The organism is Nocardiopsis synnemataformans (assembly GCF_965343085.1).
Taxonomy (GTDB): Bacteria; Actinomycetota; Actinomycetes; order Streptosporangiales; family Streptosporangiaceae; genus Nocardiopsis; species Nocardiopsis alborubida.
This window is the reverse complement of record NZ_CBDRFA010000046.1, coordinates 1-57,671: the sequence shown is the minus strand read 5'-3', so window position 1 is coordinate 57,671 and position 57,671 is coordinate 1. Positions and strand designations below refer to the sequence as shown.

Below are 57,671 nucleotides of genomic sequence, written 5' to 3'. Positions count from 1 at the left end.
CGGCTTCGTCTTCGGATCCGGGCGGGGCCCAGGGTTCGTTGGGGGGTTCTCCGCCCACGGGTTCGGTGTTGGCCTCGCCCGGCTCCCAGATTTCGGGGACCGGGACGGTGCGATCGGCGGGTGAGTGCGGATCAGTGTCGGCCAGGGCCGGGGGCGCGGACAACAGCCCCAGCACGAGGGTGGAGACGGCCGTACAGGCCGCCAGGGACCAGGGGATGTGCCTTCTCACGAGGGGGATCGCTCCCAGGGTAGGGATGTGCACGGGGAACACCCGGTCATGACGGCCCCGAGGGTCCGTTTCCGGGTGGCTCAGGCACCCGGTACGTTACGGAATGTCGCCGCGCGATCACCATGAGCCCAGGGTGAAGGGCGTGACCCTGGGTGAAAAGGTCCTTCGGGAAGTTTGACAGTGGGGGAAACGGAGAGTGACCGCGTTCGTGCACGTGAGCGCGAACGCCTAGGAAAACAGGGTGTTACGTGCGTCGGCTGATAACTTCGTGCTCTGGTGTACGGGGTGGCCGGAACCGGCCCCGACGACAACAGTTGCCCACAGGCAACGATCACGCCCCGTCGACACTCCCGGTGATGCGCGGCGTCTGGTGACCGCACGACCGGCCACACGCGCAAGGGGCGCGGGCACCGTCGTGCCCGCGCCCCTCTTCGCGGGCCCCGTGCGCGGAAGGGGGCCCTGGTCAGGGGGCTGTCACGCCCCCGTCGCGGTCGTTACCGGCTTTCCAGGCGGTCCAGCAGGGCGTGGTACTCGTCCCACAGCTCGCCGGGCAGGTGGTCGCCGAAGGTCTTGAAGAACTCCGGTACCAGCGCGGCCTCCCGCTTCCACACCTCGCGGTCGACGTCGAGCACGAAGTCCATGTCCTCGTCGGAGACGTCCAGCCCCTCGGTGTCGATGCCACCGGCCACGGGCAGGTAGCCGATCGGGGTCTCGACGGCCTCGGCCTCGCCCTCCAGGCGCTCGACGATCCACTTGATGACGCGGCTGTTCTCGCCGAACCCGGGCCAGACGATGCGGCCCTCAGCGTCCTTCTTGAACCAGTTGACGTAGAAGATCCGAGGCAGCTTGGCCTCGTCGGCACCCTGGCCCAGCCTCACCCAGTGGGCGAAGTAGTCGCCCATGTTGTAGCCGCAGAACGGCAGCATGGCGAAGGGGTCGCGGCGCAGCTCGCCCACGGAGCCCTCGGCGGCGGCGGTCTTCTCCGAGGAGACGTTGGCGCCCAGGTAGACGCCGTGCTGCCAGCCGAAGGACTCGGTGACCAGCGGCACGGCGGTGGCGCGGCGCCCGCCGAACAGGATGGCCGAGATCGGCACGCCCGCCGGGTCCTCCCACTCGTCGGCGATGGTCGGCGCCTGCCCGGCCGGGGTGGTGAAGCGGGAGTTCGGGTGGGCGGCGGGCTCACCCGAGCCGGGCGTCCAGGGACGGCCCTTCCAGTCGGTGAGGCCCGCGGGCGGCTCCTCGGTGAGGCCCTCCCACCACACGTCGCCGTCCTCGGTCAGGGCGACGTTGGTGAAGATGCTGTTGCCCCAGAGGGTCTCCACGGCGTTGGCGTTGGTCTTCTCGCCGGTGCCGGGCGCGACACCGAAGAACCCGGCCTCGGGGTTGATGGCGCGCAGCTGCCCCTGCTCGTCGAAGCGCATCCAGGCGATGTCGTCGCCCACCGTCTCGACCTTCCAGCCGGGGATGGTCGGCTGGAGCATGGCCAGGTTGGTCTTGCCGCAGGCGCTCGGGAAGGCGGCGGCGACGTAGTGCGACCGGCCCTTGGGCGGGGTGACCTTGAGGATGAGCATGTGCTCGGCGAGCCAGCCCTCGTCGCGGGCCATCACCGAGGCGATGCGCAGCGCGTAGCACTTCTTGCCGAGCAGGGCGTTGCCGCCGTAGCCCGAGCCGTAGGACCAGATCTCACGGGTTTCGGGGAAGTGCGAGATGTACTTGGTGGAGTTGCAGGGCCATGCGACGTCCTGCTGGCCGGGCTCCAGCGGGGCGCCCACGGAGTGGACGGCCCGGACGAACTCGCCGCGCTCCTCGATCAGGCGCAGGGCGGCGCTGCCCATGCGGGCCATGACGCGCATGGACACCACGACGTACGGGGAGTCGGTGATCTCGACCCCGAGCTGGGAGATGGCGCCGCCCAGCGGTCCCATGCAGAAGGGCACGACGTACATGGTGCGGCCGCGCATGGCGCCCCGGAATACCTCGCCGAAGGTGGCGCGCATCTCGTCGGGGGCGATCCAGTTGTTGGTGGGGCCCGCGTCGCTCTCGCGCTCGGAACAGATGAAGGTGCGGTCCTCCACGCGCGCGACGTCGCTCGGGTCGGACTTGCAGTAGAAGCTGTTGGGGCGTTTGTCCGGGTTGAGGCGGACGAAGGTGCCCTGCTCGACCAGCTGGTCGGTCAGACGGGTCCACTCCTCCTCGGACCCATCACACCACACGATCTCGTCCGGCTGCGTGAGCTCGGCGACCTCCCGCACCCAGGAGGCGAGCTCCTCGTGTTTGGTCGGCGCGTCCACGTCGGTATCCACGGCAGTCACAGCGGCTCCTTCTCAAGGTCGAGATCTCTCGCATCATGAACGACGATCCCCCGCAGTGACCAATTGGTTTAGGCCAATGGTCTACAGAACTCGCAACGGGAGGACGGCTTTCCCTGTGCGGTAAGGGTTCCGCGTGGTCTACCACCGAGTACGTACGCGCACGAACGAGGACTGTTCCGGTGCTGCTCGGAACCGGTTCCCCTGTCAGAAGGGGGAACCGCATACCGCGATCGACACACCGTGCTGTTCGTCACACTCCGCGTCCGGGGCCCGGACGCGGGCACTGGACCTGTGCCGCCAGGACCTGGGAGTGAAGGCGTGTCAACGCAGGTGGGAGCGGCAGGGGCGGCGCCGGACCGGATCAGCGCAGGATGGCGACGGGTCCCCTGGCACCGTGCAGGACGGAGTGGCTCACCGATCCGAGCAGCAGCCCGCGAAAGCCCCCGCGCCCGCGCGAGCCGACCACGATGAGGTCGGCGGGGGTGGCCTCCTCCAGCAGGGCGATCACCGGGTGGGCGCGCACGACGCGGGTGCGCACCGGCACACCGGCGTGGCGCGTGCGGGGCCCGGCCAGCTCCTCCTCCAGCGCCTGCCGTGCGGCCTCGGCGGCGGTCGCGTCGTCGAACAGCTCGGGCGGGATGGGCCCGGTCGCGGCGGCGAAGGCCACCAGCGGCTGCCAGGCGCTCACCGCGACCAGTTCGGTGTCGGCGAAGTCGGCCTGCGCGAAGGCGAAGTCCACCGCGCGCCTGCTGGGCTCGGACCCGTCGATGCCCACGATCACCCGGCCCCGCACGCCGTGCGCGGACGCGTGCTCCCGGGGCAGCACGATCACCGGGACGGGGGCTCGGGCGGCCAGCTCGATGCCGACGGAGCCGACGAACGCGGCCACGATCCCGCTCAGCCCGCGTGAGCCGACCACCACGGCGACGGCGCCCTCCGCGGAGGCCTCGGCGAGCAGGGCCTCCACCGGGCGGGCGTACGAGAGCCGTTTCTGCACCCGCAGCTCGGGGAAGAGCCGCGCCACCCAGTCCCCGGCGTACTCCAGCAGGGACTCGGCCCCCTGGGCGTCGACCTCGTCGGGGAGCACGTCCGGGGCGACGTCGGGGTCGGCGTGCGCGTGCCCCGCGAACACGCCGACGGAGGCCAGCGGCCCCGCGGCCGCGACGATCCGGACCCCGAGCCCGCGCAGCATCGCCTGGTGCGCCGACCACTCCAACGCGTGGCGGCTGGATTCCGTGCCGTCGACCCCCACGATCACCCATCGCGTCGTGGATGCGCCGTCCATGCGTGCGCCCTTCTCGTCGGCCGTCCCTGCCCCGCGTATTCCGCCGGTGTCCCCCGATGATGCCGTGTGAACACGCACCCGTGGATAACAGTGCCGACGCGAGTTGGGTGAGACAGGGCACCACGGGTAGGGGATGGCGGCACAGCGGTGGTTCGGCCACGTGCCCTCCGGGGGATGTCTCCACGGGGGGCGTGGGAACGTTCGTGGAAAGCAGGAAGCACGATGTCGCACTCCACGCAGTTGCACTGGGACTACAGGGACGGGAGGGTCGCGGCCGTGGTGGCCGCGCTCGTGTACAGCCTGTGGGCCGTGGAGGTCATGCTGCCCGGCGGCAGCGCGGCCCAGGGGGCCCTGGCCGTCCAGAACTCGGACTTCGCCAGGTTCCTGGAGAGCGCGCACCGCATCGGGGCGATCCTGGTGGTGATCGCCGCCGGGATCGGGCTCGGGCTGGGCGCGAGGGAGAAGACGGGCCACCTCCTGGCGGTGTCGTGGTGGTGCATGGTCGTGTTCGGCGCGGCGTCGCTGGCCACCACGTTCTTCCCCGGGCCGTGCGTGGTGTCCACGGACGTCCCGTGCGCGACGGAGTCGCTGGCGGAGGGGCTGGAGGGGGCGACGGCGACCCAGGCCGTCGTCGCGGCGGTCGCGCTCCTGGCCGCGTTGGCGAGCGCGGTCGTGCTGGCGGTGGACCGGCGCCGGATGGGCGACGGCAAGTGGCCGCTGGTGGCCGTCGTGGCCGCGCTCCAACTGGTCAGTGCCATCGCCGTCCTGGTCGCGGCGGTACGGGTCTACGCGGGCGGGGGCGACGGCGACCCGGGGGTCGTGTTCAGCGCCCTGCAACGGGTCCACCTGGTGACGGTGGCCCTGTGGCTGCTCACCGCGGGCCTGCTGCCCAGCCTGTGGAAGCGGTCCTGGACGCCCCAGGGGGCCCGCGCCGAGCGCTGAGGGACGAAGCGGGAGCCGCGCACGCGCCGGGCACCGCGGATCCGGCGGCCCGGGGCGAACACGCGCCCCGGACGCGCTCCCGCCCGCCGTCACGCCTCGGTGTCGCGGAGTGCCTCGGGCAGGGGGCGCGCGTGCACCACGTGCAGGGTGCTCACCGCGCGGGTGAGCACCACGTAGAGCCGGTTGACGCCGCGTTCCTCGGCCTCGACGACGGCGGCGGGCTCGGCGACCACCACGGCGTCGAACTCCAGGCCCTTGGCCAGGCTCGCGGGGACCGCGACCAGGCGTCCCACATCCGGTCCGGCGTCCGCTTCCCCCAGCAGCGGCGCGGTCAGCCCCTCGGCCCCGAGCGCCTCGCGCAGGGCGGGCAGGTCGGCGTCGGCGGCGATGAGGCCGACCGAGCCCTCCCCCCTGAGCGCGGTGCGGCAGGCGTCGGCGACCGACGCGGCCAGGTTCCCCTCCGCGGGGGTGATCCGCAGTGCCCCGGGCGCGCGGCGCACGGCGACGGGTGCGCCCAGCCCGGGGGCGATCGCGGGCAGCAGGCGGGCGGCGAAGTCGATGATCTGGGCGGGGACGCGGTAGCCGCGGTCCAGGACGCTCAGGTGGCCGGTGGGCTTGCCCAGGTGCTCCAGGAGCGTGGACCAGTTGACGGCCGCCGAGGGGCTGGTGCCCTGGGCGATGTCGCCGAGCACGGTGAGCGAGCCGGACACGCAGCGGCGGCCGATCGCCCGGCACTGCATGGGGCTCAGGTCCTGGGCCTCGTCCACCACGATGTGGCCGATCCCGGCGGGGCGCTCGACGAGCGAGGCGGCCTCGTCGAGCAGGGCCAGGTCCTCCTCCGACCAGAGCGCCGTCTTGGGGCCGCGGGGTTTTCCCGGCAGCAGGACGGCGGCCTGCTCCTCGGCGGTGAGCAGCCCCTCGGCCGCGCGGGCCAGGCGCTCGGGGTCGGTGAGCAGGCCGAGCACCAGCTTGAGCGGGTCGGCCTTGGGCCACATGGCGGTGACGGCCGACCTCACGGCCGGGTCGCGGCGCACCTGCGCGTGGGTGCGGTCGTCGCAGACCTCGCCCTGGGCCTCCATGAGGGAGAGCACGGCGTGGGCGATGCGGTGGGAGAGGAGTTCGCGCCCGGAGCCGTAGGCGACGCCGCGTTCGGCCAGCTCGTCGAGGAGGGGCCGCAGGTCCTCGGGGTACAGGCGCCAGCGGCGCGACCCTCGGCGGACCATGACCGCCTCCTCGGGTGTGCGCAGGTGCGACCACAGGTCGCGGCGGACCACCTCGGCCATGCGGGCCTGGCCCTTGATCCGGGCGGCGCGGGGCTCCTCGGTCCGGCGCACCCACCCGGCGGCGGGGCGGGACCGCTCGGGCAGCCCGGCGGTGAGCATCTCGGTGACGGTGGTCTGGTGGACGTCGACCTCGCCGAGGGCGGGCAGGACGTCGCGGATGTAGGAGAGGAAGGAGCGGTTGGGGCCGACGATCGCCACGCCGGCGCGGGAGAGCCGTTCGCGCTCGGTGTAGAGGAGGAAGGCGATGCGGTGCAGGCCGACGGCGGTCTTGCCGGTGCCGGGCGCGCCCTGCACGCACAGGGTGGTGCCGAGCGGGGCGCGGACGAGGCCGTCCTGCTCGGGCTGGATCGTGGCGACGATGTCGCGCATGGGCCCGGTGCGGGGGCGTTCGATCTCCGCGTCCAGCAGGGCGCTGGCGCGCTGTTCGGCCCCGCTCCGGGCGACGGTGAGCGGCTCGTCCTCGAAGGCGGTGAGCACCACCTCCGGGTCCGCGTCGCGGCCGTGGTCGATCGTGGTGAAGCCGTAGCGGCGGCGCAGGCGCACGTCCATCCGGTCGCCGGGCGAGGCCCGGTAGTAGGCGACGCAGATGGGGGCGCGCCAGTCCAGGACCATCGGGCGCCCCTCGGCGTCGTGGACGTGGCGGCGGCCGATGTGGATCCGGTCGGGCTCGGCGTCGGGGTCCGGAGCCGCGGTTCCGGCGCCGTCGGACACGGCGTCGTCCAGGAAGACGGTGCCCGGTTCGAAGTCGAGGCGGCCGAAGAACAGCGGGGCCCCGGGGACGTCGGCCAGGGCCGCGAGGCGGCGCTCGCGGCCGCGGCGCAGGGCGGCGTTGGTGACCTTGTCGGTGACGACGTCGCCCAGGACGAGCGCGCTGCCCTCGGTCTCCTCCCGCATCCGGTCCAGGGCGGCGCGGGCGGCGGCGAGGCGGTCGCGTTCGGCCCGGAGTTCGGGGCTCACGGGCACGGCGGAGGAATCGGTCGTGGACATGCGGCGACCTCGGAGGGATCGGCGGGACAGGAACGCGGCAGCGCGCGTGCGCGGGTCCCGCCCCGGTCGCCGCGAGGGCCCGGTTCGTTCCGATCCATGAGAGCGCACAGCACCCGTTCAGGGGGCGCTGCCGAAAAGAGCCACCAGCCTAACCCGTCCCGGGGTCCTCACCAAACCGGCCCGGAACCCCGGTCCCCGGCCGTGCCGCCGCCGGTGCGCGACCGCCCGTGGAGGAGGGAACCAACGTGGGCACGGGACCGTCCGAAGGGCCGGGAAAGGACGGTACTCACATGCACCACGTTCAGGGCGACCTCGTACTACGGCCCGGCCTTCGGGCGGGATGGGCCAGGTTGGGCGTCGGGGTGGTGACCGGTGTGGTCGTGACCGCCGGCGTCGCGTTCCGCGTCGGCCCGGGGGCGGCCCTGGCCGCGGGCGCCGCGTGGACCGTGCTGGTCGCGGTGGTGGCCGTGCACCTCCACCGCGCCAGGATCGTGCTGACCGCGCACGAGATCGTCCTCAAGGGGGCGTTCCTCCAGCGACGCCGGCCACGGTCGCACGCCGTGTGGACGATCCGCGCGACCGTCGTCCAGCCGCGCGGGGGCCCCTGCGACACCCTGTTCGTCCTCGACGCGCACGGCGGCGTGCTCGTCCGGGTGTACGGCGCCAACTACACGACCGAGGACATGGACCGGCTGGTGAGCGCGCTCGGGCTGCCGTGCAGCGGCCCGGAGGGGCCTGTCACCCCCAAGGATCTCAACCGGTTCCGCCCCGGTCTCGTGACGTGGTTCGAGCAGCACGCCTACCTGCTCGGAATGGCGTTCGCGATCTCCCTGACCCTGGCCGTCGTGGCGGGTGTACTGATCGGCGTGGCCCTGACGGCGGGGTAGCCGCGGTGGGGCGTTCGGCCCGGCGGCGCCGCCGGGCCGGACGCCCCGCCGGGCCGGTCAGGTCTTGCGCAGCCGCACCCGGCTCACGCGGTGGTCGTCGCCCTTGTACAGGATCAGGGTGGCCCGTCCCCGGGTGGGACGGATGTTCTCCACGAGGTTGACCTCGTTGATGGTGCGCCAGGTGTTGGCGGCGAACTCCAGCGCCTCCTCCTCGCCGATGGCGGTGGCCATGTGGTGGAAGTAGGAGCGCGGGTCGGAGAACGCGGTGCGGCGCAGCTCGCGGAAGCGGTCAAGGTACCAGCCACGGATGTTCTCGACCCTGGCGTCCACGTAGATGGAGAAGTCGAAGAAGTCGGCCACGGCCAGGCGCCCCACGGAGGGGGTCTGGAGGACGTTGATGCCCTCGACGATGAGGATGTCGGGTCGGTGCACGGTCTGGCGCTCGTCCGGCACGATGTCGTAGTTCAGGTGGGAGTAGACGGGGATGTCGATCCGGTCGGCCCCCGCCTTCATCTCCGACACGAAGCGCACCAGGGCGCGGCGGTCGTAGCTCTCGGGGAAGCCCTTGCGGCGCATCAGGCCGCGCGACTCCAGCACCGCGTTGGCGTGCAGGAAGTTGTCGGTGCTGACCAGTTCCACGTCGGGGTGGTTGGGCCACTGGGCGAGCAGGGAGCGCAGGAGGCGCGCCGTGGTGGACTTGCCCACCGCGACGCTGCCCGCGACGCCGATGATGAACGGCGACGGGCGGTCGGACTCGCCGAGGAAGGCGCGCACCGCGGCGTGCCGCTGCTGGGTCGCGCCCACGTAGAGGTTGAGCAGTCGCGACAGCGGCAGGTAGACGTCCCGCACGTCCTCAAGGGAGGTGGGGTCGGTGGTGCCGCGGAGCTCGGCGAGGTCCGCCTCGGTCAGGGAAAGGGGTGTGGAGGCCCGGAGCGCGGCCCAGGCCTCCCGGTCCATCTCCACGTACGGCGTGGAGAAGCCGTTCTTCGTCGTGTGAGACACGAATGACCACCCTAGGGCAGGGGGTCGACCGCGCCGGGCGGCCGGTCCCCACAAGTACCGCCATGACGCCGGAAACGTGCCCGAAGCCACATGTTCACGACACGTACCCCCAAAATTTTGCCTCTCCTTCCCGCAGGGTGGAATCGGTTCCACTCGTTGCCTCCCCATGCCCCCGACCTGCGCGGTCTACTCCCCATGCACCAAATGGTCTATACCGTTACCTGGGAAAACGACCAGTGGTATGGATGCCTGGTTGGTCGATTCGACCGGCTTCTTCGCTTACGCTGGCGGCCATGTGCGGAATCGTTGGCTACGTCGGGCCGCAACCGGCGCTTGAGGTTGTCGTGGACGGCCTCGCAAGGTTGGAGTACCGCGGATATGACTCTGCGGGTGTGGCTGTGCTGGGCGAGGGCGCCCTGCGCACCGAGAAGCGCGCGGGCAAGCTCGCGAACCTGCGCCGGTCGCTGGAGGAGCGGCCCGTCAGCGGCGACGGCGCCGGGATCGGGCACACGCGCTGGGCCACGCACGGCGCCCCGAACGACGTCAACGCCCACCCCCACGTGGACAACGACAACCGTGTCGCCGTCGTCCACAACGGCATCATCGAGAACTTCGCCGCGCTGCGCCTGGAGCTGGAGGAGCAGGGCTGCAAGTTCCTCTCCGAGACCGACACCGAGGTCGCCGCGCACCTGCTCAACACCGAGCTGGCCCGGACCGACGGGCTCCCCTCCGCCATGCGCGCGGTGTGCAAACGCCTGGAGGGCGCGTTCACCCTCGTGGCCGTCTCCGTGGACGACCCCGACCTGGTCGTGGCCGCCCGCCGCAACTCGCCGCTGGTCGTCGGCCGCGGTGAGGGTGAGAACTTCCTGGCCAGCGACGTGGCGGCGTTCATCGCCCACACCCGCGAGGCGGTCGAGCTGGGCCAGGACCAGGTCGTGGAGCTGCGCGCGGACTCGGTCACGGTGACCGACTACGACGGCAACCCCGTCGACGTGCGCGAGTACCACGTGGACTGGGACGCCTCCGCCGCCGAGAAGGGCGGCTACGACTACTTCATGCTCAAGGAGATCGTCGAGCAGCCGCGCGCGGTGGCCGACACCCTCCTGGGCCGTGTGACGGTCGACGGCCAGCTCACCCTGGACGAGATGCGCCTGTCCCCCGAGGACCTGCGCTCGGTCGAGAAGATCGTCATCATCGCCTGCGGCACCTCCTACCACGCGGGTCTGATCGCCAAGTACGCCATCGAGCACTGGTGCCGCATCCCGTGCGAGGTCGAGGTGGCCAGCGAGTTCCGCTACCGGGACCCGATCCTGGACCAGCAGACCCTGGTCATCGCCATCTCCCAGTCCGGCGAGAGCATGGACACCCTGATGGCGGTCCGCTACGCCCGCGAGCAGCGCGCCCGGGTGCTGGCCATCTGCAACGTCAACGGGTCGACCATCCCGCGCGAGTCCGACGGCGTGCTGTACACGCACGCGGGCCCGGAGGTCGGCGTCGCCGCCACCAAGACCTTCCTCACCCAGCTGGCCGCCTGCTACCTGATCGGCCTGTACCTGGCCCAGGTGCGTGGGCTGAAGTTCGGCGACGAGATCAACACCGTGATCGCCCAGCTGGCCACCATGCCCGAGCAGGTCGAGCGGGTCCTGGAGACGGCCGAGCCGGTCCGCGAGCTGGCCCGGTCGCTGTCGGACGCCGACACGGTGCTGTTCCTGGGCCGTCACGTGGGCTACCCCGTGGCGATGGAGGGCGCGCTCAAGCTCAAGGAGCTGGCGTACATGCACGCCGAGGCGTTCGCCGCCGGTGAGCTCAAGCACGGGTCGATCGCGCTGATCGAGGACGGTGTGCCGGTCGTGGTCGTGGTGCCCTCCCCCAAGGGCCGCAGCGTGCTGCACGACAAGATCGTGTCCAACATCCAGGAGGTGCGCGCCCGCGGCGCCCGCACCATCGTCATCGCCGAGGAGGGCGACGAGGTGGTCCGCCCGTACGCGGACGTGCTCATCCCCATCCCGGCCGTGCCGACCCTGCTCCAGCCGCTCGTGTCCACGATCCCCATGCAGGTGTTCGCCTGTGAGCTGGCCCTGGCCAAGGGCAACGACGTGGACCAGCCGCGCAACCTGGCCAAGAGTGTGACGGTCGAGTAGGAGGACCGGGGAGGGGCGTGTCCGGCGCGCGGCGCCGGGTGCGCCCTCTCCTGTGTCCGGGGCTGGCCCACGTCCGGGGTCGGCTCCCGTGTCTGGGGGCGGCCCGTGTGCGGCGCGGGGCCGCGCCGGGTGCGCGACCGGGTCCGCTCCTCCTCGTGGGAACGCTCCCGTCAGCGCGGGGCGCCGCGTCCGGACCCGTCGTGGGCGGAACGGGCGGCGGAGACGTCGGGGTGGATCGGCAGGACCGCGCTCAGCGCCAGGACGTCGAGGATGCGGGTCAGCTGGCGGGGCGGGCAGGCCAGGAGAAGGTGGTGCCGGACCCCCGCGGCGAAGCGCAGGGCGCGGACGAGGGCGTTGACGCCCGAGGCGTCGATGAACTCCACCGCGGACAGGTCCACCACCACGCAGCCGTCCGTGGCGGCGGCCGTGATCCGGGTGAACGCCTCCTCCGCGGTGGCGATGTCGATCTCGCCGCCCAGGTCGACGACGGTGGTCCCGTCACAGACGAACTGGTCCTGTTCCGTGTCCAGCACGGTCACGCCTCGCTCCGGGGATCGGGTGTAGGGAACTCTGCTCAGGACGCGGTCGGCCAAATGCCGACATGCGTTGACAGCCTACTCTTCCCGGGCGGTCCGTCCGGTGCCGTCCACAGCCCCCGGCGCCCTTTCCCGGAATCCCTCAGGGGCGTGCGTCAGCCCTCACCACCGCATATCGCCCACACGATTTTTCCGCGGCCACTGACCGGTTCCCAGCCCCATTCGCGGCTGAAGGCGGAGACGAGACCGAGCCCCCGGCCCGACTCCGCGAAATGGTGGGCGTCCACCCTGACCGGGGCTTTCTCGCTGGAATCGGCGACCATGCACACCACGCCGCCCCGCCCGCCGTCGAGGCGGCGCAGCTGGACCACGACGCGGCCGCGCGGGCGTCCGCCCTCGGGGATGGCGTGCCGACAGGCGTTGCCCACGAGTTCGGAGACGATCAGCCGAACGTCCTCGACCTCCTCGGAGAACCCCCACTCCCCCAAGGCCCCGGAGGCGAACTCGCGCGCCCGGCGCACCGACTCCGGCGAGGCCGCGAACGCGCCCGCCGCCGCGTCCCTCGTCCGCGCCCGCTCACCGACCGAGAGACGGCCCAGTGGGTCGTCCCACCAGCCGCCCAGGAGTGCCTGGGAGGCCTCCGCGAGGGAGGGGCGGCTCCAGGAGGGCTCGGAGTCGGTCTCCGAGGACACCAGCTCTGCGTTCATCAAGGTCCTCACGAGTGCGCTGTCGGTTGGCCCGGTCCGAGGGGCCATCGTGGCTTACATCTGTAAGACACAGATGCACGTGCAGCTCAACGTCCGGCCTAGAGTATAGGACGAAGCACCCTTATTGGTAGATCCCCTGCGCAGAATTCACAGACGGGCATCCGTATTTACACCAGACCCGTAAGGGGCTCATAGGCCCCAGCCCAATCCCCGCTCACCTCTGTCCGTAACAGGGCCCCGTGGGTATACTGAGCGGTCGCCCGCACCAAAGCCGCTACAGCCGTTGCACAGGAGGCGATGTGGTCGCCGAAGAGGCACAGAATATGCAGGTCACCCAGGATTTCCTGGCCAATTCCAGCGGTGGCCCCACCGTGCTGCGCATTCTCCTGGGAACGCAGCTGCGGCGGCTGCGCCAGGAGAAGGGGATTTCGCGACACGACGCCGGGTACGCCATCCGCGCCTCCCACGCCAAGATCAGCCGCATGGAGCTCGGCCAGGTCAGCTTCAAACGCCGCGACGTGGACGACCTGCTCAAGCTCTACGGCGTGGACCAGGCGGACCAGCGCGAGGCCCTCCTCGGGCTGGTCTCCAGCGCCAACGCCCAGGGCTGGTGGCACAAGTACGGCGACGTGCTGCCGAACTGGTTCGGCGTCTACGTCGGCCTGGAGGAGGCCGCGTCGGTCATCCGTACCTTCGAGGTCCAGTTCGTCCCGGGCCTGCTCCAGAGCGAGGACTACGCGCGCTCGGTCATCCGCCTGTCCCGGACCGCCACGTCGGAGGAGGACGTCGACAGCAGGGTGCGGATGCGCATGCGCCGCCAGCGCAGATTCGTCGAACCGGAGGCGCCCAGACTGTGGGCGGTCATCGACGAGGCCGTGCTGCACCGCCCCTACGGCGACACCGAGGTGATGCGCGGGCAGATCGAGCACCTGGTCGAGATGGCCCGCCGCCCCAACATCACCCTCCAGATCGCCACCTTCGCCATGGGCGGCCACCCCGCCGCGGGCGGCCCGTTCAGCATCCTGCGCTTCCCCACCCCCCAACTGCCCGACGTGGTCTACCTGGAGCAGCTGAGCAGCGCCCTGTACTTCGACAAGTACGACGACACCCACCGCTACGCGCAGACGATGGACCACCTCGCCACCCAGGCGCCGCCGCCCTCCGCCACGGAGGAGATCCTCCGCGGTTTCCTGGAGCGCTACTCCTGACCGCCGTCCCCACCCGCCGGTTCCCGAGCCCCTGACCGGGGTACCCGCCTCGGGACGCCCCCTCCCTCGACCCCGCCGCCAGCTCCCACCACCGGATCCCACTCCTGGGAGCCTCCTCCGCCCCACCGGTCGTCTCCCCCACCGCCTTCCCACGCCTGGTCGCTCTCCGCGCCCAGGCGTTCGCTTTGCGCACACGAAACCGGCCCCCGGCTGGCCGCCTTCGGCCACGACCGGACAACGATCCTCGGGGGCCGAACCCCCGGCTTTCCCGCCGTGTTGGGCGTGACGTGCGGTTCCGTCCCCGAACCACCCGGCGCGCTTGCATAAGTACTTACCGCCGTAAGTACGAATGCACGTGCATAAGCTACGCTTTAGCTCGCACCGGGGATGAAACAACCCAACGGGGTACAGGGCCACCCATGCCCGGGGGTCGACTTCCCGGCGGGGCCCCGGTGGTTCGACACGACGGGCGCGGCGGACTGGACCGCCGCGTGTGGACACACCCCGCTCACGCGTCCCCCACGTTCCAGGAGGTTGAGATGCATCCGATCTACAACGGCGTTCCCGCCGGCAGTCTGCCGAAGGTCGTCTGGACCAAGAGCAGCTGGAGCAATCCGGACGGGAACTGTGTCGAGGTCGCCACGCTTCCGGACGGGGACATCGCCGTGCGCAACTCGCGCGACCCCCAGGGACCGGCGCTCGTCTACACCCCCGCCGAGATCGAGGCCTTCGTGCGCGGTGCCAAGACCGGCGACTTCGACGCCCTCCTGCGCTGACCAAGACCCCCAACCCTCAGACCACCCAGGAAAGGGTCCGCGTCGAGGGTCGCCGTGACCACCCGAACCCGTCCGGCGGCCCGCACTCCGTCCACGGCGCGGACGCGAGCGGAGCCCGGCACCACCGCGGTGCCGGGCTCCGCCTGTGTCCGGGACGCGCGCGGCGGACGGGGCCCGCCCCAGGGACGCTCCACATCCCCTGGGACGGGACCCACCGCCCGCCCCGTCCCGCGCACCCTCAGGGCCGGGGACGCGCGCGGCGCCGGTCCGTTCTACAGGCGGGTGGGGTCGACCAGACCGCCGGGCGCGCCGACCGGCGGCTGCTCCCACGGCAGGTGGGTGGCGCCCAGGGCGGGCTTGAGGTCGAACAGCCACGCGGCCTTCTCGTCGTACTCGGCGAAGAAGGGCCTGCCGACCAGCTCGGGGTCACGCGCCTGGATGAAGTGCAGGACGAAGACCTTCTGGCCCGCCACCTCGGCGACGCCGTCCACGCACACCTTGCCCGGGGTCGCCGACATCGACGGGCCGCGCACCGTGCGGGCCAGGCCCGAGACCTTCTTGTAGGCGTCGCGGAAGATCTCGTAGGCCTCCGCGAGCGGCACCGCGAAGTAGTCCTGCGGGCCCGTGTCACGCTCGACGAACATGTAGTACGGGACCATGCCGTGCCGCAGGTGGGTGCGCCACATGCTCTCCCACACGGCGGAGTCGTCGTTGATCGTGCGGATCAGCGGCGCCTGCGTGCGGATGACGGCGCCGGTCGCGCGGATGCGGCGCACCGCCTCCTGCACGAGCTCGGGCCTCATCTCGTTGGGGTGGGAGAAGTGGGCCATGAACGCGAGGTTCTTGCCCGAGGCCACGACCTTCTCGAACAGGCGCATGGTGTCGTCGGCGTCCGGGTCGGTGACGAAGCGCTGCGGCCAGTAGGCCAGCGCCTTCGTGCCGATGCGGATGGCCTCCAGGTGCTCGATCTCCAGCAGCGGCTCGATGTACTTGGAGATGACCCCCTCGCCCATGATCATCGGGTCGCCGCCGGTGAACAGGACGCTGGTGACCTCGGGGTGCGAGCGGACGTAGTCGACCAGCTGGTCGATCTCGCTGGAGGCGAACTTCAGGTCGGCGTCACCGACGAACTGGGCCCAGCGGAAGCAGTACGTGCAGTACGCGTGACAGGTCTGCCCCTGCTTGGGGAAGAAGAGCACGGTCTCCTTGTACTTGTGCTGGACGCCGGGGATGGGCTCCTCGTTGGCCAGCTTGGGCACGTTGAGGTCCATCTGACCCGCGGGGTGCGGGTTCAGGCGTGCGCGGATCTGGTTGGCGGCCTCGTTCAGCTCCTTGCGCTGGGCGCCAGAGCGCAGCAGGTCGGCGATCCGGGACACGTCGTCCTGGGGCAGCATGTCCGCCTGCGGGAAGACCAGGCGGTAGATCGGATCGTCGGGAGCCGCGTCCCAGTCGATCAGCTCGTCGACGACGTAGCTGTTGACCCGGAACGGCAGCACGGTGGCCACCGCCTGCACCGCGAGCCGCTCGTCGGCGGCGAGTCCGGCTCGCGTGGTGAGCTCGTCGAGGTGTTTCGTCGTGTAGGCACGAAACCGACGTCCGGCGGACGGGGACGTCGCCGCGTCTGGCGTAACGCTCACGCCTCTCCTCTCTGCGGGTGAGCAGGGCGCCCGGCGGGTTGGTGCGGGCAGCCCTGACCCGGCGGTTCCGGTGTGCGGGCACACCGGCGGACCGCCGGAAGGTGTTCGATGTGGTTGTCGCGTGCCGCCGGAGGGTGATCACACCCCGGGGCAGCGAGCGGACATACCCCGTTTAGGGGCTTTTATCCATCATGCGGGAAGTTCAGGCCTGACCTGGACATACGGGAAGTATCCTCGCATGAGTACACGAAAGTGCCTGACGGCGCCGCCCCGGCGCGACCCGATACCGTGTCACCGCGTCCGCCCACCACACCCGTGAGGGAACAGTTGACTGGTACACCCGACGCGGAGGCGTCCGTCGTGCGGCGCCCGTCCCCGCCGATCATCGCCGTGGACGCGATGGGCGGGGACAACGCGCCCGCCGAGATCGTGCGGGGCGCCGTGATGGCCGTCCGCGAACTCGGCCTGCGCGTCCTGCTCGTGGGGCGGCGGAGCGAGATCGCCGCGCTGCTCGCCGAGGAGGGCGCGCTGCGCGACATCCCCATCGTCCACGCCGAGGACAACCTGGCCATGCACGAGGGCGCCCTGGCCAGCTGGCGGCGGCCCCGCTCCAGCGCCGCCGTCTCCTGCCGCCTGATCCGCCGGGGCGACGCCGACGCCCTGGTCTCGGCTGGGTCCACCGGCGGGATCGTGGCGACCTCCACCGTGCGGCTGCGCACCCAGCCCGGGGTGCTGCGCCCGGCGCTGGCTGTGACCCTTCCCACCGGCGAGACGCCCACGATCATGGTGGACGCCGGGGCCAACGCCGACGCCAAGCCCGAGATGCTGGTGCAGTTCGCGCACCTGGGCTGCGCGTACGCCCAGACCGCCTTCGGGGTGCGCAGGCCCAGGGTGGGGGTGCTCACCATCGGCTCGGAGCCGGGCAAGGGCAACAAGCTCGTGCGCAGGGCGACGGAGCTGCTGGCGGCCACCGCGGAGGGGCCCCCGGCGATGGACTTCCGGGGCAACATCGAGGGCCACGACCTGCTGGCGCGCAAGGTGGACGTGGTGGTGACCGACGGCCACACCGGCAACGTGGCGCTGAAGTCGGTGGAGGGCACGGCCGCGTTCGCGATGGAGGCCGTGCACGCGGCGCTGACCTCCTCGACCGCGGCCAAGGCGGGCGCGCTGTTGCAGCGCAGGGCTCTGCGGAGCCTGCGCGAGCGGCTGGACAGCGAGACCTACGGCGGCGCCGCGCTGCTGGGCCTGAACGGGACCGTGGTGATCGCGCACGGCGACAGCCGGGCCAAGGGCGTGGCCCGCGCCTGCCAGCTGGCCAACGACCTGGCGGGCGGCCGCATCGGGGACCAGATCCGCCGCCGGGTGCACAGCCGTCCGCCGAACTGGCTGCACCGCCTGGCCCAGTCCGAGGCGCCGGGGCAGCGGGGCGGCGAGCAGACCGAGGAACGCTGACGGACGGGTCCCCCGGGTGAGGGGATGGTCCGACGGACCCGCCTGGTACGTGGTCGCGGGTGTGCTCCCTGGCCGGATGCGGCAACGTTCAGCCGGCCCCAGGCCGGGCGGTCTACCGTGGCAGCCATGCGCACACCCGCCCCCCGGCAGTTGCTCTGGTTCGCCGTCCTCGTGGTGTCCTTGGCCGCGTTCACCGCCGCTGCTTGGCCCGTGGGGCCCTTCCTCCTTGGTCTGGCCCCGGACGATCTGCCGTTGGGACGAATCGCGCTGGGAACGTTGTTCGCCGCGGTAACGCTGGCCGCACTCGTCCGTATCCGCCGATCTCCGGTCTGGTTGGGATGGCTCATCGCCGGCGCCTGGGCGGTGGCGCTCGCCGCGGTGGCCGCCATGGGAACACTCGTCTGGCTCCTCCTGGGCTCCCCCGGTGTCGAGGGAATCGACCAGCTCTCCCCCAGAGCGTTGGACGCGATCGCCACCCGCTCCTTCGCCGTCGTGGCTGGCATGGGAGGTGTGGCCCTCCTGGTCATCGCCTACCGGCGCCAACGCACCGTGGAGAACGGTGAACAACGCGAGGGCACCAGGCTGTTCACCGAACGGTTCACCACCGCCAGCGAACAGCTCGGCCATGAGCGCGCCTCGGTCCGGCTGGCGGGCGTGCACGCACTGGCTCACCTGGCCGACGACGCCCCCGAGCACCGCGACGACCTGGTGCAGATGGTCATTGACGTGCTGTGCGCCTACTTGCGGATGCCCTACGACCCCGCGCCCGGTCCTCTGCCCAGGAACGCTGGCAGGACCCGACGTGAGGAGCACTACAGGAGGGAACTGGAATTCGCCGCCATGCGGGAAGTGCGCCACACCATCATCCGCGTCATCGGGAACCGCCTGCGCGCGGACACCCGGTGGCGCGGCAAAAACTACGATTTCACCGGTGTCGTCTTCGACGGCGGTGACTTCACAGGCGCCTGTTTTTCGGGAGGCCAGATAAACTTCACCGAAGCCAGGTTCTCCGGCGACAAAATTTTCTTCACCGAAGCCAAGTTCTCCGGAGGACAGGTTTTCTTCACCAAGGCCGAGATTGTCAGTGGTCTGATGGATTTCAGCTCAGCTGAGTTCACCGACGGCTGGGTCTCCTTCGCGGAGGCCGGCTTCACCGGCGGCCGAGCCGACTTCACCGAGGCCAGGTTCGCCGGCAGCCGGGTGGATTTCAGCATGGCCAGCTTCGACAGGGGGCAGGTGTCCTTCGTCAAGGCCGGGTTCGACGGGGGTCATATATCCTTCACCACGGCCAAATTCTCTGGCAGCCAGGTGTCCTTCGCCGGATCCAGCTTCACCGGCGGCTGGATGTCCTTCGCCAAAGCCGAGTTCACCGACGGACAGGTGTCCTTCGCCGGATCCGGCTTCTTCGGCGGGCGTGTTTCCTTTGCCGGGGTGAGTTTTTCCGGCAGCAAGGTGACCTTTGCGAGGTCCAGCTTCACCGGCGGCTGGATGTCCTTCGCCAAAGCCAAGTTCGCTGACGGACAGGTGCTCTTCACCGAAGCCGAATTCTCCGGCGGCTGGGCGTCCTTCGCCGGGGTGGGGTTCACCGGCAGCCAGGTGTCCTTCACCGGTTCCAGCTTCGCCAGCAGACGGGCGTCCTTCATCAGGGCCAGGACCTCCGGTGGTCGGGTGGACTTCAACATGGCCAGGTTCACCGGCGGCCGGGTGACCTTCACAGACGCCAAGGGCGTATCTCCCTACGGTCTACAAGAGGCTCAGGTGCAGGCCATGCCCGGAACCCTGTCCGTACCTGCGGTGTGGGAGCGCTCACCTCGGCAGGAAGCTCCGAGCGCCTCGACCGAGGAACCGTCCGCGCCCAGTGATCCCTGACCGGGGAGGAACGCCGTACGGGCCGGGAGGGGCGGCTCCGGTCGGTACGCTTGGTGCATGGCCGACCCGCAGGAAGTACTCTCGCGACGGGTCCAGTCCGCCCTCGGCGCCGCCTTCGGCCCCGAGTTCGCCGACACCGACCCCGTCATCCGCCCGTCCCAGTTCGCCGACTACCAGGCGAACGCCGCGCTCGCGCTCGCCAAGCGACTGGGCCGAAAGCCGCGTGAGGTGTCCGCGGCGATCATGGAGCACCTGGACGTGGCCGACGTCTGCCGCGACGCCGAGGTCAGCGGGCCGGGCTTCATCAACCTGACGCTGCGCGAGGACTGGATCGCCGGGCAGACCCGCCAGCTCCTGGACGACCCGCGGCTGGGGGTCCCCGAACAGGAGCGCCAGAACATCCCGCTGGACTACTCCGCGCCCAACGTGGCCAAGGAGATGCACGTCGGGCACCTGCGCACCACCGTGGTCGGCGACGCGCTCGCGCGCTCCCTGGAGTTCCTGGGCCACAACGTCATCCGCCAGAACCACATCGGCGACTGGGGCACCCCCTTCGGCATGCTCATCGAGCACCTGCTGGAGGTGGGCGAGGACTCCCCCGAGGCGGACCTGGTCACCACCGACCCCAACGCCTTCTACCAGGCGGCCCGGACCAAGTTCGACGCGTCGGGTCCCGGCTCCGACGGCTTCGCCGCGCGCGCCCGCCGCCGCGTGGTCTCCCTCCAGAGCGGCGACGAGGAGACGCTGCGCCTGTGGCGCAAGCTCGTCGGCCTCTCCAAGGTCTACTTCAACAAGGTGTACGCCAGGCTCGGCGTGACCCTCACCGACGAGGACCTCGCCGGGGAGAGCAGCTACAACGCCGCGCTCGCCGACGTGTGCGAGGAGCTGGAGGCCAAGGGCATCGCCGAGGTCAGCGACGGCGCCCTGTGCGTGTTCCTGGAGGGCTTCACCGGCCGCGAGGACAAGCCCGTCCCGCTGATCGTGCGCAAGAGCGACGGCGGCTACGGCTACGCCACCACCGACCTGGCCACCGTCCGCCACCGCGTGGACGACCTCAAGGCCGACCGCATCCTGTACGTGGTCGGCGCCCCGCAGGCCATGCACTTCAAGATGGTGTGGGCCGCCGCCCGCGAGGCCGGGTGGCTGCCCGAGGGCGTCGAGACCGTCCACGTGCAGATCGGCAACGTGCTGGGCAGCGACGGCAAGATCCTGCGCACCCGCAGCGGCGCGCCGGTGCGTCTCATGGCGCTGCTGGACGAGGCCGTCGAACGCGCCGCCGCGGTGGTCGCGCAGAACCGCCCCGACCTGGACGCCCGGGGCCAGGCCGAGATCGCCCGCCAGGTCGGCATCGGCGCGGTCAAGTACGCCGACCTGTCGGTCGCGCACGACACCGAGTACACCTTCGACTTCGACCGGATGCTGGCCCTGACCGGCAACACCGGCCCCTACCTCCAGTACGCCCAGGCCCGGATCCGGTCCATCTTCCGCAAGGGCGGCCTGGAGCTGTCGCAGGCCAGGGGGGACATCAGCGTCTCCGAGGGCGCCGAGCGCGACCTGGCGCTCAAGCTGCTGGAGTTCGGCGCGGTGGTGGCGCAGGTCGGTGACCTGCTCCAGCCGCACCGGCTCTCCACGTACCTGTTCGAGCTGGCGCAGTCCCTGACGGCCTTCTACGAGCACTGCCCGGTGCTGACCGCCCAGAGCGAGGCCGAGCGCGAGTCGCGCCTGGCGCTGGTCGCGGTGGCGTTCCGGGTCCTGGTCCAGGGCCTGGACCTGCTGGGCGTGGAGGCTCCCGAGCACATGTAGCGGCGCGGACGCGGGTCCACCGGACGCGCGCACGTGGAGGAGGCCGGGGCGGCGGTTGCCCCGGCCTCCTTCGCGTGCGTGCCGGTACCCGTGCGCGTGCGGGTCTTCACGCACCGTGTCCACCCGGCGCCGCGCGGCTGACCGGTTCCGGCCGCCGAAAGCCGCCCGGGAGATCTCACACGGGCGAACCGCCTCGCCAGGGGCGGTTTCCGCGCGTGCGCGGCCACCGAGTCGAAGATCTCGCCTCCGGCCGGGCCGGAACCTCGTTCTCCGGCGGGGCGTCAGACCTAAGGTATGTGGACAAAAGCCATAGATAAGACAAAAGGGAGAAATCGGTTATGACAACCGCCCCCGCGGAGATCGGCCCCAGACCCGGCACCTGGTACCTCGACCCCCTGCACTCCAGCCTGATCTTCGTCGCCCACTACCTGCGCTTCGGCCGGGTCCAGGGCACGTTCGGCCAGGCCTGGGGCCGCGTCGCCGTCGCGGAGGAGCCCGAACGGTCCGCGGTGGAGGTCGTCCTCGACGCCGCCAGCGTCAACACCGGCGTGGGCGCGCGCGACGCCCACCTGCGCTCCCCCGACTTCCTGGACGTGGACCACCACCCCGAGCTGCGCTTCGTCTCCACCGGGCTGGAGCCGAGCGGACGCAACCGCAACGCCTTCCGCCTGCACGGCGACCTGACCATCCACGGCACGACCGTGCCCACCGTGCTGGACGCCCAGTGGGTGGGCGAGGCCCCGGACTACGCGTCCCCCGAGGACACCCACGGCCACTTCTTCTCCGCCACCACCCGGATCCGCCTCTCGGACTTCGGCGTGGGCGACGGCGGGCCGTTGCCCTGGGGAGGCCGCATGGTGGGCGACACGGTCGACATCGTGCTGGAGGTGCGCCTCCAGAACCAGGACCCCGCCCCCTTCCTCAGGCAGATCGGGCACACGCCCTGAGGAGCGCCTGCCCGAACGCGCGGGGTCCCGCGGAAACCAGGGAGGGGGCGCGGCGGCCTCAGCCTCCGAGCAGCGCCTCGACCTCGTCCCGGGAGGCCATCGACGAACTGGCGCCGTGCCGCTGGACCGAGAGCGCGGCCGCCGCGGCGGCGAAGCGCATGGCCTCCTCGGGCGTGCGGCCCTCCGCGCGGGCGACCGCGAACGACCCGCAGAAGACGTCCCCGGCCGCCGTGGTGTCCACCGCCTCCACCCGGAGCGCGGGAACGTGCACCGGCTCGGTCCCCCTGCGACCGTGGAGCGAGCCGTCCTCGCCCAGGGTCAGCAGCACCTCCGGAACCAGTTCCAGCAGCGCCGCCAGCGCCTCACGCGGCTCGGCGCGGCCGGTGATCGCGGCCGCCTCGTGCTGGTTGGGAACCAGGACGTCCACCGACTCCAGGAGTTCGGCGGGCAGCTCGCGCGCGGGAGCCGGGGTCAGGTAGACCGGGACGCCCAGCTCGCGGCCGGTGCGCGCGGCCGAGACCACCGCCTCCATGGGCAGTTCGAGCTGGAGCAGCAGGGCGGCGCTGCCCCCGATGATCCCGGGGTCGCCCGAGGCCACACCGGTGACCTCGCCGTTGGCCCCGGGCACGACGATGATCGAGTTGCCGCCCCCGCCGTCCACGACGATGTGCGCCACCCCCGAAGCCCCGGGCACCGCGCGCAGCCCGGACACGTCGACGCCGCTGTCGACGAGGTTGGCGCGCAGGCCCTCCCCGAAGGAGTCCTCGCCCACCGCGCCGAGGAAGGCCACGTCGGCCCCGGCCCTGGCCGCGGCGACGGCCTGGTTGGCGCCCTTGCCGCCGGGCACCTGGCGAAAGGCCGTGCCGGTGACCGTCTCACCGCTGGCGGGTACCTGCTCGACGTAGGCGACCAGGTCCATGTTGACGCTGCCGAAGACCGCCACACGCGGCGCCGCGGCGCTCACTTGGCCGCCTCCCTGGCCACGGCCTCACCGCTGTCGCCGTCCAGGCCCACGATGACCGGGGCGTGGTCGGAGGCGCCCTTGCCCTTGCGCTCCTCGCGGTCGATGCTCGCGCCGCTGACGCGGTCGCGCAGCGCCGGGGAGGCGAGCACGAAGTCGATGCGCATGCCCCTGCGCTTGGGGAAGGCCAGGCCCTTGTAGTCCCAGTAGGTGTACACGCCGGGGCCGGGGGTGTGGGCGCGCACGACCTCGTCGAACCCGGTGCCGACCAGCTTGTCGAAGGCCATGCGCTCGGGCTCGGTGACGTGGGTGCTGCCTTCGAAGGCGGCCATGTCCCACACGTCCTCGTCGCGGGGGGCGATGTTGAAGTCGCCGACGTAGGCGATCTGGGCGTCGGGGTCGGCGGCCAGGCTGGCGGCGCCCGCCTCGCGCAGCGCCTCCAGCCAGCGGAGCTTGTAGGCGTAGTGGGGGTGGTCGACCTCGCGCCCGTTGGGCACGTACAGGCTCCACACCTGCACGCCCGCGCAGGTGGCGCCGACGGCGCGGGCCTCGGCCTCCTCGGGGTCGCCGTAGCCGGGCTGGCCGGGGAAGCCGATCCGCACGTCCTCCAGGCCGACGCGGGAGGCGATCGCGACCCCGTTCCACTGGGACAGGCCGTGGTGGGCCACCTCGTAGCCGCGGTCGGTGAGGACCGAGGCGGGGAACTGGTCGTCCCGGGCCTTGGTCTCCTGGATGGCGAGGACGTCGACGTCGCTCCGGTCCAGCCAGGCGCCGATCCGCTCGGCCCTGGCCCGGGCACTGTTCACATTCCATGTCGCGATACGCACAGCAGAAGGCTAGGCCATGGCGGTGACGGGACCGGCCCCGCCGGGAGGCCGGTCCGGCGTGTCCGTCAGGGGTGGGAGGTCAGCACCCCGCCCATCGCCTTCGCGAAGTCCATGGCCTCCAGGTCGTGGCGGTACATGACCCACACCGCGTACCCGGTCCAGCCGGGGGCGCCGCACAGCTCGTAGTTCGCCTGGGCCAGCAGCACGTACTCCCCTCCGTCGCGCTCGTGGTCCGCCGGGGTCTGGACGAAGGGCGGATCCTGCGGCGGGTAGGCGTACCCGCCCAGGAGCAGGTCGGCCCGGCGCACGTGGTCCGCACGGTCGTGCTGCTCCAACCGGTGCTCCCGGTAGACCCGCTTCGTCTCTCCATCCGCGACGACGGCGCCGTCGGCACTCGTTGGCATGCTCCAGGCCGACCGGGCGTAGAGGGGGTACGGATCCGTGTGGGGTGTGCCCTCGTCGGGGGTGCGTTCGGCCGCGGCCGCCCCCGCGGGGACGTGGACCACGGCGCCGTCGCCCGCGGACCCGTCGGGGTCGCGCCGGTTGGCGAAGAACAGCAGTTGACCGTCCTCGGGTAGCGGGAGGTCGAGCGCCTCCCGCGGCAGGGCCGCGCAGTCCACGGAGGCGATGAGGTCCGGGAAGCCGTTCCAGTCGACGTCCGGGGGGAGGACGGGACGGCCGCCGTACCGCCCGGCGAGGATCCCGCCGCCCTCGTCCGTGGGGCCCAGCCCGATCTGGGGGCGGGCCAGGCGCAGGGCCGTGTCGATGGCGTGGTCCGGCACGCCGCTCCGGCGGGCCGAGTCGCGGTACTCCTCGAAACTGTCCATGACGGACATTCTGGCGCACCGGGGGACATCCCGCCGCGCGGGTGGGCACGCGAGGGGGGAACGGGAAAACGAGCCTGTGGACAACGGGAACGCGGGGCCCCCGCCGGGGAGAATGCGAGGAAGGGGCCGTCCGTGCCCCGCTCCTCGGGGGCGCGGGGCACGGAGGCGGTCGTGGCCCCGGTGCGGCCGTCCTCCGCACCGGGGCGTGCGCGACTCCCGGCACATGCCCGGTCGTTGTTGTCGCGTTCTGTTGGACGGCTTTCCACCGCCGGAGGTTCGCATTGGGTCAAAGGTTTTTGGACGCTCCCCACCGGTCCGGCGCGCGGTGCCCGCGCGTGGGAGCGACACCGGCGGGTAGTCCTGTGATGCAGACCACACACCACTGTCCCTCGGTGAGGAGCGCGCATGCCAGCGGACGGATCCGGATCCAGCACCACCCCGCCCCCCGAGGTCGACGAGCGCCGGGCCCGAGCCGTGGCGGAGCAGGCCCGCGAGAGCGGCTGGCAGCGGCCCAGCTTCGCCAAGGAGCTGTACCTGGGACGGCTGCGCCTGGACCTGATCCACCCCCTGACCAGACCGGACGAGCAGGCGCGGCTCCGGGGCGAGGCCTTCCTGGCGGACCTGCGCGGTTTCTGCGAGGGCATCGACTCCCAGCGCGTCGAGCGCGAGGAGCGCATCCCCGACGAGGTGGTCGCGGGCCTGCGCGAGCTGGGCGCGCTCGGCATGAAGATCCCCGTCGAGTACGGCGGCCTGGGGCTGGGCCAGGTCCACTACAACCGCGCCCTGGCACTGGTCGGTTCGGCCTCCCCCGCGATCGGCGCCCTGCTCTCGGCCCACCAGTCCATCGGCGTCCCCCAGCCCGTCTCCATGTTCGGCACCGAGGAGCAGAAGCGGCGGTTCCTGCCCCGCTGCGCGCGCGAGGACATCAGCGCGTTCCTGCTCACCGAGCCCGACGTGGGCAGCGACCCGGCGCGGCTGCACACCACCGCCACGCCGGACGGGGACGGGTACCTGCTGGACGGGGTGAAGCTGTGGACCACCAACGGCGTGGTCGCCGACCTGCTCGTGGTCATGGCCAGGGTGCCCGGGGGCCCCGGGCGCCGGGGCGGCATCACCGCCTTCGTCGTGGAGGGCGACTCCCCCGGCGTCACCGTGGAGCGGCGCAACCGGTTCATGGGGCTGCGGGGCCTGGAGAACGGCGTCACCCGGCTGCACCGGGTGCGGGTCCCCGCGGCCGACCGGATCGGCGAGGAGGGGCAGGGGCTGCGCATCGCGCTGTCCACCCTCAACACCGGGCGGCTCTCCCTGCCCGCCATGTGCGTGGGGGCGGGCAAGTGGGCCACCCGGATCTCCCGCGAGTGGTCGCGCGAGCGCGTCCAGTGGGGCCGCCCCGTCGGCAGGCACGAGGAGGTGGCCAAGAAGATCTCCTACATCGCCGCCACCACCTACGCCATGGAGGCCATGCTCGACCTGGCGGGCCAGATGGCCGACGACGAACGCAACGACATCCGCATCGAGGCGGCCATCGCCAAGCTGTGGGCGTCCGAGCACGCCTACACCATCGCCGACGAGCTGGTGCAGATCCGCGGCGGGCGCGGCTTCGAGACCGCTGACTCCCTGGCGGCGCGCGGCGAGCGCGGCGTTCCCGCCGAGCAGCTGCTGCGCGACCTGCGCATCAACCGGATCTTCGAGGGTTCGACCGAGATCATGCACCTGCTCATCGCCCGCGAGGCGGTGGACGCGCACCTGTCGGTGGCCGGGGACCTCATCGACCCCGAGGCCGCACGAGCCGACAGGGCCAAAGCGCTGGCCCGGGCGGGCGGGTTCTACGCGAGGTGGCTGCCCACGCTGGCGGTCGGCCAGGGGCAGGTGCCCTCGGCGTTCGCCGACTTCGGGCCGCTCGCCCCGCACCTGCGGTACGTGGAGCGCACCTGTCGCAGGCTCGCCCGGTCCACGTTCTACGGGATGTCGCGCTGGCAGGGAGGGCTGGAGGTCAAACAGGGCTTCCTCGCGCGGATCGTGGACATCGGCGCGGAGCTGTTCGCGATGAGCGCGGTGATCGTGCGCGCCCGCGACGACGCCGAGACCCATCCCGAGCGCGGCAGCGGCCCCCACGAACTGGCCGACGTGTTCTGCCGCCAGTCACGGCTGCGGATCGACACCCTCTTCACGGGCCTGTGGTCCAACACCGACACCGTGGACGGCAAGCTGTCCCGGCGCCTGATGGACGACGCGTACACCTGGTTGGAGGAGGGCGTGGTCGACCCCTCCCTGCCCGGGCCGCTGATCGCGCCGACCGTCCCGGGACCGTCGAAGGAGGACAACCAGCACCGGCGCATGGGCTGAACCCCGGGACTACGGGAAGCGGGCGCACGGGCCTCGTGCCCCGGGAGAGCGGACTGTCGGCGGTCGGGGTTACGGTGGCGCAATGGCAGAACCGCACCCCCGCCGCGACGCGGAACTCTCCCTCTCCCAGGCGCGCAGGATCGCGCTCGCCGCCCAGGGGTTCAGCGACCCCAGGCCCGCCGGGAAGCCGACCCTCGCCCACCTGGCGCGGGTGGTGCGCAGGGTGGGCATCCTCCAGATCGACAGCGTGAACGTGCTGGCCCGCAGCCAGTACCTGCCGGTCTTCGCGCGCATGGGCGCCTACGACACCGCCCTGCTGGACCGGGCGACCACCTCCGCGGCCGGGTCGGGGCCCGCCCGGCTGGTGGAGTGCTGGGCGCACGAGGCCAGTCTGGTGCCGCCCTCCACCCGCCAGCTCATGCGTTACCGGATGGAGCGCAACCGCGCCCAGAAGCGGGTGGGGTGGATGGACCGTATCCGGGAGGAGAAGCCCGAACTGGTCAAGGCGGTGCTGGAGGAGGTGGTGCGGCTAGGCCCGGCCAGCGCCCGGCGGGTGGAGGCGGCGCTGGCGCACGACGTGCCGCGCGCCAAGGACCACTGGGGCTGGAACTGGTCCGAGGTCAAGAGGTGCCTGGAGTACCTGTTCTGGATCGGCGACCTGTCCTCCAACGGGCGCAACGCGCAGTTCGAGCGGCTCTACGACCTGCCCGAGCGGGTGCTGCCGCCGGAGGTGTACGCGGCGCCGGAGACCACTCCGGAGGAGGCGCACCGGGAACTGGTGTCGATCGCCGCCCGCACCCACGGGGTGGCCACCGAGGCGTGCCTGCGCGACTACTTCCGCCTGAAGCACACCGAATCACGGGCGGCCGTCTCCGACCTGGTGGAGGCGGGTGAGCTGGTGCCGGTGCGGGTGCGGGGCTGGGACCGCACGGCCTACCTGCACCGGGACGCCCGGGTGCCGCGGAGCGTGCGGGCGCGGGCTCTGCTGAGCCCGTTCGACTCGCTGGTGTGGACGCGCGACCGGGCGGAGGAGCTGTTCGGGTTCCGGTACCGGTTGGAGATCTACGTGCCCGCCGCCAAGCGGGTGCACGGCTACTACGTGCTGCCGTTCCTGCTGGGCGAGGACCTGGTGGCGCGGGTGGACCTCAAGGCGGACCGCGCCTCGGGGACCCTGCTGGCGCAGCGGATCACCCTGGAGGACGGCGCCCCCGCCGAGACGGTGCCCGAACTGGTCGAGCAGCTGACCGAGATGGCCGCCTGGCTGGACCTGTCCAACGGCGTCGGCGGCCCGGCCCTCGCCTCCGCCGGACGCTAGACGTCGCCATCAGAGACCTGTGTGCTCGCGCACCCGCGAGCACACAGGCGGCGCGGTCCGGTGGAGCTAGACCCGCTCGATGATGGTGACGTTGGCCTGGCCGCCGCCCTCGCACATGGTCTGGAGGCCGTAGCGGCCGCCGGTGCGGTGCAGCTCGCCGACCAGCTTGGCCATGAGCACGGTGCCGGTGGCGCCCAGCGGGTGGCCGAGGGCGATGGCGCCGCCGTTGGGGTTGACCTTGGCCGGGTCGGCGCCCAGCTCCTGGATCCAGGACATCGGCACCGGGGCGAAGGCCTCGTTGATCTCGGTGACGTCGATGTCGTCGATGCCCAGGCCCGCCTTCTCCAGGGCGATCCGGGTCGCCGGGATGGGCGCGGTGAGCATGTACACGGGGTCGTCGCCCACGAGCGAGAGCTGCACGATCCGGGCCAGCGGGGTCAGGCCGTGCTGCTCGACCGCGCGCCCGGAGGCGATCAGGACCGCGCCCGCGCCGACGGAGATCTGGCTGGCCACGGCGGCGGTGAGCTCCCAGCCCTCGCGCAGCGGCTTCAGGCCCGCCATCTTCTCCAGGGTGGTGTCGGGGCGCACGCCCTCGTCGCGCTCCACCCCGGCCAGGGGGGCGATCTGCTCGTCGAAGTGGCCCGCCTCCAACGCCAGGGCCGCGCGCCGGTGGCTCTCCAGGGCGAACTCCTCCAGTTGCCCGCGCTTGAAGCCCCACTTCTCACACATGAGCTGGGCGCCGCGGAACTGGGAGATCTCCTGGAGGCCGTAGCGCTCGACCCAGCCGTCGCCGTACAGGCCGAGCCCGTTGTCGAGGGCGTACTGGACGTTGGCTCCCATGGGGACCATGCCCATGTTCTCCACGCCCGAGGCCACGACGAGGTCCTGGGTGCCGGACATGACGCCCTGGGCGGCGAAGTGGACGGCCTGCTGGGAGGAGCCGCACTGGCGGTCGATGGTGACGCCGGGGACGGACTCCGGGAGGCCCGCGGAGAGCCAGGCGGTGCGGGCGAGGTCGAGCGCCTGCGGTCCGACCTGGCTGACACAGCCCATGATGACGTCCTCGACCGCCGCCGGGTCCACCCCGGTCCGGGAGACGAGTTCCCTGAGCACGTGCGCTCCCAGGTCCGCCGGGTGCACGGCGGCCAGGGCGCCCTTCCTGGTGCCGACGGGGGTACGTACTGCGTCGACGATGTATGCCTCGGCCACGGGGTCCTCCAAGGGCCTGGATGACGGTTACGAACCGAACTGTATTCGGTTTCTCGGATCCGGCAAGCCCCCGCCCCCACGAACACCGCGCGCCCCTCCCCTGCCCTGACGGAATCGGAAGTGGTCTCCGTCACCGGGCGCACGCACGAGTCCGTGCTCGCGCAGGATGCGGTGCCCTCAGGCCCAGTGCCCTCAGGCCCGGTGGGCCCCGCTGTCCAGGTGCGCGGCGTCCCCCTCGTCTCCCAGGGTGTCGGTGGTGATCCGCTCCAGGGCGGCCACCACCTCCGGGTGTTCCTCGGGCCCGTAGTCGGCCAGCAGCGAGCGCAGCGCGGTGCGCTGGGCCTCGAACATCCTGCGGGCGGCGGACGCTCCGCGCCGGCTGAGCTCCCAGGGTTCGCCCCCACCGGCCAGGTAGCCCGCCTCGACCAGTTCCTGGTGGACCGGCGCCCAGTACTCGGCGGGTAGCCCCGACATCTCCACCAGTTCCCCGGGCGACAGCGGCCCGGTCACGCCCAGGTGGCTGAGCACCCAGCACGCGCGCGGCGAGACCTCCAGGCCCGCCGCCTCGCGCAGGCGCCCGTACATCTCGTCGGCGCCCTCCCGGCCGCAGGCCCGGAACACCTCCTTCTCCACGTGCGCGATGGCGCTGCGGCTCGCGGCGGCCACGGGTGGGATGGACTCGTCCAGGTCCGGGGAGTCGATGGTGGTGCGCAGCGGGACCTGCCGCAGGAACAGCGCCAGCACGAACCCGGCCAGGGCGACCGGGACCGCGCACAGGAAGACGGTGTCCACGGCGTCCGCGTAGGCCTGGAGGAAGGACGCCTGCGCCTGCGGGGTCAGCTGGTCCAGGCTGCGCGGGTCGCTCTCCAGCGCCGCGGGGTCCACCCCGGGCGGCAGCTGGATCTGCGCGGCCCGCTCGGCCAGGTTGGCCGCCAGCTGCCCGGAGAAGACGGCGCCGAACACCGCCGTGCCGAACGACCCCCCGATGGACCGGAAGAACGTCGCCGCCGAGGTGGCCACCCCCAGGTTCGCGTAGCTGGCGGCGTTCTGCACCACCACGACCACCACCTGCATCACCAGGCCCAGGCCCACGCCGAGGACGAAGAAGTAGAGCCCCATCTGCGGCATCGAGCTCTCCGGACCCAGCCGCGAGAGCAGGAGCAGGCCGAGGGAGGTCACCGCCATCCCCAGCACCGGGTAGATCTTGTAGTGACCGGTGCGGGTGACCAGGCGCCCGCTGGTGATCGAGGTCAGGAACAGGCCCAGCACCATCGGCAGCAGGTGCAGCCCCGAGGCCGTGGGCGACAGGCCGTGCACGATCTGTAGGAACAGCGGCAGGAAGGCCATCGACCCCATCATCGCGAAGCCCACGCAGAAGCCGATCGCCATGGCCACCACGATGGTCGGGTCGCGGAACAGGCTGAGCGGCATGACCGGGTCCGGCGCCCGCCGCGCGGACAGCCACCAGCCCACACCGAGCACCACGGCCGCGAAGCCGAGCCCGAGGACCTGCGGCGACGTCCACGAGTAGAGGCTGCCGCCCCAGGAGGCGACCAGCGTCAGGCAGATCGCGGTGGCGGCCAGCAGCACGATCCCGAAGTAGTCGATGCTCTGGCGGCCGGTCGGCTGGCGGCGAGGCAGCACCGCGAGCACCGTGGCGAAGGCCAGGACCCCCAGCGGCAGGTTGACGTAGAACACCCACCGCCAGGACAGGTGGTCGACGAACAGTCCGCCGAGCAGCGGACCCGCCACGCTGGAGATTCCGAACACCGCGCCGAACAGCCCCTGGTACTTGCCGCGCTCGCGGGGCGAGACGACGTCACCGATGATGGCGGAGGCCAGCACCATGAGCCCTCCGCCGCCGACGCCCTGGAGCGCGCGGAAGAGGATGAGCTGGAGCATGTCCTGGGCGGTCCCGCACAGGGCCGAGCCGACCAGGAAGACGGTGATGCAGATGAGGAAGAGCTGCTTGCGGCCGAACTGGTCGCCGAGTTTGCCCCACAGCGGGGTGACGGCCGTGACCGCGAGCAGGTAGGCGGTGATCACCCACGACAGGTGGTTGAGTCCGCCGAGTTCGGACACGATCGTGGGCAGCGCGGTGGACACGATCGTCTGGTCCAGGGCCGACAGCAGCACGGTGAGCATCAGCGCGCTCATGATCAGCGCGATCCTGCCGCCCCGGTGCTCCCGTCGCTCCCGTCGCCCGGCCTCGTGCTGGGCCATGGCCCTCATCCCCTCCTCCGGCCGGGCCGCGGGCGGCCCCGCCCCTCGGCTACCGGCTCCGCTGCCGCCACCCTAGGAAGCCGTCGCACCCGAGCCCCGTGGGAACCGCCGACTCGGGTACCACGGGCACGGGAACTTTGCCCGGGCTTGGACTGTCCCCTTCAAAACAGAATCTTGTTCGGTTACTGTGGCGTCACGCAGGAAAGCCCGACACCCCGGCACCTCGACACCCCGGAGCAGAGCATGAAGCGGGAACTCTTCGACGCCGACCAGGACCTCTTCCGCGCATCGGTGGCCGAGTTCCTCAAGCGCGAGGTCGCGCCCCACCATCCAGAGTGGGAGAAGGACGGGATCGTGCCCCGCGAGGTGTGGACCAGGGCGGGCGAGGTCGGCCTGCTCGGCCACGGCGTGCCCGAGGAGTACGGCGGCACCGGGCTGAGGGACTTCCGCTACAACACCATCGTCAACGAGGAGATCTGCCGGGCCCACGCCAGCGGCCTGGGCGTCACGCTCCAGAACGACGTCATGGCCCCGTACATGGTCGACCTGACCGACGAGGAGCAGAAGAGGCGCTGGCTGCCGGGATTCGCCAGCGGCGAGCTGATCACCGCCATCGCCATGACCGAACCCGGGGCGGGCAGCGACCTCCAGGGCATCACCACCTCGGCGGTGCGCGACGGCGACGAGTACGTCCTCAACGGCTCCAAGACCTTCATCACCAACGGCGTCAACGCCGACCTGGTCATCGTGGTCGCCCGGACCGACCCCGAGGCGGGCGCGCAGGGCTTCTCGCTGATCGCGGTGGAGCGCGGCGCCCCCGGGTTCGCCCGGGGCCGCAACCTCGACAAGATCGGCATGAAGGCGCAGGACACCGCCGAGCTGTTCTTCGACGACGTGCGCGTCCCCGCGGCCAACCTCATCGGCCGGGAGGGCGGCGGGTTCGTCCACCTGATGGAGAACCTGCCGCAGGAGCGACTGTCCATCGCCACCTGCGCGGTGGCCTCCGCCGATGCCATGCTCCAGCACACCATCGCCTACTGCCGGGAGCGGACCGCCTTCGGCCGTTCGATTGGGCGCTTCCAGAACACCCGTTTTGTCCTGGCCGAGTTGGCCACCGAGGTGGACATCGCCCGTACCTACGTGGACCGCGGCATCGGCCTGCTCAACCGCGGTGAGCTCACCGTCGAGGACGCCGCCATGGCCAAGTGGTGGACCACCGAACTGTGCAACAAGGTCATGGACCGGTGCCTCCAGCTTCACGGCGGGTACGGATACATGATGGAATACCCCGTGGCACGGGCCTGGCAGGACACCCGCGTCCAGACGATCTACGGTGGCACCACCGAGATCATGAAGGAGATCGTGGGACGCGGCCTGGGACTGTGACCGCACAACCCCCTCCCCAGAAGGGTCGGAGCTGGAATGAGCGGTGCGTGGGACGGCCTCATCGTCATGGGCCTGCTGGTCGTGCTGCTCGTGATCGGAGTGCGCAAGCTCCGGCCCCGGGTCCACATCCCGTGGACCACCGGCGGCATCGTGGTCTTCTTCGTCTTCCTGTGCCTGCTGCTGTGGGCCTGGTCCTGGCGTTAGTGGACCGGCCGGAAGCGTTTCTGGTGTGGTCGGAGTGGTTCAACTCCGGACGGCGCACAGAGCTGGCCCGGCGGCCCCAGCGGGAGGCTAGTCCTGCCCGGCCTTCTCCCCGTCGTCGGCCTTCTCCGGCTCCTCGGTCTCCTCCGAGCGCATGGGCATCTCGAACCAGACCGCCTTGCCGTCGGGGGTCGGCCGCGCCCCCCACCGGCTGGCCAGCTGCTCGACCAGGTACAGGCCACGGCCGCCCTCGTCGTCGGCGGCGGCGCTGCGGATGCGGGGCAGGCGCAGGTCGTTGTCGAAGACCTCCACCCACACCGTGTTCGCGCCCCGCCGCAGCCGCAGCAGGAACTCCTTCTCCCCGGCCTCCTCGGCGGGCTCGTCGGCCTCCTCGGCCACCGCCTCCAGCAGGTCCGTCCAGTCCTCGTCGAACTCGTCGGCCCCCGCGTCGAGCGGGGTCTCGGAGTCCAGCACCCCTCCGCCGGTGAACTCGCGGTGCACGGGGTGCGGGGTGGCGTGGATGACGACGTTGGTGACGACCTCCGAGACCAGCAGACAGGCCAGTTCGGCCTGGTCGCGGTCCACCCCCCACTCGTCGAAGGTGTTGGCCGCCATGTGGCGGGCCTCGCCCACGGTGGAGGCCTCCGAGGGGAACCAGCCCTCGCGTAGCGCCAGCTCCTCGGAGTGGGTGCGCACGACCAGCAGCGCGGTGTCGTCGTCCAGCTCGCCCGGGACGCTGTGCACGGCAGCCTCGGCGATCTGCTCCACGTCCTTGTCGGCGACCTCGGCCACCCGCTCGGACAGCCGCTCGAAGGCGCGTTCGGGATCGGCCCTGCCCCCGGCCGGGCGCCGGTCCACGAGCCCGTCGGTGTACAGGACCAGGGTGGCGCCGATGGGCAGGCGCAGATTGGCCTGGTGGTAGACCACGTCCTCGCCCGATCCGCCCTTGGCCCGCACACCCAGCATGCGGTCGGTGACCTCCAGGTCGATCTTCTCCACCGACTCGGAGGTGACCAGCAGCGGGGGCGCGTGCCCGGCGTTGGCGTAGGACAGCTCGCGCGACCAGGCGTCGTAGACCATGTACAGGCAGCTGACGCTGGGGATCCAGGTGCCGTCCTCCTCGTCCTCCTGGCCCAGCTGGCGGACCCACTCGTCGAGTTCGCGCAGGATGTCGGCGGGTTCGCGGTCGGCCTGGGCGAAGGCGCGCAGCGCGGCGCGCAGCTGGCCCATGACGGCGGCGGCGTGCGGGCCGCGGCCCTCGACGTCGCCGATGACCAGTCCGACGCGTCCGGCGGAGAGCGGGATGGCGTCGTAGAAGTCGCCGCCGACCTGGGTCTGGACCCCGTACCCGTCGGAGCGCAGCGGTCCCGCGGGCAGGTAGCGGTGGGCCGCGGTCAGCCCGTCCAGTCGGGGGAGGCTGCTGGGCAGCAGGCTGCGCTGGAAGGCCAGGGCGGTGCTGCGCTCCTGCTCGAACAGGCGGGCGTTGTCGATGGCCAGGGCCACGCGGGAGGCGATGGCGCCGACGAGGTCGCGGTCGAAGCCGCCGTAGGTGCTCTTCTGCCGCGGGGAGAGCCCGGACAGCGCCAGGGTGAGCACGCCCAGCACCTCGCCGCGGGCCCGCAGCGGGGCGGCGATGGCGGAGGTGACGCCGACCTGGCGGGAGACCTGGTCGGAACGCGTGCTGGGCGAGTTCTCGAACAGGTACTCGCTGCTGACCACCGTCTCCAGGCGGCGCAGGGCCTGGGTGACGAAGTGGCGTTCGGGGTAGCGGACCTCGTCCCCGACCTCGAACCAGGTGTGCGGCGGGGGTGTCCACCCCTCGGCGTGCACCGACACCTGTCTGACCAGGCGGTCGCGGTCGTAGAGGTCGATGAAGCAGTGGTCGGCGAACTGCGGGACGAGGATGCCCGCCACCCCCCTGACCGTGGAGTCGAACTCCAGCGAGCTGGTCAGGCGGCTGCCGATGCGCTCCAGCAGGCCGTACTGCTCCTCCACCCGTCCGCTGCGCAGGGCCTCCCTGGCGATCAGGGTGATGCCGTCGACCTCGCCGGACTCGTCGCGCATGGGCACGGCCTGGGCCCGCACGTGGATCCAGGTCGAGTCGCCCCGGAGCACGGCGAAGGTGCCCTCCCACGGTTCCCCGCGCAGGACGCGCCGGGCCAGCTGGGAGGCGTGCTCGCGGTCGGACTCGTGGATACCGATGTCGAGCAGGGAGAGGCCGACGTAGTCGCGACCGCCCACGAACCCGAACAGCTCGCGCGCGAAGGGGTTCCAGTAGCGCAGGAGGCTGGCGCGGTCGATGACGACGATGGCGATCTGCGCCTGATCCGCCACGGCGGCCGCGGCGAGCGCGTCACCCTTGGGGAGGGGCTCACCCCACCGTGTCATCTAGCCGCCACCTCGCCGTCATGAGCTGCACACATGCCCGCTCCGGGTACCCCGAACGACCGCACCTTGGGGCGAGCGTAGCAACACCGTCAACGTTCCCGCAGCGCAATGTGACAATCCTGATGAGCAACCAATCAACGCGTCCGTACGGTTCACGGCTTGGCGACGAAGACGTGCCCGGCGACGAGCGCCGAGAGCTCGGTTTCCCCGGTCTCACCGTCGATCACGCGGACCCCGTCGTCAGAGGCTCGCAAGACCACTTCCTGTCCCGGTTGTACCCCGGATCGGCGCAAGGTGAGCATGATGTCGGCGTCCGACTGGATCTGCTCGCTGATACGCCGCACGGTGACCGTGGTCTCGCTGTTGCCGGCGACGTCGATCATCGGGACGATGGAGTCGTCGGTGAAGGGCTCGGGGGAGTAGTCCTCCAGGCCCAGCTCGTCCAAGCCCGGGATCGGGTTGCCGTGCGGACACACCGAGGGGGCGTTGAGCAGCGTGACCAGGCGCTCCTCCACCGCCTCGGAGATAACGTGCTCCCAGCGGCAGGCCTCGATGTGCACGTCCTCCCAGGGGAGTCCGATGACGTCGACGAGCAGGCGTTCGGCGAGCCGGTGCTTGCGCATGACGTGGGTGGCCAGACGGCGCCCCTCGGCGGTCATGACCAGGTGCCTGTCGTTCTCCACCCGCAGCAGGCCGTCGCGCTCCATGCGGGCCACGGTCTGGCTCACCGTGGGGCCGCTCTGGTGCAGGCGTTCGGCGATACGGGCCCGAAGCGGAACAATGCCCTCCTCTTCGAGCTCGAAGACCGTACGGAGGTACATCTCCGTGGTGTCGATCAGCCCGTGTGCGGTCAAGTCTCCCCTCCCAAGGCTCTGTGCCCGGCGCGCGGTCACGACGGGCACGGCGGGTCTCTCACAACACAGGCCGGGGCGACGTGATTCCCAGGGGCCGGGTGGGGACCGGGGCGTCCGCAGGACCGCGGGAGCGACCACCGATACACGCAAGCATATCGTGGCGCGGGGCACCCGGATTTCTACCCGGTCTCACGATGCGGATACGTTCTCCCCGCGCCGCAAGGGTACTTGGTCCCATCGGAGAGGGGCCCTCCAGCCCACGGCGTGTGCCGGACGGACCCGGGACCGTTTCCACCTGCGGGAACGGATTCCCCGATCTCCCGTACGAAGCGGTCAGGATCACTCTCGGAAGCGGGGCGAAATGAACGCGTCACCGGGCGGCCCCGGTCAGGGGGCCAGGCGCTCGATGCTCCAGGTGCCGTCGGGCTCGCACAGGTAGCGGAACCGGTCGTGCATGCGGTCGGCGCCACCCTGCCAGAACTCCACCTCGCTCGGCACGAGCCGGAAGCCGCCCCAGTAGGCGGGCCGGGGGATCTCCTCCTCCGCGGACCAGACCGTGTCGAACTCCCGGTAGAGCCGGTCGAGCTCGGCCCGGTCCGCCACCGGCCGCGACTGGCGCTCGCTGGCCCAGGCGCCCAGTTGGGAGCCGCGCGGGCGCGAGGCGAAGTAGCGGTCGTTCTCCTCGTCGCTGAGCCGCTCCACCCGTCCGGCCAGCAGGACCTGGCGCCGGATGGCGTGCCAGGGGAAGACCACCCCGACGCGCGGGTCGGCCTCCAGCGCCTGCCCCTTGCGCGAGGTGTAGTTGGTGAAGAAGCGCAGTCCGGTGCTGTCGTAGCCCTTCATCAGCACGGTGCGGGCGCGGGGCATGCCCGAGGGCTCGACGGACGCCAGGACCATGGCGTTGGGCTCGGCCAGCCCGGAGTCGTAGGCCTCGTCGAACCACAGGTGGAACTGCGTCATGGGATGGTCGGCGAGGCCGGAGCGCCTCAGGGGTGCGCCCAGGTACGGTTTGCGCAGTTCGGCAGGGTCTTGGTGGTCCACACGGGGCATCCTCTCGCGTCGTGTGCCGAGCGCGCCACCGGCGACCCGCGCGTCAGGCGCGCGCCGGTCCGGGGTCGGGCGTGCCCGCGCCGACCTGGCCGCGGGCGGTGGTCGCGTGCCGGCGTTCGCCGTCCGAGTGGCGTTCCCCCGAAACTCATTCCACAAGACACACTCCGAGCGGAAAACGCACCCGTATTAACCGAAATGTGGCTCACCCATACCGCCCAGAACCCTGAGGAATGTGACATCGCGCCCGGTTCCTCACGTCGTTTCACGCGGTCGAACCGCGGCCCTGACCGGCCCCGCCGCCGTCGCCGCCACTACCCTGGTGGGCGTGACCGACGAGATTCAGATCCCCGCGAACCTGCTGCCCTCCGACGGCCGTTTCGGCAGTGGCCCGTCCAAAGTCCGCCCCGCCCAGGTCGAGGCCCTGGCCGCCTCCGGCTCCCGCTACATGGGCACCTCCCACCGGCAGAAGCCGGTCAAGTCCCTGGTCTCCCGGGTGCGCACCGGTGTGAGCGAGCTGTTCTCCCTCCCCGACGGCTACGAGGTGGTCCTCGGCAACGGCGGCACCACCGCCTTCTGGGACATCGCCGCGCACGGCCTGCTGCGTGAGAAGTCCCAGCACCTGGCCTTCGGCGAGTTCTCCAGCAAGTTCGCGAAGGTCGCCAAGGGCGCGCCCTGGCTCCAGGAGCCCACGGTCATCAGCACCGACCCGGGCAGCCACGGCGAGCCCGTGGCCGAGGCCGGTGTGGACGTGTACGCGCTGACCCACAACGAGACGTCCACCGGTGTGGCCGCGCCCATCAGGCGCGTGGCGGGCGCCGACGAGGACGCGCTCGTCCTCGTGGACGCCACCAGCGGCGCGGGCGGCCTGCCGGTCGACATCGCCCAGACCGACGTCTACTACTTCGCGCCGCAGAAGAGCTTCGCCGCCGACGGCGGGCTGTGGCTGGCCGTCATGTCGCCCCGGGCACTGGCCCGCGTGGAGGAGATCGCGGCCGGCGGCCGCTACGTGCCGGAGTTCTTCTCGCTGCCCACGGCGATCGACAACTCCCGCAAGGACCAGACCTACAACACCCCGGCCGTGGCCACGCTGCTGCTGCTCGCCGAGCAGCTGGAGTGGATGAACGGCCAGGGCGGCCTGGAGTGGACCGTGGCGCGCACCGCCGAGTCCTCCTCGGTCCTCTACGACTGGGCGGAGAAGTCGCCGGTCGCGACGCCGTTCGTCACCGACCCGGCCAAGCGCTCGCAGGTGGTCGGCACCATCGACTTCAGCGACGACGTGGACGCCGCCGCGGTGGCCAGGGTCCTGCGCGCCAACGGCGTGGTCGACACCGAGCCCTACCGCAAGCTGGGCCGCAACCAGCTGCGCGTGGCCATGTTCCCCGCGATCGACCCGGACGACGTGCGCGCGCTCACCGAGTGCGTGGACCACGTGCTCACCGAGCTGTCCTGACCCGTTCGCCCCGCGTTGCACAATGGAGGCCGACCCGTGTCGGGTCGGCCTCCCCCTTTTCCCGGCATCTCGCTTCTCAGGACGGTTCGGCTGTGCGCAGGAACAAGAAGGAACTCCCCATCAAGATCATCTCGCACCGCGGGGCGTCGGGGCACCGTCCCGAGCACACGCTGGCCTCCTACGAGCTGGGGGCCCGGCACGGCGGCGACTTCATCGAGATGGACCTGGTCGCGACCAGGGACGGGAGGCTGGTCTGCCGCCACGAGCAGGAGATCGGCGGGACCACGGACGTGGCCGAGCGCCCCGAGTTCGCCGACCGGCGCACCACGCGCACCGTCGACGGGCGCGAGGTGACCGGGTTCTTCGCCCAGGACTTCACGCTCGAGGAGATCCGGACGCTGCGCGCGGTGGAGCGCCTCCAGGACGTGCGCGCGATGAACGCCGTGATGGACGGGACCTACGGGATCCCGACCCTGGAGGAGGTCGTCGAGCTCGCGCTGGCGCTCACCAAGGAGCTGGGCCGCCCGATCGGGATCTACCCCGAGACCAAGCACCCCGCCTACCACGAGGCGCAGGGCCTGGAGCTGGAGCCGGTGCTCATCGAGGCCCTGCGGGAGGCGGGGTTGACGGGCCCGGAGCCGCTGGTGCCGGTCTTCCTCCAGTCCTTCGAGGCCGAGAGCCTGCGCAAGCTGGCCGTGACGGAGCTGCCGCTGGTCTACCTCATGGGTGCCGAGGAGCACTGGCTGCACCACACCACGCCGGACGGCCTGGCCGAGGTGGCGACGTTCGCGCACGCGATCGGCCCCGCCAAGAGCCTGGTCATCCCCACCGAGGACGGGGTACTGGGGGAGCCGACCGACCTGGTGGAGAACGCGCACGCGGCCGGACTCCTGGTGCACCCGTACACGTTCCGCAGCGAGAACCACTTCCTTCCCGCCGAACTGCGCTCGGAAGGCGAGCCGGGCGACTACGGGTCCTTCGCCGCCGAGTACGAGGCCTTCTTCGAGGCCGGGGTGGACGGCGTGTTCACCGACTTCTCCCGGCACGCCTTCCTGGTGCGCGAGCACTTCCTGGACCCTCAGCCCGAGAAGTAGGGGGAGGTCAGCCCCGTCGGGCCAGCAGGACGATCGCGACGATGACCAGCGCGGCGACCGCGGCGCCGCCCACGATGAAGGGCAGCGCGCCCCGGGTCTCGGGCTCGACGGTCCCGCCCTCCCCGGCGGGTGACTCCTGCGCGGCGACCTCCCGCACCGGCGGTTCCTCGGCGAGGTAGCGCTCCTCCAGCGGGATCCGCCAGACCGGCGCGCCGGGCCCCTCGGTCCCGGCCATGAGGGCGGTGCCGTCGGGGGTGAAGGCGATGGCCTCGCCCTGGTCGGACTCGGGCAGGTCGAACGCGCCCAGCGAGGAGCCGGGCACGCCCTCGGTGGCGTCGTAGACCGTGGCGCCCCAGTAGGTGCGGATGACGTAGCGGCTGCCGTCCGGGCTGAAGGCGGCGTCGGTGGCGAACAGCGGCGCCGAGTCGATCCGCTCCAGGACGTGCTCGGCCCCGGGTTCGAGGTCCTCGGGCGCCGCGTACAGGCCGCCGGAGAACTCCTTGGACACCACGTACATCCGGCCGTCGCGGGGGTCGACCATCAGCGACTCCGCGTCGCGCCCCCCGTCCTCGTAGGTGAAGGTGAACACCTGCGGGTCCACCACCGTGTCGGCGAGCGCCTCGGGTTCGGGGAAGCGGTAGACGCTGACGTCGGGCCAGCCGCCGTTGAAGTTGTCGCCGATGTCGGCCACCAGGACCGACGGCGTCCCGTCGGGGGCCTCGGTGACCTGGACCGCCTCCCAGTCGCGCCGGTCCAGGTCGAGCGTGACCGTGGCGACCGTGTGCCCCTCCTCGTCGACCGCGTACACCTCGCTGAGGTGCTCACCGCTGTCGTTGTGGGTCCACCACACGCCTTCGTGCAGCAGGGAGGGGGCGATTCCGCTGGACTCGGAGATCCTCGGGTCCTGGAACTCGAAGGCGATCTCGGAGCCCTCGGGCCCCTCACCTCCGCGGGGGTAGTCGACACCACCGGTGTCGGAGCCGCTCGGGTCCTCGGGGAAGGCCAGGGCCGGGGCGGCCGGAAGGGTCGCGAAGAGGGCGGCGGCGGCAAGAACGAGCGGAGTTCTCATGACCGACATCCTGCCAGGGAACGCCACGGATGGCTTGTACCCGGGTGGTAACGGGCACATTGGGCTTACGGAGCGCCGTTAGGAGGGCACTCATGAGGATCGTCGCCTGTCTGAACGGGGACCGCCGCCCCGGAGCGCACCCCGCCCTGCCCGTGTCCGTGGACCAGTTGGTGACGGACGCGCACGCGGTGGTGGCGGCGGGCGCGACCGAGCTGCACCTGCATCCGCGCGACCCCACCGGCGCCGAGTCGCTGGCGCCCCAGGTGGTGGGTCCGCTCATGGAGCGGCTGCGCGCCGACGGGCCGCGGGTGCCGGTGTCGCTGACCACGTCGCTGTCGGCGGAGTCGGATCCCTGGCGGCGCTACGACCTGGTGCAGCGCTGGGCGTCGTCGGCGCTGCCGGACTCGGTCACCGTGAACCTGCACGAGGCGGGCTCGGTGGATCTGGCGCACCTGCTGGATGACCGCCGGATCGGGGTGGAGGCCGGGGTGTGGACGGTGGAGGCCGCGCGCATCCTCGTCGCCACGAAGCTCAGGGTGGCGGCGGTCCTGGTGGAGCCCACGCAGGTCGCGGTGGAGGACGCCCGGCGCAACGCCGAGGCGATCTGCTCCCTGCTGGACCGGGCGGGGACGAACCAGCCGCGGATGCTGCACGGGGCCGACGCGACGGCCTGGCCGATCCTGGAGTCGGCGGTGGTCTCGGGCTACGACATCCGGATGGGGCTGGAGGACACCATGCGGCTGCCCGACGGCGAGGAGGCGCACGACAACGCGGATCTGATCACGCGCGCGGTGAGTCTGGCCGCCGCGTCCGCGTGACCCCCGGGGAAGCCAGCCGGAGCGGCCCCGGAGCCGGCGGGGAGCAGACGCGCGGCGGCTCAGCCGACGAGGGCGCCCAGGAGCACGATGAGCATGATGCCCCCCAGAACCACGGGCAGCAGCCAGCGCTGCTTGCGGTTGTTGGTGAGCATGCTCATGACGCGCTCCGCTCAGGAGGTCGGGTGGGATCCGCTTCCCAGCGTAACCCCCAGGTCCGGACGGTTCGGTAGCGGTCCTCCCGCCCCGGCCTGCTCTCCACCAGGTGCGCCTCGCGGACCCGCCACCTGCGGCCGCGCAGTGTTCCAAGGGCGTCCGCGGTGCCGGTGAGGTCGCGCGCGGGACGGCTGCGGGCGACCGTGATGTGCGGCACGTAGGCGCGGCGCTCGACGGGCACGCCGATCCCGGCCGCGGCGGCGCGCAGTCCGTCGGCGAGGGCGCCGAGGGACGCGGTGTCGCCGCCGAGCCCGGCCCAGAGCACGGAGGCGCGGCGGAGGTCGCCCGGGAAGGCGCCCCAGCCGTCGGCGGCGAGGTGGAAGGGCTCGTGCTGGCGGACCTCACGGCCGAGGGCGTCGCCGAGCGCGGGCAGGAGGGCCTCGTCGACCTCGCCGAGGAAGACCAGGGTGAGGTGCCACTCGCGGGGGCTGGCCCAGCGGAGGTCGGGGGTGTGGTCGCGGCCCCGGTCGACGGCTCGGCGCAGCGCGTCCGCCGTGTCGGGGGGCGGGTCCAGTGCCGCGAACAGTCTCATGCCCTCATTCTGCCCCGGGCGGGGCCTTCGGGTCCGCCCCCGGAGCACACCGGAGTCCCGCCGGGCGGTGCCGGGTCCGCTGGCGGTCGGCCCGGTGGTCTGGTGAGCGGCCGTCGGCGGGTGGGGCGGCTGCCCCGGTCGTGCCCCGAGGACGGCGGGGCACGACCGGGAGTCTCAGGCGCGGGTGACCGTGTCCGGTCGGGTCCCGTTCTCGTCCGGGACGATGCGGATTCCGGTGGAGCCGTCCGGGCGGCGCTCGACGCTCACCCGCTCGTGCTCCGCCTCCGGGGTCTCCTCGCGCTCGTCGCCGGTCTCCGCGGCCTCCGGTCCCGCGGCCTCCGGTCCCGCGGCCTCCGGTCCCGCGGCCTCCGCGTCCGTGGAGGGGCGCCGCCCCGGGAGCACGTCGCGCAGGCGCACGTTCTTGGTCCGAAAGAGCAGGGCGGAGATGACCGTGACGACCACGAGGGTCACCGCGCCGCCGATGACCAGGCTCGTCTCCGGGCCGAAGGTGTCGGCGAGCAGTCCCACCACGGGCGCGCCGATGGGCGCCACACCCATGAACACCAGCAGGAACATGCTCATGACGCGCCCGCGCATCCGCGGGTCCACGCTGAGCTGGAAGGTGGCGTTGAGCGTGGTCACGTACGTCATGAAGGCCATGCCCATGGGCACCAGCACCAGGATGAACGACACGTAGCCGGGCATGAGCCCCGCCACCACCTGGAGCGCGCCGAAGGCCAGCGACCCGATCAGCACCAGCCGCAGCCGGGGCCGGTCGCGGCGGGCGGCCAGCAGGGCGCCGACGAGGGCGCCGACGGCCAGGAAGGCGGCGGCCACGCCGAACGCGTCGGCCCCGGCCTCGAACACGTTGTTGACCATCAACGCGATCTGGTTCTGGCTGTTGGCCCCGAAGAACTGCGTGGCGGCGGCCAGCACCAGCAGCAGGACCAGGTCGCGTCTGCCGCCGACGTAGCGCAGCCCCTCCCGGATCTGCCCCTTGCCCCGGGCCACCCGCTCGGTGGGGTTGAGCTCGGAGGCGCGGATCATCGTCAGGGCGAGGATGGTGAACCCGAACGACGCGCCGTTGATGAGGAAGACCGGTCCGCTGCCGATGACCGCGATGAGCAGACCGGCGACGGCCGGACCGGTCACCCGGCCGAGCTGGAAGCTGGCGCTGTTGAGCGCGATGGCGTTGGACAGGTGCTCGCGGTCGACCATCTCGGGGACGAAGGCCTGCCGCCCGGGATTGTCGAGCACGGTGATCATGCCGAGGCCGAAGGCGAACAGGTACACGTGCCAGACCTGCGCGGCGCCCGCGGTGGCCAGGATTCCGAGGCCGATCGCGAGCACGCCCATGGCGGCCTGGGTGCAGACCAGCAGCCTGCGCTTGTCCATCCGGTCGACCAGTGCCCCGCCCCACAACCCCAAGAAGAGCATGGGCAGGAACTGGAGGGCGGTGGTCATGCCGAGCGCGATGCCGCTGCCCCCGCTGAGCTGGAGGACCAGCCAGTCCTGCGCGATGCGCTGCATCCACGTGCCGGGGTTGGACAGCAGCTGGCCCAGGGCGTACAGCCGGTAGTTGCGGTTGGCCAGGGACCGGAACATGGCGATACGCCGCATCAGTCCCTCCCCGCGAGCGCGTGGGGAGGGACTGGTGCGGCCACCGGCGGTCGGCTTCGATCTCGACCGGGTGGACAAGGCGGACAAATAAGTAAACGGCGTTGACTCATCACCGGAGTCAACGCCGTCCACCGCCGCCGGAATTCCCGTACGGCGCGAAGGCCGTGCCTCAGCTGATCAGGGCGTTGATCGGCGCCTCGGCGAAGTGGATCAGGAAGACCAGCGAGATCAGCCACAGCAGCGGGTGGACCTGGCGTCCCTTCCCCGTGACCAGGCTGACGAAGGCGTAGGTCAGCAGGCCGAACCCGATGCCGTTGGCGATCGAGTAGGTGAAGGGCATCATGATGATCGCCATGAAGGAGCCCAGGCCCAGCGCCGGGTCCGTGAAGTCGATGTTGACGACCTGGACCATCATCATGAATCCCACGATCACCAGCACCGGCGTGGCTGCCTCGAAGGGCACCAGGTTCACCAGCGGGGTGAACAGGGTGGCCAGCATCATCAGGGCGCCGGTGACGATCGGCGCGATACCGGTGCGGGCGCCCTCGCCGACGCCCGCGGCGGACTCGGCGTAGATGGTGGCCACCGAGGCCGAGCCCAGACCGCCCAGGACCGTGCCGATGGAGTCGGCGGCCAGCACCTCGCGGGAGCCTTCGATGTTGCCGTCCTCGTCGGCCAGGTCACCCTGGTGGGCGACACCGACCATGGTGCCCATGGTGTCGAAGAAGTCGGCGAGCAGCAGCGTGAAGATCAGCATGACCACGGTGGCGATGCCGATGTCGGCCCAGCGGGAGAACACGTTGAGACCGCCGTCGGCGAACATGCCGATGAGCGAGAAGTCGGGGAGCGCGACCAGTCCTCCGCCGGTGGGCAGGGTCGGGACCGTCAGGCTCCAGCCGAGGCGGTTGTCGCCGCCGCCGAACAGCGACTCCACGAGGAGGGCGACGAGCGTGGAGACGATGATGCCGATCAGCATCGCGCCCGGCACCTTGCGCACGTACAGGGCGACGGTGATCAGCAGACCGACGACGAAGATCAGGATCGGCCAGCCATGGAGGCCGCCGTTGCCGAGTTGGACGGGGGTGCCCTCACCGGCCTGCACGAAACCGGCGTTGACCAGGCCGACCAGGGCCAGGAAGAGGCCCACGCCGACGGCGATGGCGACCTTGAGGCCGGGCGGGATGGCGGCGAAGACCGCGGTGCGGAACCCGGTGAGCACCAGGATCAGCAGCAGCACGCCCTCGATGACGATCAGCAGGAAGACGTCGGACCAGGGCATGACCGGCGCGATGCCGTAGGCGACGACGGCGTTGAGTCCCATGCCCGCCGCGATGGCGAAGGGGTAGCGGCTGACGACGCCCATGAGCACGCAGGAGATCGCGGCGACCAGGGCGGTGACCGCGGCCACCTGGGGGATGCCCAGGGTCTCTCCGTTGACGTCCTCTGCCGTACCGATGATCAGCGGGTTGAGGACGACGATGTAGGCCATGGCGAAGAAGGTCGCCAGGCCTCCGCGCACCTCGGTGCCGACGGTGGACCCGCGCTCGGAGACGCGGAAGTAGCGGTCGAGGGGGCCCGACGGCCTCTTGCCGGTGCCGCTGGGGGATGGACTTGGAGTTTTCACGTCGTCAGCCTGACCTGGTCGTACTTACGGGACAAGAAGGATTCTGCGTCAGGTTAGTTGCATGTTCACACAACCCCGGCCACACCTTTCCCCGGTTTTTCGGAGGAAAGACCATATGGCCGGATGATCGGCTTCCCGGATGTGACGAATCCGTCCCCGTTCCCTCCCCGCTCCGTCCCCGCGCGGCGGGGCGGCCCCCGTCGCGCACACCCCCTTCCCCCGCGGTGAGCGGATAGCCTGGGACCGTGCGCAAACCTCGCCAGCCCGACCCGGACGTCCACGAGAGCGACTACCGCGTGCCCGCCGCGATCGGCACCCTGGCGTGGACGGTGGCGCTCGTGGTCCTCATCGCCCTGGGCGACGGGCTGCCCGCGACCGAGCGCTGGTGGATCGGCGTCTGCGTGACCGGGATCGCGTTGGGCGTGTTCGGGTTCCTGTACATACCGCGCCTGCTGCGCAGGCGCTCCGACGCGGCCGAGCGCCGGGCCGACCACTCCTGACCAGCGCCGGGCACCCCCCGGCGGGGCACCGCGGTTCTGCCCGATAATGGGCGGGTGTCTGAGACGAGATTTCCGCGCGGTCTGGCCGAGCGACTCCGCGGCATCCTCATCGACGCCGACTACACGGTGTCCGGCGTCCGTGACCGCCTCGGCGACGCCGCCGCGCGCGCACTGGCCCGTGAGGAGCTGGTGCCCGCCCTGCGCGCCACCGGCGGCGACGAACGGCTCGGACTGCTGCTGCGCCTGTGGTGGCTCCGGTCGCCCATCCCCGCGCGCGCCGCGCGTTCGATCCTGCCCGTGGACGAACTGGCCGAGGCTGGCCTGGTCACCGTGGAGGAGGGCGGAAGCGGGCCCGTCGTGCGCGCCCTGGTGCACCTGGGCCCCTGGGAGCTGGAGGACGGCAGACCCGGCTTCGTGGTCTCCGATCCCAAGGTGCGCCCCGGCAGCGGTGCCGTTCCCGCCCCCGACCACGTGGTGGGCGCGGGCGGCGCCTCCTCCACCCTGTCCCAGCTGATCGTGGGCGGGCCGGTCGAGCGCGCCCTGGACGTGGGCACCGGCTGCGGGGTGCAGGCCCTGCACCTGGCCTCGCGGGCGCGCGAGGTGGTGGCCACCGACCTCAACCCGCGCGCCGTGCGCCTGGCCGGAATCAGCCTGGCCCTGTCCGGGGTCACCGACGCCCGTCTGGAACAGGGGTCGCTGTACGAGCCGGTCAAGGGCGAGCGCTTCGACCTGATCGTGTCCAACCCGCCGTTCGTGATCACCCCCGACTCCTCCCGGTACACCTACCGGGAGTCGGACCTGCCCGGCGACACCGTGTGCGCCGAGCTGGTGCGGCAGGCCCCGGCGCACCTGACCGAGGGCGGCTGGTGCCAGATCCTGGCGAACTGGGTGCACCGCGACGGCGACGACTGGGAGGACCGGGTCGGCGGCTGGGTGACCGGGACCGGGTGCTCGGGCTGGGTGGTCCAACGCGACGTGCAGGACCCCGCCGAGTACGTGGAGCTGTGGCTGCGCGACTCCTGCGAGCACGGCACCCCCGAGTACACCCGCCGCTACGACGCCTGGCTCGACTACTTCGAGCGCGAGGGCATCAAGGGCATCGGGTTCGGGTGGATCTGCCTGCGCAACGACGTCGCCCAGGACGCGACCGTGCGCGTGGAGGAGCTGCGGCACGAGATCGAGCGGCCCGTGGGCCCCTACCTGCCCGACGTGGTGGACGGGGCGATGACCGCGCTGCGCCTGACCGACGCCGCGCTGCTGTCCGCGCACGTGGCGCTCGCGCCGGGCGTGGTGGAGGAGAGGGTGGGGCGCCCCGGCGCGCCGGACCCGGAGAAGATCCTGCTGCGCCAGCGCGACGGCCTGCGGCGCGTGGCCCGCGTGGGGACGGTGGAGGCCGCCCTCGCCGGGGTGTGCGACGGCACCATGCCGGTGGGCCCGCTGCTGAACGTGATCGCCGAGCTCATCGGCGAGGACCCCGCGCTGGTGCGCGAGCGCACGCCCGACGCGCTGCGCACCCTCATCTCGGAGGGGTTCTTCCGGGTGGCCCGCTGACCGGGGCCGCCCGGACGGACGGCCCCGGCGGGCTCAGGCCTCGGGCTCGGCGGTGAAGAAGGCCACGGTCCGCTCCGCCGAGGCCCGGGCCTCCTCCGGGTCGGCGCCCGCGGCGGCGTGCGCCTCACCCCACAGGCGTCCGCTCAGCTCCATGAACCAGCGGGCCTCCTCCGTCCTGTCCCAGCCCGCCGTCTCCGACGGCATGTCGGTCCCCGAGGCCAGGTGCAGGCCCAGGCCGAGGAGCCCCAGCTCCCAGCCGATACCGGTGGCGCCGGGGCCGTACTGGGCCCAGAAGTCGTTGAGCGGCGCGAAGTGGGTCAGCGCGAAGCGGGTCCGCTCGTCCGACAGCGCGGTCAGCCTGACCTCCACCTCGCTGCTCTCCCCGCCGTACTCCCACGTCACGCGGAAGGAGTTCGGCGGGTCGCACGAGAGCACCCGACCCCCGGCGTTGCCCTCCAGCTGGTAGGTGCCGCCCTCGCGCAGGTCGCCCGTGACCGGCAGGAACCACCGGGGAAGGCGTTCGGCGCTGGTGCAGGCGTCCCACAGGTCCCCGATCGGCGCGTCGTAGTCCTGGGTCAGCGTGACGGCGGCGTCGGCTCCGGCGCCGTTGAGTTCGACCGTGCGGCCGACCGCGTCGATCTGCTTCCGGACGTCCATGGTGTACTCCCCCTGCTCATCGGTCCCGCCCCTCGTCGGCGGACTCCCGGCGTTCGCGCCTTCCCCGGGCCAGTTCGGTCTCCAGCGCCATCAGCTGGGGCTCCCAGCGGGCGGCGAAGCGCCGCAGCCAGGCGTCGACGTCGCGCAGCGGCGAGGGGTCGACGGCGTAGAGCCTGCGGGTGCCCTCCCTGCGCACGGTGGCGAAGCCGTTCTCCCGGAGCACGCGCAGGTGCTGGGAGACGGCGGGCTGGGAGATGCCGAACTCGGCTCGTACGACCTCGGTCAGCTCGCCGGAGGAGTGCTCGCCCTCGTTGAGCAGCTCCAGCAGGCGGCGCCGAACGGGGTCCCCGAGGACATCGAAGGCGTGCATGACCTCACTGTATAAGCAAACACCTATATAAGCCAGCCTTGATGCGATAGCGTCTGCCCATGGCCCGAATCGAGGAACTCGTCCACTATCCGGTCAAGGGATGCGCGGGCACGTCCGTGCCCTCCGCCGAGATGGCGCCGACCGGCCTCCCGCACGACCGCGCGTTCATGGTGGTCGACGACGCCGGGGGTTTCCGCAGCCAGCGCAACGACCCCCGCATGGCGCTCATCCGCGCGGGGGTCACCGCGGACGGCACGCGCCTGAGCCTGGGGTGGGGCCCGGAGCCGGGCACGAACTCAGGCGCGGACGGGTTCGCGCCCCTGGAGGTCGAGGTCGACCCCGGGGGCCCGCGCCTGGACGTGACCATGCACCGGCAGCCGTTCGTCGGCGTGGACCAGGGCCGCGAGGCCGCGGACTGGCTGTCGGAGGTGCTCGGCGCGCCCAGCCGCCTGGTGCGGGTGCCCGACGACCACGACCGCCGTGTGGACGGGATGACCCCGGGCACCAGCGCGTTCGCCGACAGCACCGCGGTGCTGATGGTGTCGCGGGCCTCCCTCGACCTGCTCAGCGAGCGCATCCTCGCCCGGGGCGCCGAACCCGTGCCGATGAACCGCTTCCGGCCCAACATCGTGGTGTCGGGTTGGGCCGAGCCGCACACCGAGGACCGCGTCCGCGCCCTGCGCCTGGGCACCGCGGAGCTGGGCTACGCCAAGGTGTGCGTCCGCTGCGTGGCCACGACGGTCGACCAGTCCCGGGGCGCCAAGGCGGGACCCGAACCGCTGCGCACCCTGGCGGACTACCGCAGGGCCCAGGGCGGGGTGGCCTTCGGCGCCAAGTTCGCCGTCACCCGACCGGGATCGCTGGCCGTGGGCGACGAGGTGGAGGTGCTCGCCTGGGACGAGGCCCGGGACGAGGACGCGGACCTGACGAGCGTTCCGGCCTGACCGCTGGCCGCCGCACCCGGCCGGGTGCGGCCGAGGAGTTGCGCTCCTCACCCCTGGGGCCGGAACCGCGTCCTTCGTCGTCGGCCCCGGCCCGGAGGCCGACCGGGCCTGCGAACCGGGGCCGACCGGCCTCCGGACGCTCCTGTGAGCGTCGGCGACGGCCTCAGTCGTCCAGGTCGGCCTCGGCCAGCAGCCTCGCCGCCGCCCCCGGCTCCCGCAGCGCGTCGGCCAGCACGTGCCTCCTCGACCACTGCCCCGCGCGCCAGCACAGCGCCCGGGCCAGCCCGTCACTGGTCGAGGCGTGCGCCGAACCGTCCGCGACGTACCACTCCACCTCCACCCCGTCCACCGTGAGCGTCTGGTGGTGCAGGTAGGTGCGGTCGGGCTCCCCCGCCGGGTCGAGGAAGAGGTCCGCCTCGTCCGGGACCTGGCGCATCTGCCCCGCCGAGCCGACCCTTCCGGTCACGACCTCGCTGGCCAGGTCCAGGTCCAGCACGTCCGCCACGGCCTCGGCCGTCTCGGCCGGGGCGAGCACCAGGGCCCGCTCCTGCTCCTCCAGCAGCGGCAGCAGGTCCGGGGAGTCCACCACGACCGCGTCCTCGGCGTCGGCCACCACGATCGACCCGCCCCGCACCGCACGCACGCGGGACGGCGGGGTGACCAGGTCGGTGTCCACCCCGGCCAGGGCGGCCCACACCCTGCGCAGCGACGCGCGGTCCACGTGCCGCTGGGGGTCGGCCAGCCGGGTGAGCAGGTCGTCCGCGCCGTCCGGATCCGCCAGAACGTCGTCCAGGGTGGTGCGCACGCCCAGCGCGCGGGCGAACTCCGGGTCGACGTCGGCGCTCACCTCGTCGTACAGGCCCACCAGGGCGGGGTCGGCGTCCCCGATCCGCAGCCCCGCCGGCGCGCTCCCGCCCAGCAGTGCCCGCGTGCGCAGCCACCAGGCGGTGTAGGAGGGCACGTCCGTCACGCGGCCGTCGGGCAGCAGCACGCGGGCGGGGGCGGTCACCGCCTCGCGCAGCGGCCCCTCGGCGAGCATGGCCAGGGCGCGGGGCCACTGCTCGTCGGCCACGTAGTCGAGGTCGACGACGCACACCAGCTCGGGGACGACCGGCGGCAGTTCCGGGTCGCCCACGCGTTCGAGGACCTCGTCGGCCCAGTCCTCCAGGCCGTCCGGGCCCTCCTCCCCCGCCGCGCCGTCGAAGGCGGAGGCCAGGTCCTCGCCCAGCGCGACCTCCTCGGCGCGGACCGCGGTCAGCTCCCACAGCGCGCCGACCGCGCGCAGGACCTCGGTCCCGTGCCGTTCGACCAGGTCCGGGTGCACGGTGCCGAAGGGGGCGTCGTCCACGAGGAGGTCGGCCAGGGGCGCGCCGGGCACGAGGAGCTCCGCGGCGACCGAGTAGCCGTCCTCGTCGTCGCGCAGGGCCAGCTCGGAGAGCCAGGGCACGTCGGCGACGCCGATCCCCGAGGCCGAGACCAGGTCCAGCACGGCTTCGGCCACGGGGTCGGGGTCGTCGGCGTCCAGGGAGGCGCGGACGGCGGCCTCGGTGCGCCCGTCGCGCAGGACGGTCGCGGCGCTGGCCTCCACCGCGCCCAGGCGATTGAGGAGGGGGTGGACGGCCTGGGGGTGCACGACGCGCACGCCCAGGGCCGCCAGGGCGTCCAGGGGCCCGCGTTCGCCCCAGTCGTCCCGTGCGTCCCAGCCGTCCCTGACTCCTCGGCTGTCCCGACCGTCCCGGGCACTCCGATCGTCCCGGCTGTCCCAGCCGTCCTGCTCGTCCCGGCCGTCCCAGTCGTCCCGCTCGTCGTCCCGCGCGCCGCCCGCCGTCGCCGACCAGTCCTCCGAGGGCACCAGCAGCGAACGGGGTCCGCGCACGAGCCTTCCGTCGGCCAGCGGGACGGGCAGGGCGCCGAGCTCGTCCAGGTCGGCGCCGCCCCTGCCCGCCCGGTCCAGGGCGGCGTAGAGCGAGGCCCACCAGCGCGGGGGCCGGTCGGTGTCGGCGAGCAGGTCGGCGACGTCGGCCAGCCCGAGGCGGTGGACGCGCAGGGCGGCCAGCGCGGGGTGGCGCGAACTCCAGCTTCCGGGCAGCAGCCGGGGAACGAGTTCGGACAGGACGGAGACGAGGTCGGCGGAGAGGCCGTCGGTCCCGCCCGGCCCCCCGGTGTCGAGGAGTACGGCGTCGCGCGGGGCGACGGGCGCACCGGCCGCCGTCACCAGGAACGGGGCGTCCTGGAGGGGCTCGGCCACGCGGGCGCGGAAGACGGCGTCGACGGCGCCGCCGCCGACACGGGTTCCGGGCACCAGGTCGAGCGCCGCCCGGGGGTCGAAGCGCCGCAACAGGGCGCAGTAGGCCTCGGCGGCCTCCATGAGCAGCAGGTCGGTGGCGGCCCCGGGCTGGACCGCGCGCCGGTCGCTGCCCAGCGGGAAGGTGCCGATGAGGACGGCGGGCAGGTCGAGTTCGGTGTCGGTGGGCGTGGGCGCGTGGACCACGGGCTCGACGTCGGCGGGCAGGGCGGCGACCGCGCCGTCCTCGTCCACGGGGACCGCCCACATCAGCGACCACGACGTGCGGCCCCGTTCCTCGGTGGGGCGGTCGGCGAGCAGGGCGGGATCGAAGGCGCCCGAGCGCTCGACGGTCCGCCAGAGGGTGGCCCGGGTGCCGTCGCCGTCCAGGTGCGCGGTGACCAGGTCGGCCGTTCCGGTGGCCTCCTCACGGGTGAGGACGCGCTCGGCGCCCTCGACGTCCACGCGTACCTCGACCAGGCCGGGCAGGGCGAGCAGGAGCGCCTCGCCGGTCCGGTCCAGGAGTTCGCGCACCCGGTCGCGCGCGTGGTCGTCGCGGAGCAGGAGGGTGACGACGGTGTCGTAGCCCTCGGCGCCCTCACCCGGGGCGGAGAGCCCGACTGCCCCTCCTCCACCAGGGGCCCCGGAGGCCCCCCGGCCAACGGTTTCGGCGGGGAAGGGCAGGCGCAGCATGGGCACGTGCCCGGAACGGTGCTCCACCTCCTCCGCGAGCCCGCCGTGGACGCCGTCGTCGCCCAGCAGGGCCGTGACCGCGGCGCGGGCGGCCTCGGCGCTGAAGCGGACGGCCGAGCCGCCGGAGTCGACGGTGACGTCGTCGCTGAGCGCCGCCACCGCGGAGAAGCCCACGCCGAAGCGTCCGGCGGAGCCCTGTTCACCGCGCTTGGTGGAGGCCCGCAGCGTGGCCAGCGACTCCACCCCCTCGGCGGTCAGGGGGGCGCCGGTGTTGGCGGCGGTCAGCCGATGGCCGGTCAGCGCCAGGCGCAGCCGTCCCGGGACGCCCGCGCGGCGGGCGGCGTCGGCGGCGTTCTGGGCCAACTCGACCACGACCCGGTCGCGGTAGCCGCCGAGCGCGAAGTCCTCCTCCGCGTTGGCGTCCTCACGGAAGCGCGCGGGGGCGTCGGCCCACGCCGCGAGGACGCGTCGGCGCAGTTCGGCGGTGTTGTAGGGATCGGCCACCGAAGCGGTCAGCGGCTCGGCCATGGTGGTTTCCTCCTGCGCTGCGGGCACGGCCCGGCACGGTGCACCCGGGGCGGGAGCGGATGCGGTAAACCGACCCTAGCCCACCGGAGCGGAGGGCTGGGGTCGGATCGTGCGGCGCGGCGGCACAGCGGCGGGAGGAGGCGGCGCGTTCGGACAGCACAGGAACGCGGCACGCACCCGGACAGCGCCGGGTACACCGGCGTCAGACAGCGCTGGCCCACGTCGGCGTCAAACAGCTTCGGGGACGTCGGTCCTCAAACAGCGCTGGCGTACGCCGACTTCAAGAATCGGAGGAGACCAGTTCCAGCTCGGCGGTGTCGTCGAAGACGATGTGGTCGTAGCCCATCTCGTCGACGACCGGCTTGACCGGATCGTTGCGCGACTCGGGGCGGCGCACCTCGGAGTGGGCGCCGCAGCCGTGGTCCATCGAGACCACGCGGCCGTCGTCGGGGGCGTACTCGTTGGTGCACACACCGAACATCTGGCGCAGCTCACCGGCGAGCGGTGTCATGAAACCGCAGGTGAGGCAGCGGGCGGGCGCGGCCGTCGCGATCGGGCTGCGCGGGCCGCCCTCGCCGTTGTACCAGCGCTCCGCGGCCTGTTCGCGTCCGACCTCCGAGAGCACCTGGCGGCGTCCCAGGCCCAGCTCCCACATCACCTGCCGGTCCTCGCCCTCGGCGTCCAGCTCGCTGTCGGGCACTTGGGCGTAGCCGGGGACGAGCCGCTCGTCGTCCTCCTCGGCGGGCAGCAGGTCGCCCACGCCGAGATCGCCGGGGCGCAGCCGCTCCTTCCAGGGCACCCACTCGGGCGGGGCGAGGGCGCCTTCGCCGGGCAGCAGAACGACCTCGTTCACCGTGACCTGTCTGGCGCGCGAGGCGCGGACCACGGTGACGGCGTAGTTCCACCCCGGGTAGGCGGGGTCCAGGCAGGTGAAGAGGTGAGTGACCAGGCGGGTGTCCTCGACTTGGGGGGCGAGGTGCTCACCCACCCACTCGGGTCGCCCGACCTCGGCGGCCACCGAGCGAGCCAGCTCCACCGCCTCGATACATGCCTTGTCCGGTACAGGAGAACGTCGAGTAGGGCTCACGCCCCCATTCTCACTGATCGCGAGCACCGATTTGACCATAACGAGGGTCAAGGTTCGCCCGATACATCCTCCGGAACCGGTCTCGGACCTCTGACCACCCGGGAACCGGAGACACCGAACCGGACCGAGGCAAACCAAAGCAGACCGAACCCGCCGGACCGGACCGAATCCCACCGGCCCCGTCACCCGGGTGCGTCGTTTCCCACCGTCCCCGGGGACACGGCAGCCGCTCAGGCCTCCAGGTCGTCGGCGACCACGCGCAGCACGGAGGCGACCCTGGCCGCATCACGGCGCTCGGGGTGGCGTCCCCGGCGGTAGCCGTTGGACAGGCCCTCCAGCAGCTTGATGAGGTCCTCGGTGATCACCACCATCTCGTCCGGCTTCTTGCGCCGCGCCCTGACGACCGAGTGCTGGTCCTCCAGGAGCTTGACCTGGAGCGCCTGGGCGCCCTTGCGGCCCTCGGCCACGCCGAACTCGACCTTCTGGCCAGGGCGCAGCGACGCGGTGCCCGGAGGGAGCGAGGAGGAGTGCACGAAGACCTCACCGCCGTCGTCGCGGGTGAGGAAACCGAAACCCTTGTCGCCGTCGTACCACTTGACCTTGCCGGTGGGCACCTGGGGACCTCATGCTTTCACTGGCGGGCGCGCCGGAGACGGGGCGCGGGCGGGTGCGGTGGGATCCGCGCCGTCCGCACGTCGCCGGGACGCCCCTGGTTTTTCCACGGGTGTCTCCAAAGTAGTGCCCGCGGGCTCACCGGCGCGAGGGTATAAACAGCCGTCGATCCCCGCCCACGCCCGGCGGGGCGGGGCTTGCCGGGGCACGGCGCGGGCCCTGGGGACACGGCGAGGAGGCCCGGATGCGGATCATCCGGGCCTCGCGACACCGACGGCGGCCCCTCACCGCTGGGTGCGGAGTGTGGGACGGGACTCGGCGGAGACACGGGCCGCCTCGGCTGCTGTGGCGACCGGACTGGAGGCCCGGTCACCGGTACTGACGCGACCGCCCAGCGAAAGAGGCGGTGTACCGACATGACTACCCGAATCCGTGTGTTCGGACTCGCGGTAACGGGCCGACCGGAAAAGGTTATTCCCCAGCGTTTGCCAAGCAATGACCAGCGGGACCAGGCCGGTGAACTGGGACGACACCGCGCACGCCTCGACGCGGCACAGCGCTTCGCGCGCACGGCCTCAGCGCGCCGCGGCGTCCGGCGCGGGCGGCGCCGATCGCGACAACCGGGAGTAGAGGTAGACCACGCACACCAGGGAGGCCACGCCGAGGCCGATGACCCCGGTGGCGGTCAGGGACTCCTGGACGTACTCGTCGACGAACTCGGCCTCGCCGCTCCACAGGGCCATGCCGAGCGCGCAGGAGAGCAGGGGCAGGCCCACGCCGATCCACTTGTCCCGGGCGGGCCACACCTGGCTGAGCAGGATCAGGGCCGCTCCCAGGACCCACAGGAAGGCCAGGTCCCACCACCAGGGCACGGCCAGCAGCAGCAGGAGCAGGGCCGCGGCCTCGGGCGGGTGGCGGCGCGCCACCGCCACCGGGCCGCCGCGGCCGGTCCGAGCCCCCTGGCCGGGCTGGTCCGCACGTCCGGTCCCACCGCTTCGGCCGGACCCGTCGCCGCGGTCCGCGCGGCGGCCCCGGATACGCATCTCCGTCTGGCCGGGCCCCTCCAGAAGGGACCTGAGCCCGCGGTTGGGGCCGCCCCGCCAGGGCGGCGGCGGCCGGTCGGCGTGGCGCGGCCTGGAGGGGATCAGCTCGTCGTCCTCGACGTCGAGGTCGCGGCCGTCGAGGTCCCGCTCCACCAGGTCCCGGGGCGTGCCGAGCCCCCTGAGGATCCCCCGGACGGTGTCCACGTCGTGTCCCGCGGCGGCGCGGCGGGCGTTGATGCGCGAGCGCACTCCGGCGAGGTAGGCGGTGCGTTCCTGCGCGGTCATGCGACCGTGCAGCTCCAGGCCGACCTCGGACAGATAATCGAGTACCAGTTGTTCCGAGCGCTGGGTCATGCCCCCATATTGGCTCAGTATGACCTGGCTTTTAAGCCCTACTTCTCAGTTTCGGTCACCGATTTTCCTTCGGATACGGTCTGCTGCGGTGTGCCGGAGGCAGTCGCGGAAGCCACAGGGGACGGACGCGAACACCGGGGCCCTGATCGCTTAGCGTTGAACCGATGAGCGACAACGCACCACCCGACGGGCGCGAACCGGGCATGGGGGACCGCACGGCCCCCGCGTCGGGCCGTCCCCCCACGTTCACCTCCTGGCTGCGCGGCAGGTCGGACGACGCACTCGTCGCCCTGCTGCGGGCCCGCCCGGACCTGGCCCAGCCCGTCCCGGCCGACATCGGCGCGCTCGCCTCACGGGCCACCACCCGCAACACCGTTCTGCGGGTCCTGGAACGGCTGGACCGGTTCACGCTCCAGGTGCTGGAGTCGGTGGTCGCGCTCGGTGACGACCGGATGTCCGAGCCGGTGGGGGTGCCCGCCGCCGACCTGGCCGACGCGCTCGGACCGGTGGGGGTGCGCGAGGCCGACCGGGTGGACGGGACGGCCAACGCACGGGCCGGTGCGTCGGCCCACGACGCTGTGGACGGACCGGTCGGCGCGGCCCTGGACACCCTGCTGCGCCTGGCCCTGGTCTGGCCCGACCGGGGGCGGCTGCGCCCCGTCCAGGTGCTGCGCGACCTGCTCCCCCAGCCCGCCCAGCTCGGCCCGCCCGCGCGCGTGCTGCTCGCCGCGCTGCCGCACGGCGCCGTCAGGAGGCTCGCCGACGACCTCGCGCCGGGCAGCGCCGAGGACACCCCCGTCGAGGCGGTCGCCGCTCTCCTGTCCGACCCGAAACGGGTCGCGGTCCTGGTCGACGGAGGGGTCCACGGGCACGCCGAAAGCCACGCAGGCGCAGGAGTCCCGGAGAGCGCGGGAAGCACGGGGAACCCAGGCAGCACGGGGAGCCCGGGCAGCTCACGGAGCACAGAGGGCCCGCACGCCCCACGGATCCAGGCCGACGCACCGGCCCCCGGCGCTGACCGGTCCGGGCCGGTCAGCG

The 57,671-nt window shown here is 72.2% G+C and carries 45 protein-coding genes and 1 pseudogene (1 of these 46 running past the window's edge); 20 read left to right on the top strand and 26 right to left on the bottom strand.

Going from position 1 to position 57,671, the window contains the following annotated elements; translation table 11 throughout:
- The 3 genes from ACSIH6_RS24470 to ACSIH6_RS24460 all read right to left on the bottom strand — a co-directional run.
- Positions 1-229 carry the 5' portion of an RHS repeat-associated core domain-containing protein gene (locus tag ACSIH6_RS24470; protein ID WP_435110652.1) on the bottom strand. It extends 2,933 nt beyond the left edge of the window, so only the first 229 of its 3,162 coding nucleotides appear in the window; it begins with the start codon at positions 227-229; its stop codon lies off the left edge, out of view.
- 494 nt (positions 230-723) lie between these two features.
- The gene (locus ACSIH6_RS24465) at positions 724-2,532 is read right to left on the bottom strand and encodes a phosphoenolpyruvate carboxykinase (GTP) (protein ID WP_435110666.1); all 1,809 of its coding nucleotides are present in this window, start codon (positions 2,530-2,532) and stop codon (positions 724-726) included.
- A gap of 370 nt (positions 2,533-2,902) precedes the next feature.
- Entirely contained in the window at positions 2,903-3,826 is a 924-nt protein-coding gene (locus ACSIH6_RS24460; RefSeq protein WP_435110651.1) for a universal stress protein, read from the bottom strand.
- Between the two features lie 222 nt (positions 3,827-4,048).
- Between ACSIH6_RS24460 and ACSIH6_RS24455 the strand changes: the two genes are divergently transcribed.
- On the top strand, positions 4,049-4,768 hold the full coding sequence (locus tag ACSIH6_RS24455) for a DUF998 domain-containing protein (protein WP_435110650.1): 720 nt from the start codon (positions 4,049-4,051) through the stop codon (positions 4,766-4,768).
- 89 nt (positions 4,769-4,857) lie between these two features.
- Here the strand turns inward: ACSIH6_RS24455 and ACSIH6_RS24450 are convergent, their stop codons facing one another.
- Positions 4,858-7,038 (bottom strand): HelD family protein, encoded by a 2,181-nt coding sequence (locus tag ACSIH6_RS24450; protein ID WP_435110649.1) that lies wholly within the window; start codon positions 7,036-7,038, stop codon positions 4,858-4,860.
- A gap of 290 nt (positions 7,039-7,328) precedes the next feature.
- Here ACSIH6_RS24450 and ACSIH6_RS24445 point away from each other — a divergent pair, with 290 nt between their 5' ends.
- Positions 7,329-7,925: a hypothetical protein gene (locus ACSIH6_RS24445; protein WP_435110648.1), complete on the top strand. Its 597-nt coding sequence runs from the start codon at positions 7,329-7,331 to the stop codon at positions 7,923-7,925.
- A gap of 57 nt (positions 7,926-7,982) precedes the next feature.
- On the opposite strand, the gene coaA is transcribed toward ACSIH6_RS24445, so the two are convergent.
- A complete protein-coding gene (coaA, locus tag ACSIH6_RS24440; RefSeq protein WP_061079412.1) occupies positions 7,983-8,888 on the bottom strand; it encodes a type I pantothenate kinase in 906 nt (301 codons plus the stop codon).
- 284 nt (positions 8,889-9,172) lie between these two features.
- Here coaA and glmS point away from each other — a divergent pair, with 284 nt between their 5' ends.
- On the top strand, positions 9,173-11,068 hold the full coding sequence (gene glmS, locus ACSIH6_RS24435; RefSeq protein WP_435110647.1) for a glutamine--fructose-6-phosphate transaminase (isomerizing): 1,896 nt from the start codon (positions 9,173-9,175) through the stop codon (positions 11,066-11,068).
- Positions 11,069-11,238: 170 nt separating this feature from the next.
- On the opposite strand, the gene ACSIH6_RS24430 is transcribed toward glmS, so the two are convergent.
- Together ACSIH6_RS24430 and ACSIH6_RS24425 are read right to left on the bottom strand one after the other, a co-directional pair.
- On the bottom strand, positions 11,239-11,607 hold the full coding sequence (locus ACSIH6_RS24430) for an STAS domain-containing protein (RefSeq protein ID WP_435110646.1): 369 nt from the start codon (positions 11,605-11,607) through the stop codon (positions 11,239-11,241).
- 152 nt (positions 11,608-11,759) lie between these two features.
- Entirely contained in the window at positions 11,760-12,311 is a 552-nt protein-coding gene (locus ACSIH6_RS24425; protein WP_435110645.1) for an ATP-binding protein, read from the bottom strand.
- Between the two features lie 323 nt (positions 12,312-12,634).
- On the opposite strand from ACSIH6_RS24425, the gene ACSIH6_RS24420 reads away from it, so the two are divergent.
- Together ACSIH6_RS24420 and ACSIH6_RS24415 are read left to right on the top strand one after the other, a co-directional pair.
- Positions 12,635-13,519 carry a Sco1979 family transcriptional regulator gene (locus ACSIH6_RS24420; protein WP_435110644.1) on the top strand — a complete coding sequence of 295 codons (885 nt, stop codon included), beginning with the start codon at positions 12,635-12,637 and terminating at the stop codon, positions 13,517-13,519.
- Positions 13,520-14,058: 539 nt separating this feature from the next.
- Positions 14,059-14,295 carry a DUF397 domain-containing protein gene (locus ACSIH6_RS24415; protein WP_435110643.1) on the top strand — a complete coding sequence of 79 codons (237 nt, stop codon included), beginning with the start codon at positions 14,059-14,061 and terminating at the stop codon, positions 14,293-14,295.
- Positions 14,296-14,567: 272 nt separating this feature from the next.
- Here ACSIH6_RS24415 and ACSIH6_RS24410 read toward each other — a convergent pair whose 3' ends face one another.
- Positions 14,568-15,932 (bottom strand): KamA family radical SAM protein, encoded by a 1,365-nt coding sequence (locus tag ACSIH6_RS24410; protein ID WP_435110642.1) that lies wholly within the window; start codon positions 15,930-15,932, stop codon positions 14,568-14,570.
- Between the two features lie 327 nt (positions 15,933-16,259).
- Here ACSIH6_RS24410 and plsX point away from each other — a divergent pair, with 327 nt between their 5' ends.
- From plsX to ACSIH6_RS24390, 4 genes are all read left to right on the top strand, one after another.
- Positions 16,260-17,384, top strand: a complete 1,125-nt coding sequence (gene plsX / locus ACSIH6_RS24405) for a phosphate acyltransferase PlsX (protein WP_435110641.1) — start codon at positions 16,260-16,262, stop codon at positions 17,382-17,384.
- Positions 17,385-17,510: 126 nt separating this feature from the next.
- Entirely contained in the window at positions 17,511-19,253 is a 1,743-nt protein-coding gene (locus ACSIH6_RS24400; protein ID WP_435110640.1) for a pentapeptide repeat-containing protein, read from the top strand.
- A 57-nt stretch (positions 19,254-19,310) separates the two neighbouring features.
- A complete protein-coding gene (gene argS, locus ACSIH6_RS24395; protein ID WP_435110639.1) occupies positions 19,311-21,056 on the top strand; it encodes an arginine--tRNA ligase in 1,746 nt (581 codons plus the stop codon).
- 338 nt (positions 21,057-21,394) lie between these two features.
- Positions 21,395-22,003, top strand: a complete 609-nt coding sequence (locus tag ACSIH6_RS24390) for a YceI family protein (protein WP_435110637.1) — start codon at positions 21,395-21,397, stop codon at positions 22,001-22,003.
- A 58-nt stretch (positions 22,004-22,061) separates the two neighbouring features.
- Here ACSIH6_RS24390 and ACSIH6_RS24385 read toward each other — a convergent pair whose 3' ends face one another.
- From ACSIH6_RS24385 to ACSIH6_RS24375, 3 genes are all read right to left on the bottom strand, one after another.
- A complete protein-coding gene (locus tag ACSIH6_RS24385; protein ID WP_435110636.1) occupies positions 22,062-22,967 on the bottom strand; it encodes a ribokinase in 906 nt (301 codons plus the stop codon).
- Positions 22,964-23,791: an exodeoxyribonuclease III gene (locus ACSIH6_RS24380; protein ID WP_435110635.1), complete on the bottom strand. Its 828-nt coding sequence runs from the start codon at positions 23,789-23,791 to the stop codon at positions 22,964-22,966. Before ACSIH6_RS24380 ends, ACSIH6_RS24385 begins: the two co-directional genes overlap by 4 nt.
- Positions 23,792-23,856: 65 nt before the next feature.
- The gene (locus tag ACSIH6_RS24375; RefSeq protein WP_435110634.1) at positions 23,857-24,627 is read right to left on the bottom strand and encodes a DUF1963 domain-containing protein; all 771 of its coding nucleotides are present in this window, start codon (positions 24,625-24,627) and stop codon (positions 23,857-23,859) included.
- Between the two features lie 396 nt (positions 24,628-25,023).
- Between ACSIH6_RS24375 and ACSIH6_RS24370 the strand changes: the two genes are divergently transcribed.
- Positions 25,024-26,964, top strand: coding sequence for an acyl-CoA dehydrogenase family protein (locus ACSIH6_RS24370; protein ID WP_435110633.1), 1,941 nt, complete (start codon positions 25,024-25,026; stop codon positions 26,962-26,964).
- An 82-nt stretch (positions 26,965-27,046) separates the two neighbouring features.
- On the top strand, positions 27,047-28,279 hold the full coding sequence (locus ACSIH6_RS24365; protein ID WP_435110632.1) for a winged helix-turn-helix domain-containing protein: 1,233 nt from the start codon (positions 27,047-27,049) through the stop codon (positions 28,277-28,279).
- Between the two features lie 66 nt (positions 28,280-28,345).
- Here ACSIH6_RS24365 and ACSIH6_RS24360 read toward each other — a convergent pair whose 3' ends face one another.
- On the bottom strand, positions 28,346-29,488 hold the full coding sequence (locus tag ACSIH6_RS24360; RefSeq protein ID WP_435110631.1) for an acetyl-CoA C-acetyltransferase: 1,143 nt from the start codon (positions 29,486-29,488) through the stop codon (positions 28,346-28,348).
- Positions 29,489-29,680: 192 nt separating this feature from the next.
- On the bottom strand, positions 29,681-31,711 hold the full coding sequence (locus ACSIH6_RS24355) for an MDR family MFS transporter (RefSeq protein WP_435110630.1): 2,031 nt from the start codon (positions 31,709-31,711) through the stop codon (positions 29,681-29,683).
- A gap of 243 nt (positions 31,712-31,954) precedes the next feature.
- Between ACSIH6_RS24355 and ACSIH6_RS24350 the strand changes: the two genes are divergently transcribed.
- Positions 31,955-33,097, top strand: a complete 1,143-nt coding sequence (locus tag ACSIH6_RS24350) for an acyl-CoA dehydrogenase family protein (RefSeq protein WP_435110629.1) — start codon at positions 31,955-31,957, stop codon at positions 33,095-33,097.
- A 36-nt stretch (positions 33,098-33,133) separates the two neighbouring features.
- Complete coding sequence (locus ACSIH6_RS24345; protein ID WP_017563552.1) at positions 33,134-33,301, top strand: hypothetical protein; 168 nt, start codon at positions 33,134-33,136, stop codon at positions 33,299-33,301.
- A gap of 87 nt (positions 33,302-33,388) precedes the next feature.
- Here the strand turns inward: ACSIH6_RS24345 and ACSIH6_RS24340 are convergent, their stop codons facing one another.
- The 3 genes from ACSIH6_RS24340 to pdxH form a co-directional block, all read right to left on the bottom strand.
- Complete coding sequence (locus ACSIH6_RS24340; RefSeq protein WP_435110627.1) at positions 33,389-35,686, bottom strand: SpoIIE family protein phosphatase; 2,298 nt, start codon at positions 35,684-35,686, stop codon at positions 33,389-33,391.
- Positions 35,687-35,838: 152 nt separating this feature from the next.
- Positions 35,839-36,540, bottom strand: coding sequence for an iron-dependent transcriptional repressor DtxR (locus ACSIH6_RS24335; RefSeq protein ID WP_435110626.1), 702 nt, complete (start codon positions 36,538-36,540; stop codon positions 35,839-35,841).
- Positions 36,541-36,927: 387 nt separating this feature from the next.
- Positions 36,928-37,581: a pyridoxamine 5'-phosphate oxidase gene (gene pdxH, locus ACSIH6_RS24330; protein ID WP_435110625.1), complete on the bottom strand. Its 654-nt coding sequence runs from the start codon at positions 37,579-37,581 to the stop codon at positions 36,928-36,930.
- Between the two features lie 328 nt (positions 37,582-37,909).
- Between pdxH and serC the strand changes: the two genes are divergently transcribed.
- Together serC and ACSIH6_RS24320 are read left to right on the top strand one after the other, a co-directional pair.
- Positions 37,910-39,040, top strand: coding sequence for a phosphoserine transaminase (gene serC / locus ACSIH6_RS24325; RefSeq protein ID WP_435110623.1), 1,131 nt, complete (start codon positions 37,910-37,912; stop codon positions 39,038-39,040).
- Positions 39,041-39,132: 92 nt separating this feature from the next.
- A complete protein-coding gene (locus ACSIH6_RS24320; protein ID WP_435110622.1) occupies positions 39,133-40,134 on the top strand; it encodes a glycerophosphodiester phosphodiesterase family protein in 1,002 nt (333 codons plus the stop codon).
- A 7-nt stretch (positions 40,135-40,141) separates the two neighbouring features.
- On the opposite strand, the gene ACSIH6_RS24315 is transcribed toward ACSIH6_RS24320, so the two are convergent.
- Positions 40,142-41,203: a hypothetical protein gene (locus ACSIH6_RS24315; protein ID WP_435110621.1), complete on the bottom strand. Its 1,062-nt coding sequence runs from the start codon at positions 41,201-41,203 to the stop codon at positions 40,142-40,144.
- A gap of 92 nt (positions 41,204-41,295) precedes the next feature.
- Between ACSIH6_RS24315 and ACSIH6_RS24310 the strand changes: the two genes are divergently transcribed.
- Complete coding sequence (locus tag ACSIH6_RS24310) at positions 41,296-42,021, top strand: 3-keto-5-aminohexanoate cleavage protein (RefSeq protein WP_435110620.1); 726 nt, start codon at positions 41,296-41,298, stop codon at positions 42,019-42,021.
- A 154-nt stretch (positions 42,022-42,175) separates the two neighbouring features.
- Here ACSIH6_RS24310 and thpR read toward each other — a convergent pair whose 3' ends face one another.
- The 3 genes from thpR to ACSIH6_RS24295 form a co-directional block, all read right to left on the bottom strand.
- On the bottom strand, positions 42,176-42,766 hold the full coding sequence (thpR, locus tag ACSIH6_RS24305) for an RNA 2',3'-cyclic phosphodiesterase (protein WP_435110619.1): 591 nt from the start codon (positions 42,764-42,766) through the stop codon (positions 42,176-42,178).
- Positions 42,767-42,940: 174 nt separating this feature from the next.
- A complete protein-coding gene (locus tag ACSIH6_RS24300) occupies positions 42,941-44,386 on the bottom strand; it encodes an MFS transporter (protein ID WP_435110617.1) in 1,446 nt (481 codons plus the stop codon).
- A gap of 169 nt (positions 44,387-44,555) precedes the next feature.
- Positions 44,556-46,010: an NCS2 family permease gene (locus tag ACSIH6_RS24295; RefSeq protein WP_435110616.1), complete on the bottom strand. Its 1,455-nt coding sequence runs from the start codon at positions 46,008-46,010 to the stop codon at positions 44,556-44,558.
- Between the two features lie 245 nt (positions 46,011-46,255).
- Between ACSIH6_RS24295 and ACSIH6_RS24290 the strand changes: the two genes are divergently transcribed.
- Together ACSIH6_RS24290 and ACSIH6_RS24285 are read left to right on the top strand one after the other, a co-directional pair.
- Positions 46,256-46,510, top strand: a complete 255-nt coding sequence (locus tag ACSIH6_RS24290) for a DUF2530 domain-containing protein (protein ID WP_150253874.1) — start codon at positions 46,256-46,258, stop codon at positions 46,508-46,510.
- 54 nt (positions 46,511-46,564) lie between these two features.
- Positions 46,565-48,061, top strand: a complete 1,497-nt coding sequence (locus ACSIH6_RS24285) for a DUF7059 domain-containing protein (protein ID WP_435110615.1) — start codon at positions 46,565-46,567, stop codon at positions 48,059-48,061.
- Positions 48,062-48,094: 33 nt separating this feature from the next.
- Here ACSIH6_RS24285 and ACSIH6_RS24280 read toward each other — a convergent pair whose 3' ends face one another.
- Both ACSIH6_RS24280 and ACSIH6_RS24275 read right to left on the bottom strand, forming a co-directional pair.
- Positions 48,095-48,718, bottom strand: coding sequence for an SRPBCC domain-containing protein (locus ACSIH6_RS24280; protein WP_435110614.1), 624 nt, complete (start codon positions 48,716-48,718; stop codon positions 48,095-48,097).
- Between the two features lie 16 nt (positions 48,719-48,734).
- Complete coding sequence (locus ACSIH6_RS24275; RefSeq protein WP_435110613.1) at positions 48,735-49,088, bottom strand: ArsR/SmtB family transcription factor; 354 nt, start codon at positions 49,086-49,088, stop codon at positions 48,735-48,737.
- A gap of 59 nt (positions 49,089-49,147) precedes the next feature.
- On the opposite strand from ACSIH6_RS24275, the gene ACSIH6_RS24270 reads away from it, so the two are divergent.
- Positions 49,148-50,032 (top strand): MOSC domain-containing protein, encoded by an 885-nt coding sequence (locus ACSIH6_RS24270; RefSeq protein WP_435110611.1) that lies wholly within the window; start codon positions 49,148-49,150, stop codon positions 50,030-50,032.
- Positions 50,033-50,195: 163 nt separating this feature from the next.
- Here the strand turns inward: ACSIH6_RS24270 and ACSIH6_RS24265 are convergent, their stop codons facing one another.
- The 4 genes from ACSIH6_RS24265 to ACSIH6_RS24250 all read right to left on the bottom strand — a co-directional run bounded on the left by ACSIH6_RS24265 (position 50,196) and on the right by ACSIH6_RS24250 (position 56,633).
- Positions 50,196-53,537: a sacsin N-terminal ATP-binding-like domain-containing protein gene (locus tag ACSIH6_RS24265; protein WP_435110610.1), complete on the bottom strand. Its 3,342-nt coding sequence runs from the start codon at positions 53,535-53,537 to the stop codon at positions 50,196-50,198.
- Positions 53,538-53,817: 280 nt separating this feature from the next.
- Complete coding sequence (locus ACSIH6_RS24260) at positions 53,818-54,573, bottom strand: DUF3027 domain-containing protein (RefSeq protein ID WP_017563570.1); 756 nt, start codon at positions 54,571-54,573, stop codon at positions 53,818-53,820.
- A gap of 281 nt (positions 54,574-54,854) precedes the next feature.
- Entirely contained in the window at positions 54,855-55,238 is a 384-nt protein-coding gene (locus ACSIH6_RS24255) for a cold-shock protein (RefSeq protein ID WP_435110609.1), read from the bottom strand.
- A gap of 573 nt (positions 55,239-55,811) precedes the next feature.
- Entirely contained in the window at positions 55,812-56,633 is an 822-nt protein-coding gene (locus ACSIH6_RS24250) for a hypothetical protein (protein WP_435110608.1), read from the bottom strand.
- Positions 56,634-56,797: 164 nt separating this feature from the next.
- Here ACSIH6_RS24250 and ACSIH6_RS24245 point away from each other — a divergent pair.
- Positions 56,798-57,671 (top strand): annotated as a pseudogene (locus tag ACSIH6_RS24245) (helicase); the annotation flags it as partial.

What these genes read in the sequence shown, in the direction of transcription:
- ACSIH6_RS24315 (WP_435110621.1), bottom strand. Translation starts at nt 41,203, where the DNA reads ATGAGAACTCCGCTCGTTCTTGCCGCCGCCGCCCTCTTCGCGACCCTT.
- ACSIH6_RS24345 (WP_017563552.1), top strand. Translation starts at nt 33,134, where the DNA reads ATGAGCGGTGCGTGGGACGGCCTCATCGTCATGGGCCTGCTGGTCGTG.
- ACSIH6_RS24420 (WP_435110644.1), top strand. Translation starts at nt 12,635, where the DNA reads ATGCAGGTCACCCAGGATTTCCTGGCCAATTCCAGCGGTGGCCCCACC.
- ACSIH6_RS24355 (WP_435110630.1), bottom strand. Translation starts at nt 31,711, where the DNA reads ATGGCCCAGCACGAGGCCGGGCGACGGGAGCGACGGGAGCACCGGGGC.
- ACSIH6_RS24250 (WP_435110608.1), bottom strand. Translation starts at nt 56,633, where the DNA reads ATGACCCAGCGCTCGGAACAACTGGTACTCGATTATCTGTCCGAGGTC.
- ACSIH6_RS24455 (WP_435110650.1), top strand. Translation starts at nt 4,049, where the DNA reads ATGTCGCACTCCACGCAGTTGCACTGGGACTACAGGGACGGGAGGGTC.
- ACSIH6_RS24400 (WP_435110640.1), top strand. Translation starts at nt 17,511, where the DNA reads ATGCGCACACCCGCCCCCCGGCAGTTGCTCTGGTTCGCCGTCCTCGTG.
- ACSIH6_RS24365 (WP_435110632.1), top strand. Translation starts at nt 27,047, where the DNA reads ATGGCAGAACCGCACCCCCGCCGCGACGCGGAACTCTCCCTCTCCCAG.
- glmS (WP_435110647.1), top strand. Translation starts at nt 9,173, where the DNA reads ATGCCTGGTTGGTCGATTCGACCGGCTTCTTCGCTTACGCTGGCGGCC.
- ACSIH6_RS24370 (WP_435110633.1), top strand. Translation starts at nt 25,024, where the DNA reads ATGCCAGCGGACGGATCCGGATCCAGCACCACCCCGCCCCCCGAGGTC.
- ACSIH6_RS24275 (WP_435110613.1), bottom strand. Translation starts at nt 49,088, where the DNA reads ATGCACGCCTTCGATGTCCTCGGGGACCCCGTTCGGCGCCGCCTGCTG.
- ACSIH6_RS24425 (WP_435110645.1), bottom strand. Translation starts at nt 12,311, where the DNA reads ATGAACGCAGAGCTGGTGTCCTCGGAGACCGACTCCGAGCCCTCCTGG.
- ACSIH6_RS24270 (WP_435110611.1), top strand. Translation starts at nt 49,148, where the DNA reads ATGGCCCGAATCGAGGAACTCGTCCACTATCCGGTCAAGGGATGCGCG.
- thpR (WP_435110619.1), bottom strand. Translation starts at nt 42,766, where the DNA reads ATGAGACTGTTCGCGGCACTGGACCCGCCCCCCGACACGGCGGACGCG.
- argS (WP_435110639.1), top strand. Translation starts at nt 19,311, where the DNA reads ATGGCCGACCCGCAGGAAGTACTCTCGCGACGGGTCCAGTCCGCCCTC.
- ACSIH6_RS24445 (WP_435110648.1), top strand. Translation starts at nt 7,329, where the DNA reads ATGCACCACGTTCAGGGCGACCTCGTACTACGGCCCGGCCTTCGGGCG.
- ACSIH6_RS24300 (WP_435110617.1), bottom strand. Translation starts at nt 44,386, where the DNA reads ATGCGGCGTATCGCCATGTTCCGGTCCCTGGCCAACCGCAACTACCGG.
- ACSIH6_RS24265 (WP_435110610.1), bottom strand. Translation starts at nt 53,537, where the DNA reads ATGGCCGAGCCGCTGACCGCTTCGGTGGCCGATCCCTACAACACCGCC.
- ACSIH6_RS24340 (WP_435110627.1), bottom strand. Translation starts at nt 35,686, where the DNA reads ATGACACGGTGGGGTGAGCCCCTCCCCAAGGGTGACGCGCTCGCCGCG.
- ACSIH6_RS24460 (WP_435110651.1), bottom strand. Translation starts at nt 3,826, where the DNA reads ATGGACGGCGCATCCACGACGCGATGGGTGATCGTGGGGGTCGACGGC.
- ACSIH6_RS24390 (WP_435110637.1), top strand. Translation starts at nt 21,395, where the DNA reads ATGACAACCGCCCCCGCGGAGATCGGCCCCAGACCCGGCACCTGGTAC.
- ACSIH6_RS24350 (WP_435110629.1), top strand. Translation starts at nt 31,955, where the DNA reads ATGAAGCGGGAACTCTTCGACGCCGACCAGGACCTCTTCCGCGCATCG.
- ACSIH6_RS24375 (WP_435110634.1), bottom strand. Translation starts at nt 24,627, where the DNA reads ATGTCCGTCATGGACAGTTTCGAGGAGTACCGCGACTCGGCCCGCCGG.
- ACSIH6_RS24415 (WP_435110643.1), top strand. Translation starts at nt 14,059, where the DNA reads ATGCATCCGATCTACAACGGCGTTCCCGCCGGCAGTCTGCCGAAGGTC.
- ACSIH6_RS24310 (WP_435110620.1), top strand. Translation starts at nt 41,296, where the DNA reads ATGAGGATCGTCGCCTGTCTGAACGGGGACCGCCGCCCCGGAGCGCAC.
- ACSIH6_RS24450 (WP_435110649.1), bottom strand. Translation starts at nt 7,038, where the DNA reads ATGTCCACGACCGATTCCTCCGCCGTGCCCGTGAGCCCCGAACTCCGG.
- ACSIH6_RS24280 (WP_435110614.1), bottom strand. Translation starts at nt 48,718, where the DNA reads ATGGACGTCCGGAAGCAGATCGACGCGGTCGGCCGCACGGTCGAACTC.